Annotated in this window: 57 protein-coding genes, 1 pseudogene and 1 riboswitch (2 of these 59 running past the window's edge); of the genes and pseudogenes, 5 read left to right on the top strand and 53 right to left on the bottom strand. The window is 44.1% G+C overall.

What is annotated here, in order from left to right:
• The 38 genes from JHD44_RS18665 to bioB all read right to left on the bottom strand — a co-directional run.
• A protein-coding gene (locus JHD44_RS18665; protein WP_233401545.1) for a chemotaxis protein CheW crosses the window boundary here: on the bottom strand, positions 1 to 33 show its 5' end (the start). It extends 1,266 nt beyond the left edge of the window; the window shows 33 of its 1,299 coding nt (coding positions 1-33); it begins with the start codon at positions 31 to 33; its stop codon lies off the left edge, out of view.
• A gap of 5 nt (positions 34 to 38) precedes the next feature.
• Positions 39 to 812, bottom strand: a complete 774-nt coding sequence (locus JHD44_RS01080) for a ParA family protein (protein ID WP_199460233.1) — start codon at positions 810 to 812, stop codon at positions 39 to 41.
• Between the two features lie 69 nt (positions 813 to 881).
• On the bottom strand, positions 882 to 1,664 hold the full coding sequence (locus JHD44_RS01075) for a flagellar motor protein MotB (protein ID WP_233401543.1): 783 nt from the start codon (positions 1,662 to 1,664) through the stop codon (positions 882 to 884).
• Positions 1,665 to 1,686: 22 nt separating this feature from the next.
• Entirely contained in the window at positions 1,687 to 2,424 is a 738-nt protein-coding gene (locus JHD44_RS01070; RefSeq protein WP_199460229.1) for a motility protein A, read from the bottom strand.
• A complete protein-coding gene (locus tag JHD44_RS01065) occupies positions 2,424 to 3,494 on the bottom strand; it encodes a protein-glutamate methylesterase/protein-glutamine glutaminase (RefSeq protein WP_199460227.1) in 1,071 nt (356 codons plus the stop codon). The genes JHD44_RS01070 and JHD44_RS01065 overlap by 1 nt, the downstream gene beginning before the upstream one ends.
• A 21-nt stretch (positions 3,495 to 3,515) precedes the next feature.
• Complete coding sequence (locus JHD44_RS01060) at positions 3,516 to 5,855, bottom strand: chemotaxis protein CheA (RefSeq protein WP_199460225.1); 2,340 nt, start codon at positions 5,853 to 5,855, stop codon at positions 3,516 to 3,518.
• 15 nt (positions 5,856 to 5,870) lie between these two features.
• Complete coding sequence (locus tag JHD44_RS01055) at positions 5,871 to 6,665, bottom strand: protein phosphatase CheZ (protein WP_199460224.1); 795 nt, start codon at positions 6,663 to 6,665, stop codon at positions 5,871 to 5,873.
• A 9-nt stretch (positions 6,666 to 6,674) separates the two neighbouring features.
• Entirely contained in the window at positions 6,675 to 7,067 is a 393-nt protein-coding gene (gene cheY / locus JHD44_RS01050) for a chemotaxis response regulator CheY (RefSeq protein ID WP_055461991.1), read from the bottom strand.
• A gap of 45 nt (positions 7,068 to 7,112) precedes the next feature.
• Positions 7,113 to 7,832 (bottom strand): RNA polymerase sigma factor FliA, encoded by a 720-nt coding sequence (locus tag JHD44_RS01045; protein WP_199460222.1) that lies wholly within the window; start codon positions 7,830 to 7,832, stop codon positions 7,113 to 7,115.
• A 119-nt stretch (positions 7,833 to 7,951) separates the two neighbouring features.
• Positions 7,952 to 9,289 carry a flagellar biosynthesis protein FlhF gene (gene flhF, locus JHD44_RS01040; RefSeq protein ID WP_233401541.1) on the bottom strand — a complete coding sequence of 446 codons (1,338 nt, stop codon included), beginning with the start codon at positions 9,287 to 9,289 and terminating at the stop codon, positions 7,952 to 7,954.
• 127 nt (positions 9,290 to 9,416) lie between these two features.
• Entirely contained in the window at positions 9,417 to 11,543 is a 2,127-nt protein-coding gene (gene flhA / locus JHD44_RS01035; RefSeq protein WP_199460218.1) for a flagellar biosynthesis protein FlhA, read from the bottom strand.
• A 23-nt stretch (positions 11,544 to 11,566) separates the two neighbouring features.
• The gene (flhB, locus tag JHD44_RS01030; protein ID WP_199460216.1) at positions 11,567 to 12,703 is read right to left on the bottom strand and encodes a flagellar biosynthesis protein FlhB; all 1,137 of its coding nucleotides are present in this window, start codon (positions 12,701 to 12,703) and stop codon (positions 11,567 to 11,569) included.
• The gene (gene fliR, locus JHD44_RS01025) at positions 12,696 to 13,478 is read right to left on the bottom strand and encodes a flagellar biosynthetic protein FliR (protein WP_199460214.1); all 783 of its coding nucleotides are present in this window, start codon (positions 13,476 to 13,478) and stop codon (positions 12,696 to 12,698) included. Before fliR ends, flhB begins: the two co-directional genes overlap by 8 nt.
• On the bottom strand, positions 13,478 to 13,747 hold the full coding sequence (gene fliQ / locus JHD44_RS01020; RefSeq protein WP_199460212.1) for a flagellar biosynthesis protein FliQ: 270 nt from the start codon (positions 13,745 to 13,747) through the stop codon (positions 13,478 to 13,480). The genes fliR and fliQ overlap by 1 nt, the downstream gene beginning before the upstream one ends.
• Before the next feature lie 2 nt (positions 13,748 to 13,749).
• Complete coding sequence (gene fliP, locus JHD44_RS01015) at positions 13,750 to 14,508, bottom strand: flagellar type III secretion system pore protein FliP (RefSeq protein ID WP_199460210.1); 759 nt, start codon at positions 14,506 to 14,508, stop codon at positions 13,750 to 13,752.
• Complete coding sequence (gene fliO / locus JHD44_RS01010) at positions 14,498 to 14,884, bottom strand: flagellar biosynthetic protein FliO (RefSeq protein ID WP_199460208.1); 387 nt, start codon at positions 14,882 to 14,884, stop codon at positions 14,498 to 14,500. Before fliO ends, fliP begins: the two co-directional genes overlap by 11 nt.
• Before the next feature lie 9 nt (positions 14,885 to 14,893).
• Positions 14,894 to 15,361 (bottom strand): flagellar motor switch protein FliN, encoded by a 468-nt coding sequence (gene fliN / locus JHD44_RS01005; RefSeq protein WP_199460207.1) that lies wholly within the window; start codon positions 15,359 to 15,361, stop codon positions 14,894 to 14,896.
• A gap of 9 nt (positions 15,362 to 15,370) precedes the next feature.
• The gene (fliM, locus tag JHD44_RS01000) at positions 15,371 to 16,342 is read right to left on the bottom strand and encodes a flagellar motor switch protein FliM (protein ID WP_199460205.1); all 972 of its coding nucleotides are present in this window, start codon (positions 16,340 to 16,342) and stop codon (positions 15,371 to 15,373) included.
• A gap of 13 nt (positions 16,343 to 16,355) precedes the next feature.
• A complete protein-coding gene (locus tag JHD44_RS00995) occupies positions 16,356 to 16,874 on the bottom strand; it encodes a flagellar basal body-associated FliL family protein (RefSeq protein WP_199460203.1) in 519 nt (172 codons plus the stop codon).
• A 95-nt stretch (positions 16,875 to 16,969) separates the two neighbouring features.
• On the bottom strand, positions 16,970 to 18,898 hold the full coding sequence (locus JHD44_RS00990) for a flagellar hook-length control protein FliK (RefSeq protein ID WP_199460201.1): 1,929 nt from the start codon (positions 18,896 to 18,898) through the stop codon (positions 16,970 to 16,972).
• 48 nt (positions 18,899 to 18,946) lie between these two features.
• Positions 18,947 to 20,641 carry a SpoIIE family protein phosphatase gene (locus tag JHD44_RS00985; RefSeq protein WP_199460199.1) on the bottom strand — a complete coding sequence of 565 codons (1,695 nt, stop codon included), beginning with the start codon at positions 20,639 to 20,641 and terminating at the stop codon, positions 18,947 to 18,949.
• Between the two features lie 17 nt (positions 20,642 to 20,658).
• Positions 20,659 to 20,958 (bottom strand): STAS domain-containing protein, encoded by a 300-nt coding sequence (locus JHD44_RS00980; protein ID WP_199460197.1) that lies wholly within the window; start codon positions 20,956 to 20,958, stop codon positions 20,659 to 20,661.
• Between the two features lie 27 nt (positions 20,959 to 20,985).
• The gene (locus tag JHD44_RS00975) at positions 20,986 to 22,737 is read right to left on the bottom strand and encodes a hypothetical protein (RefSeq protein ID WP_199460195.1); all 1,752 of its coding nucleotides are present in this window, start codon (positions 22,735 to 22,737) and stop codon (positions 20,986 to 20,988) included.
• A 1-nt stretch (position 22,738) separates the two neighbouring features.
• Positions 22,739 to 24,439, bottom strand: a complete 1,701-nt coding sequence (locus JHD44_RS00970; RefSeq protein ID WP_199460193.1) for a hypothetical protein — start codon at positions 24,437 to 24,439, stop codon at positions 22,739 to 22,741.
• On the bottom strand, positions 24,439 to 24,876 hold the full coding sequence (gene fliJ / locus JHD44_RS00965; protein WP_199460191.1) for a flagellar export protein FliJ: 438 nt from the start codon (positions 24,874 to 24,876) through the stop codon (positions 24,439 to 24,441). Before fliJ ends, JHD44_RS00970 begins: the two co-directional genes overlap by 1 nt.
• A 49-nt stretch (positions 24,877 to 24,925) precedes the next feature.
• Entirely contained in the window at positions 24,926 to 26,263 is a 1,338-nt protein-coding gene (gene fliI, locus JHD44_RS00960) for a flagellar protein export ATPase FliI (RefSeq protein ID WP_199460189.1), read from the bottom strand.
• 9 nt (positions 26,264 to 26,272) lie between these two features.
• Positions 26,273 to 27,052 carry a FliH/SctL family protein gene (locus JHD44_RS00955; protein ID WP_199460187.1) on the bottom strand — a complete coding sequence of 260 codons (780 nt, stop codon included), beginning with the start codon at positions 27,050 to 27,052 and terminating at the stop codon, positions 26,273 to 26,275.
• A gap of 3 nt (positions 27,053 to 27,055) precedes the next feature.
• Positions 27,056 to 28,066: a flagellar motor switch protein FliG gene (gene fliG / locus JHD44_RS00950; RefSeq protein ID WP_133562579.1), complete on the bottom strand. Its 1,011-nt coding sequence runs from the start codon at positions 28,064 to 28,066 to the stop codon at positions 27,056 to 27,058.
• A 1-nt stretch (position 28,067) separates the two neighbouring features.
• Positions 28,068 to 29,741 carry a flagellar basal-body MS-ring/collar protein FliF gene (fliF, locus tag JHD44_RS00945; RefSeq protein ID WP_199460185.1) on the bottom strand — a complete coding sequence of 558 codons (1,674 nt, stop codon included), beginning with the start codon at positions 29,739 to 29,741 and terminating at the stop codon, positions 28,068 to 28,070.
• Positions 29,742 to 29,765: 24 nt separating this feature from the next.
• Positions 29,766 to 30,125, bottom strand: coding sequence for a flagellar hook-basal body complex protein FliE (gene fliE, locus JHD44_RS00940; protein ID WP_233401537.1), 360 nt, complete (start codon positions 30,123 to 30,125; stop codon positions 29,766 to 29,768).
• Positions 30,126 to 30,196: 71 nt separating this feature from the next.
• A complete protein-coding gene (locus JHD44_RS00935) occupies positions 30,197 to 31,543 on the bottom strand; it encodes a sigma-54-dependent transcriptional regulator (protein WP_199460183.1) in 1,347 nt (448 codons plus the stop codon).
• A gap of 1 nt (position 31,544) precedes the next feature.
• Positions 31,545 to 32,696 (bottom strand): sensor histidine kinase, encoded by a 1,152-nt coding sequence (locus JHD44_RS00930; protein ID WP_199460181.1) that lies wholly within the window; start codon positions 32,694 to 32,696, stop codon positions 31,545 to 31,547.
• Positions 32,697 to 33,167, bottom strand: coding sequence for a helix-turn-helix domain-containing protein (locus JHD44_RS00925; protein ID WP_199460179.1), 471 nt, complete (start codon positions 33,165 to 33,167; stop codon positions 32,697 to 32,699). It abuts the gene before it with no gap.
• A 104-nt stretch (positions 33,168 to 33,271) separates the two neighbouring features.
• The gene (gene bioD / locus JHD44_RS00920; RefSeq protein WP_199460177.1) at positions 33,272 to 33,958 is read right to left on the bottom strand and encodes a dethiobiotin synthase; all 687 of its coding nucleotides are present in this window, start codon (positions 33,956 to 33,958) and stop codon (positions 33,272 to 33,274) included.
• A complete protein-coding gene (gene bioC, locus JHD44_RS00915; protein ID WP_199460175.1) occupies positions 33,951 to 34,751 on the bottom strand; it encodes a malonyl-ACP O-methyltransferase BioC in 801 nt (266 codons plus the stop codon). Before bioC ends, bioD begins: the two co-directional genes overlap by 8 nt.
• Positions 34,732 to 35,538: an alpha/beta fold hydrolase gene (locus JHD44_RS00910; RefSeq protein ID WP_199460173.1), complete on the bottom strand. Its 807-nt coding sequence runs from the start codon at positions 35,536 to 35,538 to the stop codon at positions 34,732 to 34,734. The genes bioC and JHD44_RS00910 overlap by 20 nt, the downstream gene beginning before the upstream one ends.
• A 6-nt stretch (positions 35,539 to 35,544) precedes the next feature.
• On the bottom strand, positions 35,545 to 36,729 hold the full coding sequence (bioF, locus tag JHD44_RS00905; RefSeq protein ID WP_199460171.1) for an 8-amino-7-oxononanoate synthase: 1,185 nt from the start codon (positions 36,727 to 36,729) through the stop codon (positions 35,545 to 35,547).
• Positions 36,716 to 37,702 carry a biotin synthase BioB gene (gene bioB, locus JHD44_RS00900; RefSeq protein WP_133562883.1) on the bottom strand — a complete coding sequence of 329 codons (987 nt, stop codon included), beginning with the start codon at positions 37,700 to 37,702 and terminating at the stop codon, positions 36,716 to 36,718. The genes bioF and bioB overlap by 14 nt, the downstream gene beginning before the upstream one ends.
• A gap of 106 nt (positions 37,703 to 37,808) precedes the next feature.
• On the opposite strand from bioB, the pseudogene JHD44_RS19185 reads away from it, so the two are divergent.
• The 3 genes and pseudogenes from JHD44_RS19185 to bioA form a co-directional block, all read left to right on the top strand.
• Positions 37,809 to 37,997, top strand: a pseudogene (locus JHD44_RS19185) (double zinc ribbon domain-containing protein); the annotation flags it as partial.
• 21 nt (positions 37,998 to 38,018) lie between these two features.
• Positions 38,019 to 38,528: a ComF family protein gene (locus JHD44_RS00895; protein WP_199460167.1), complete on the top strand. Its 510-nt coding sequence runs from the start codon at positions 38,019 to 38,021 to the stop codon at positions 38,526 to 38,528.
• Between the two features lie 85 nt (positions 38,529 to 38,613).
• A complete protein-coding gene (gene bioA, locus JHD44_RS00890; protein WP_199460165.1) occupies positions 38,614 to 39,906 on the top strand; it encodes an adenosylmethionine--8-amino-7-oxononanoate transaminase in 1,293 nt (430 codons plus the stop codon).
• A 68-nt stretch (positions 39,907 to 39,974) separates the two neighbouring features.
• Here the strand turns inward: bioA and JHD44_RS00885 are convergent, their stop codons facing one another.
• The 6 genes from JHD44_RS00885 to rpsF form a co-directional block, all read right to left on the bottom strand.
• Positions 39,975 to 41,537 (bottom strand): methyl-accepting chemotaxis protein, encoded by a 1,563-nt coding sequence (locus JHD44_RS00885; protein ID WP_199460163.1) that lies wholly within the window; start codon positions 41,535 to 41,537, stop codon positions 39,975 to 39,977.
• Positions 41,538 to 41,625: 88 nt separating this feature from the next.
• Positions 41,626 to 43,002 (bottom strand): replicative DNA helicase, encoded by a 1,377-nt coding sequence (dnaB, locus tag JHD44_RS00880; protein WP_133562554.1) that lies wholly within the window; start codon positions 43,000 to 43,002, stop codon positions 41,626 to 41,628.
• 153 nt (positions 43,003 to 43,155) lie between these two features.
• The gene (gene rplI / locus JHD44_RS00875) at positions 43,156 to 43,602 is read right to left on the bottom strand and encodes a 50S ribosomal protein L9 (RefSeq protein WP_199460161.1); all 447 of its coding nucleotides are present in this window, start codon (positions 43,600 to 43,602) and stop codon (positions 43,156 to 43,158) included.
• Between the two features lie 32 nt (positions 43,603 to 43,634).
• On the bottom strand, positions 43,635 to 44,492 hold the full coding sequence (locus tag JHD44_RS00870) for a hypothetical protein (protein ID WP_199460159.1): 858 nt from the start codon (positions 44,490 to 44,492) through the stop codon (positions 43,635 to 43,637).
• A 23-nt stretch (positions 44,493 to 44,515) separates the two neighbouring features.
• The gene (gene rpsR / locus JHD44_RS00865) at positions 44,516 to 44,746 is read right to left on the bottom strand and encodes a 30S ribosomal protein S18 (protein ID WP_055461955.1); all 231 of its coding nucleotides are present in this window, start codon (positions 44,744 to 44,746) and stop codon (positions 44,516 to 44,518) included.
• Between the two features lie 22 nt (positions 44,747 to 44,768).
• Positions 44,769 to 45,179, bottom strand: a complete 411-nt coding sequence (rpsF, locus tag JHD44_RS00860) for a 30S ribosomal protein S6 (protein ID WP_199460157.1) — start codon at positions 45,177 to 45,179, stop codon at positions 44,769 to 44,771.
• A 293-nt stretch (positions 45,180 to 45,472) separates the two neighbouring features.
• Between rpsF and JHD44_RS00855 the strand changes: the two genes are divergently transcribed.
• Positions 45,473 to 46,372, top strand: coding sequence for a DMT family transporter (locus JHD44_RS00855; RefSeq protein WP_199460155.1), 900 nt, complete (start codon positions 45,473 to 45,475; stop codon positions 46,370 to 46,372).
• Here the strand turns inward: JHD44_RS00855 and JHD44_RS00850 are convergent.
• From JHD44_RS00850 to hldE, 9 genes are all read right to left on the bottom strand, one after another.
• Entirely contained in the window at positions 46,369 to 47,232 is an 864-nt protein-coding gene (locus tag JHD44_RS00850) for a DMT family transporter (protein ID WP_199460153.1), read from the bottom strand. The two genes, JHD44_RS00855 and JHD44_RS00850, sit on opposite strands and share 4 nt — an antisense overlap.
• A gap of 66 nt (positions 47,233 to 47,298) precedes the next feature.
• The gene (locus JHD44_RS00845; protein WP_199460151.1) at positions 47,299 to 47,991 is read right to left on the bottom strand and encodes an ATP-binding cassette domain-containing protein; all 693 of its coding nucleotides are present in this window, start codon (positions 47,989 to 47,991) and stop codon (positions 47,299 to 47,301) included.
• Positions 47,978 to 49,558 carry a thiamine/thiamine pyrophosphate ABC transporter permease gene (thiP, locus tag JHD44_RS00840; RefSeq protein ID WP_199460149.1) on the bottom strand — a complete coding sequence of 527 codons (1,581 nt, stop codon included), beginning with the start codon at positions 49,556 to 49,558 and terminating at the stop codon, positions 47,978 to 47,980. Before thiP ends, JHD44_RS00845 begins: the two co-directional genes overlap by 14 nt.
• 3 nt (positions 49,559 to 49,561) lie before the next feature.
• Positions 49,562 to 50,554 carry a thiamine ABC transporter substrate binding subunit gene (thiB, locus tag JHD44_RS00835; protein WP_199460147.1) on the bottom strand — a complete coding sequence of 331 codons (993 nt, stop codon included), beginning with the start codon at positions 50,552 to 50,554 and terminating at the stop codon, positions 49,562 to 49,564.
• A 46-nt stretch (positions 50,555 to 50,600) separates the two neighbouring features.
• Positions 50,601 to 50,706: riboswitch (TPP riboswitch) on the bottom strand.
• A gap of 182 nt (positions 50,707 to 50,888) precedes the next feature.
• Positions 50,889 to 51,527: a hypothetical protein gene (locus JHD44_RS00830; RefSeq protein ID WP_199460145.1), complete on the bottom strand. Its 639-nt coding sequence runs from the start codon at positions 51,525 to 51,527 to the stop codon at positions 50,889 to 50,891.
• Between the two features lie 159 nt (positions 51,528 to 51,686).
• Positions 51,687 to 52,343, bottom strand: a complete 657-nt coding sequence (locus JHD44_RS00825; RefSeq protein WP_199460143.1) for a hypothetical protein — start codon at positions 52,341 to 52,343, stop codon at positions 51,687 to 51,689.
• A gap of 320 nt (positions 52,344 to 52,663) precedes the next feature.
• Entirely contained in the window at positions 52,664 to 53,893 is a 1,230-nt protein-coding gene (locus tag JHD44_RS00820) for a 3-deoxy-D-manno-octulosonic acid transferase (protein WP_199460141.1), read from the bottom strand.
• Positions 53,894 to 53,902: 9 nt separating this feature from the next.
• Positions 53,903 to 55,669, bottom strand: coding sequence for a lipid A export permease/ATP-binding protein MsbA (msbA, locus tag JHD44_RS00815; RefSeq protein ID WP_199460139.1), 1,767 nt, complete (start codon positions 55,667 to 55,669; stop codon positions 53,903 to 53,905).
• Positions 55,669 to 57,096 (bottom strand): bifunctional D-glycero-beta-D-manno-heptose-7-phosphate kinase/D-glycero-beta-D-manno-heptose 1-phosphate adenylyltransferase HldE, encoded by a 1,428-nt coding sequence (gene hldE, locus JHD44_RS00810; protein WP_233401535.1) that lies wholly within the window; start codon positions 57,094 to 57,096, stop codon positions 55,669 to 55,671. The genes msbA and hldE overlap by 1 nt, the downstream gene beginning before the upstream one ends.
• A gap of 64 nt (positions 57,097 to 57,160) precedes the next feature.
• Between hldE and JHD44_RS00805 the strand changes: the two genes are divergently transcribed.
• Positions 57,161 to 57,671 carry the start of an AGE family epimerase/isomerase gene (locus JHD44_RS00805; protein ID WP_325097023.1) on the top strand. Its footprint extends 641 nt past the window's final position, so the window shows 511 of its 1,152 coding nt (coding positions 1-511); its start codon is at positions 57,161 to 57,163; its stop codon lies beyond the right edge, outside the window.

Genomic DNA, 57,671 nt, shown 5'->3' with positions numbered 1-57,671 from the left:
TAATGACTGATCTTTCGATTTTGTATCTTTCATGTTGATTAACCAGATGGATTCAGTAGGGTATCCATCAAACTTGCATAGGCTTTAACGCCACGAGCACTTGCATCTAAAGCTGAAGGTGCAACGCCTGCAGTACTTGCGTCACGAAGTTTTGTATCAATTGGTATGACTGAATGCCAAACAGCCTCTTCATATAAGTCCTTCAAACTACGTAAACTTTTATTTGAAGCCTGAGTTCTACGGTCGTATAAAGTTGGGACAATTGTATAAGGTACTGGTCGCTTACGAGCTCTATTTATCATAGTCAACGTTCGAATCATTCGCTCTAAGCCTTTAATCGCTAAAAACTCAGTTTGAACAGGAATTACCAACTGCTGACATGCAGCTAAAGCGTTAATCATTAACACACCTAATACAGGTGGACTATCAATCAACACATAATCATAGTCATCCCATAAAATCGCTAGTGTTTTAGAAATCACTAGCCCCATACCACCTTGCGCTTGAGCATGCCGTTCAAGTGTTGCCAGAGCCGTCGAGGCAGGCATAAGTGATAGATTGGGGTGGCCAGTTTCCAACACTAGAGAACGTGGTAACTCTTCAGGAATTTTGCCATTTACCTGAAATAAGTCGTAAGCACTGTGCTCAATAGAATCAGGGTCGAATCGAAAATAACTGGTTAAGGAACCATGTGGGTCCAAGTCGATCATTAAAACACGATGGCCGGCATCTGCTAATAGCCCAGATAAACTAACCACGGTCGTGGTTTTACCCACTCCCCCTTTTTGATTTGCCACCGCCCAAATATGCACACTGACCCCTTAGTTGCCATGCAAGAAGTTTACTTATTTATTTGCACATTAATCATATACATTTACTTGCTAGTTAAACAAGTAATCGTACAGGTTATCAGCCCTACGCTTGCTGATTTTTAGTGTTACACGCCTATTTTGAGCCCTTGCAAAATCATTTGTATTTCTCACCTTAGGGTTTTCGCTTGAAAAGCCAAGTGGGGCTAATAATTTAGGGTTAATACCACGATACACTAATTCATCAACAACAGAGGCTGCTCGAAGGCTTGATAAATGCCAATTTGAAGGAATAGTTGTTGAGTTAGTGGGGAGATCGTCAGTATTACCCAGCACCATAATAGGTGCTGGGTAAGTACGAAGTATATTAGAAATAACGATCATCAATGCAACAGCTTCATTGGTTAATTCATAGTCGCCTTGATCAAACACCAAAGCAGCTTTCATATCCAAGGTTATCCAGTCTGCATTTTCAGAAATTGAGATTTGTCCGGAAGATTGCAAGGTAGGAAATTGGGAGTCTATAGATTGACTCAAAGCATCGTATAATGGACTTCTCCCCTCTACTTCTCCAGGCGGGTTATCCGCTTCGGACTCTTCAGGCGGAACAACCTCCAGTAGCCTTTCGCTCTCAGGCTGCCCTGCTACAGGATCACCAACATTTATAGGCTTGATAGATTTCTGCACTGCATCAAATACGCCATTTAACGTTTCGCTCAATACTTCTTCATTTCCAGCATCTTTAAGAGAAATTGAGTACAGAGCAACAAAGAAAGCGAACAATAAAGTGATGAAGTCTGCGTAAGAAAGTATCCAACGATCATGGTGCGGTGCGTTCTGATCTTTATTACGCAAAGGTCTGCGCCTGCGCTGCCGGTCACTCATACCCACTCAGCTCTAAATCAAGACGTTGTGGATGTTTGCCGGTTGCAATGCCATGTATTCCATCAATAAACATTTGGTTATTGAGCAATTCTAAGTCAGCATAACGCGATAGCTTTCGACAGATTGGAAAGATAACTAAATTTGCAAACCCTTGCCCATAAAGAGTAGAAACAAATGCAACAGCAATACCATGGCCCAATGCTTCGGGACTATCAAGGTTAGCCATGGCTTGAATCAACCCTAATACCGACCCCATAATACCCAAGGTTGGTGCGTACCCGCCAATGGATTCAAGAAAACTAATACAATGTCCGCGCTTATCTCTAATACGTTCAGCTTCATCATGCAGACGATCTGATAATAAATCAGGTTCTGCGCCATCCACAGCCATCTGCATTGCTCTCATCGCAAAAATATTATTCAGAGCTTTAATGTCAGCCTCTAAGGCAATAATAGAAAAGCGCCTAGCTTTATGAGCCAAAAGATTAATAGTTCGCCGATTACCAGAAAGATCAATAGCTGGAGGAAAGAGAGCCCAAGAAAGCATTTTTATTGCAGATAAGGCTTCGCGCAAATTACTTTGTGCCAGCGCTGCACCAAGACTTCCAATCACAACAATGATGGCAGACGGCAGATTTAGAAGTAGTATGACTTCACCACCGCCTAACCAATTGGCTAGAAATACCGAAGTAAACGCAACGATCAGACCAGCCAGCGTAAGCAAATCCACTAGCTAACCTCTTTTACGATGCGCTCACCAATATGGTCTAAATGAATGATATCATCCGCCAAATTTGCTTTTTCGACCGCTTGAGGCATCCCATATATGACACAGGAATCTTCGCTTTGAATCCAGACACGCGAGCCTGAATTCTTAAGCATTCGAGCACCTTCTCTACCATCAGCTCCCATTCCTGTCATGACAACTGACAGTACTTTACCAGGGTAACATTTTGAAGCAGAGCCAAAGGTTACATCAACAGAGGGTTTATAGTTTAAGCGTTCATCACCCTCAAGTATGCGGACACAGCCGCCATTGCGAGGATCAACCATCATTTGCTTACCACCAGGTGCAAGTAAAGCAACACCAGGTATAAGCTTATCGCCATCTTCAGCTTCTTTAACTTTGATCTGGCAAATATTATTGAGACGATCTGCAAAAGCATGAGTAAAGGCAGCAGGCATATGCTGCACTAAAACTAAAGGAGCAGGAAAGTCCTTAGGTAACTTGGTTAATACCGCTTGCAGCGCCATAGGGCCGCCAGTGGATGTCCCAATGGCAACTAAACTCACTTTCTTACGTGCCCGAGGAATGATAACGCCTCGATCATTGTCAACAACAATAGGCTTGGGAGCAACTTTTACCGCTGCACGCGCAACAGGCTTAGACGTATTGCCTAATCGTGTGCGCGCTACCGTTAAAACTCGATCAACAAGCGCATGCTTTACCACCGCAGAATCTCGAGAAATATCCTCAAAATTCTTTGGCATGAAGTCAACTGCACCTGCTTCAAGAGCATCCAGAGTGACCCGAGCCCCCTCATGCGTCAACGAAGAAAACATCAATACAGGTGTCGGCTTGCGCTTCATAATCTCGGCAACGGCTGAAATGCCGTCTAACACCGGCATCTCGTAGTCCATTGTCACAACATCAGGGGACAATGAAGCAACTTTATCGACAGCTTCTTTACCATTATTAGCAGTACCTACAACTTGTAGTCGTGGGTCAGCACTAAAGATTTCAACTAATCGACGACGAAAAAAACCTGAGTCGTCAACTACCAGCACCTTCACTGGCATAATACAGCTCCTGTAACCAACTTAGCGCGAAGCATATGACTTAAGCATACTTGGAACATCTAGGATAATTGCAATACGACCATCTCCCGTAATTGTCGCACCTGCCATACCAGGAGTCCCCTGCAGCATTCGCCCTAGAGGTTTAATAACCACTTCTTCTTGTCCAACAAGCTGATCCACAACAAAACCAACTTCATTCATACCAACTTGTACAACCACGACATGAGCTTCAGTAGGCTTTTCGTCGAAGGCAGCGCCTTTTATTAACCAGTTCTTCAAGTGGAAAATTGGTAAAGTTTTACCACGGATCACAACAACCTGTTGGCCATCAACAATGTTTGTTTTCTTAAGGTTTAAGTGGAAGATCTCATTTACGCTGACAAGAGGGAACGCAAACGCTTGATCGTTCAACATCACCATCAACGTCGGCATAATCGCCAGTGTTAGTGGCACCTTGATACTGAACCGAGAGCCCTGTCCAAGTACAGATTTAATATCCAATGTGCCGTTTAACTGAGATATTTTCGTTTTAACAACGTCCATACCAACGCCACGGCCAGACACATCTGTGATCTCTACTTTTGTAGAGAAGCCTGGAGCAAAGATTAAGTTAAACGCTTCATCGTCAGATAATCGCTCTGCTGTGTCTGCATCCATAAGGCCTTTTTCAACAGCCTTACGACGTAGTACATCTGCATCCATACCCGCACCATCATCATCAATGGATAGCAGAATATGGTCACCTTCTTGCTCAGCAGATAAAATAACTTGACCCACACGTGGTTTACCTTTCGCCTCACGTACATCAGGTGCTTCCACACCATGGTCAACAGAGTTTCGAACCAAGTGAACCAGCGGATCTGCTAAGGCTTCTACAAGGTTCTTATCTAGGTCGGTATCTTCACCACGGAGTTCAAGATTGACTTCTTTCTTTAAGTTACGCGCAAGGTCACGTACAACCCTTGGGAATCGACCAAATACTTTCTTGATTGGCTGCATACGCGTTTTCATTACCGCGTTTTGCAAGTCCCCAGTTACCACATCTAAGTTGGCAACCGCTTTACTCATAGACTCATCATCGCTTTGAAGACCCAAACGAACAAGGCGATTTCGAACCAATACTAGTTCACCAACCATATTCATAATGTCATCAAGACGTTTTGTATCTACACGAACCGTAGTTTCCTGAACCACAGGCGCATGCTGAGATTTCTCTTTAGAATCAGCCTCACCCGCATCAGCCTTAGGCTTCGGAGTTGGTGCAGCAGGCTTTTTAGGTGCCGATTTTGCCTTGGGTTTAGGTTTGGCCGCTTTCTTCTCAGGTTCAGCGTTTACACTTGGCTCAGGTTTAGGTTCCGAAGTAGCTTTCTTAGCTTCAGCTTCTTTTGCTGGATTCGGACCTTGGCCCTTGCCATGCAAACTATCTAACAGCTGCTCAAACTCATCCTCTGTTATTAAGTCAGATTCTGCTGAACTAGAGTCATGAGTTGATTCTTCCTTAGAAGATGTTTTCTCATCATCAACTTTCTCAGATTTAGAGGTAGTATCATCCTCAACACCTGGTGCACCACCACCATGAAGCTGATCAAGTAGCGCCTCAAATTCATCTTCAGTAATGTCATCTGACTCTGGCCCAGAAGCAGAGGACGGCTCTGCCTTAGCAGGCTCTTGAGCATCCGCCTCCATACCTGGCGCACTGCTGCCATGAAGCTGGTCTAGTAATGCATCAAATTCATCTTCCGTAATATCATCAGAGTCTGGTTCGGCACTACCTGCTTCTTGATTCGGCTCAGTCGAATCGGAGGAACCTAATGCACTCAGCAGCGATTCAAATTCATCGTCGGATATATCATCATGTGTAGTGGAATCAGAATTACTTAGGCTAGAAGGCTCTTCCTCTACTGGCTCTTCTTCAACTAGAGCTTCTTCTGCATCTTCACCTTCTTCCTCATCATCTTCTTCATCTTCAGAAGGAGGCTTAGCATAGTAACTTAATGACTCTATGATTTGAGGATCCGCAGGCTCCGGCTCGCCTCCGGCACGGACTGTTTCGAACATCTCGTTGACAGCATCAAGTGCTTGTAGCACTACATCCATTAACTCAGAGTCAACTTTTCGCTGATGATTTCTTAAAATATCGAATACGTTTTCAGCATAGTGACAGCAATCAACCAATGCAGTTAACTGCAAAAAGCCTGCTCCACCTTTAACAGTGTGGAAACCACGAAATATCGCATTCAGTAAAGCAGTATCCTCAGGATTCTGCTCCAAATCTACCAGTTGCTCTGAGAGCTGTTCCAGGATTTCTCCAGCTTCTACTAAAAAATCCTGTAGAATTTCTTCATCGACTTCGAAACTCATCCGCCGCAGCTCCTCTTAAAAACCAAGACTCGAAAGAAGGTCATCAACTTCGTCTTGGTTATTTAGTACTTCAGGGTTGTCATTTTTATTAATTGCTGGCCCGTGTCCACGGTCATCGTCACGCTCTTTAGTCTCTGATTCGTGTTCCATACCAGAAATACTATCAACACGACCTGCTACTGAGACAAGATGAACTAAACGCTCTTCAACGTCACGTATCAATTCGTTAACTCGTGTAATGACTTGTCCAGTTAAATCTTGGTAACCCTGCTCTAATAAAATAGTATTTAAATTATTATGTAAGGTCGTAGCACTTTCATCCGTATATTTCAAAAAAGCATCTATACGTTTGTATAAATCTCGGAATTCTTGAGGGGTTAAATCTCTCTGGATAAGACGATTCCAATCTTTGTGTAACTCTCTAGCTTGCATTTGCAGCTCACTAGCGACAGGAACGCTGCTATCAACCATATCCATAGTTTTGTTTGCAGCTGAACTCGTCATTTCAATAACGTAATTTAAACGATCAGATGCATCGGTAATACGAGAGCCGACTTCAGTTTCAGGTACACCGCCCTGCATCATCATATCCATAGAATCTATTTGGAAATCTCGGATAGCATCATGCAGACTACGAGTAAGGTAACCTACTTCGTTGTAAAAGCTTTTGTGGCGAGCCTCACTTAGTTCTTGGATGATTTTTATCGCGCCACTAAAGTCACCAACTTCTAATTTATTAAGTAGGTCGATGGCACCGTCCTTTACAACGGACTCGAACTCCCCCATTTTTGACTCGTTTTCAACAGACATTCACAGCACCTACTTTGCCGAATCAATTCGTTCGAAGATCTTCTCAATCTTTTCCTTTAACGCTACCGCCGTAAAAGGCTTCACCACGTAACCATTCACACCTGCTTGAGCAGCGGCAATGATCTGGTCTCGCTTGGCCTCAGCTGTCACCATCAAAACAGGAATCGTTTTCAGCTTTTCATCGGCACGAACTGCACGAAGCAATTCAATACCGGTCATGCCAGGCATGTTCCAATCCGTCACAAGGAAATCAATTGTTCCAGTTTGCAGAATAGGCAGCGCAGTCGTTCCATCATCTGCTTCGACTGTATTGGTAAACCCTAAATCCCGCAGTAGATTTTTGATGATACGTCTCATTGTCGAGAAATCATCAACAATCAGGATTTTCATATTTTTATCCAATGCAACCTCCACAACCCTTAGGTAAAGTCATTTCTATCATACTAATTAATTCTGCCATTCACTTAAACGAGAGCGAAGGCGCATAGCGGCTTGGCTGTGTATTTGACTCACACGTGATTCACTTACACCTAGCACGGCACCAATCTCTTTTAAGTTTAGCTCGTCATTGTAATAGAGAGAAAGCACAAGTTTTTCTCGATCAGGTAATTTATCAATTTCTTGAGCTAAATGTACTTGAAAACCCGCCTCTTCAACCATTGAGTCTGGCTGACTAGTCTCACCATCGATCTTGATATCAAGTTCGTGGCTACCACTCTCACTTTCTAACATTTCTTCGTAACTAAACAACTGGGTTGACATCGATGAATGCAAGATATCATGATATTCATCAATACTTATCCCCATGTGCGCAGCCACTTCTACATCAGAAGCTTCTCGACCACTGATGGATTCAACCTCTCGAATCGCTGATGTTACAGCCCTGCTGTTTCTTCGAACTGATCTTGGAGCCCAATCACTTTTTCGAACTTCATCCATCATCGCACCACGAATGCGAATCCCAGCATAAGTTTCGAAAGACGCTCCTTTAGTAGACTCAAAGCGCTTATAAGCTTCGATAAGTCCCATCATTCCAGCTTGAATCAAATCATCAATATCAACACTACTCGGTAAACGAGCTAATAGATGATAGGCGATTTTTTTTACCAAAAAGTCATATTTCAGCACAATCGCATCTATCGATAACGTCGCCTTTTTTGTGTACATGCTACATCCATCTAAGCGCTGCAATACGCTAAAAGAATTTATTCGTTACCGGAAAGCACTTGTAAGTATAAATGTACTATATAGTTGGGCTTAGTGCTCTGCCAAATAACATAATTTTACTAACTCCCATACTTAAGAGCGCCATACAACTGGCCAAACTGCTCTGCAGTATAAACAGCTCGACTAATTAGATTATGAGCTCGAGCAGGCTCAATATCATCTGGAATTCGTTGACCATCTGCAACATACATTACAGGCAACCCTTCTTCGATAACAACACTAATGGCCTCACCTAGAGAAGCAGATTCATCCAATTTGCTCAGTACGCATCCATCTAACTGAATCTGTGAGTATACATCAACAACCGTCTTAAGCACTTGACGCTGGCTCGTACAAGGAAGCACCAAAAGCTTCTTTAAATACCCCCGAGCACGTTTCATCATCGCTAATTGTCGCTCTAGATTTCGATCGCGAGGGTTCATCCCTGCGGTATCAACTAAAACAAGAGAGTAATTTGCATATTTGTCTAACACTTCATTGAGGTCAGTAAACTCATTCACTACTTCAACGGGTACATTTAGAATTCGACCAAACGTTCTCAGCTGCTCATGAGCGGCTATTCGATAAGTATCCGTTGTAATTAGGACCACACTATTCGAGCCATATTTAAGAACGTACTGGGCTGCAATTTTACCGATAGTCGTTGTCTTACCAACGCCAGTTGGCCCCATAAAGGCAATACAACCTTGAAAGGTCTCATTACTAGAGCGAATAGGGATACTGTCAGCAAGATGTGATAACGCCTTTTTCCAGTCTTCCTCACGCCCCGTGAGAGATAAGTCCGATACAATCTTCTCAATTACTTTTTCGGATAACCCCAACGTCGCTAACTGACTTTGCAAGCGCTGATCCAACGTAGGTTTCTTAATAGTTGAGTTGGGAGTAGTTTTTTCTTCTTGAGACTGTTCTAAAAGTCGGCGTACCTGCTCAAGCTCTTTTTCCATAGCACGGAGCTTTTCTTCATCAGGTGATGGACGGTTCTCTACATGATTCCGAATGGATAGATCTTCTTGAATGGGTCTTTCAAGTGGAGCAGAAGCGGGCTCATAAGCCTGTTCAGGCATATCGACATAATGATTTCTTGGCGCTCTAGATACTGGCGCAGGAGCTGGCTCTTCAAAAACCTCGTATGCCTCCCCCTTTTTAGGGGCCGTTGGTGAAGCGCTCATATTCCGCGCTTGGGCTATACGCTCTTGATAGGATGCACTAGGTTCAGGTTTAGACGTTGAAGGCTGAGCTTGAGTAGCATTTGTTTTTGCCGAATGACTAGGCGGCATAGAACCGTCGTAATCAATTGCAATGACAATCTCCACTTCACCACTTGGTAAGCGTTTATTAGACATAATGACAGCATCAGGCCCAACGGCGTCACGTATCTTACGTATCGCCTTTTGCATATCAGGAGCTCGAAACCGCCTATACTGCATTGAATACCAGTCCTTTAAGTCTATTTATGCATACAAATCCATAGCTTACCCGAAAGGTTTTGATAAATATAGCTCGAAAATCAATAGCTTTCCTTTTTTACTGACCAATTACAGCCACTACGGTTACTCGCTTGTTATCAGGAACTTCTTGATAAGATAAGACAGACATTCCAACACCACCATAACGCATAAAACGAGCTAACATAGGCCTAATTGGCGCAGACACAATCAATATTGGGGCATTCCCCATTGCTTCTTGCTGTTCTGCATGCTCGCGGAAGGATTTTTGTAATTGTTCAGCCATCTGTGGTTCAAGGATCAAAGCCTCTTCATTTTTAATTCCTGATTGCTGGCTTTGCTGAACGGTTTGCATCAACATTTTTTCTAGCTGTGGATCTAGAGTCATCACAGGCACCTCATCCACTCCTTCTGCTAAAGACTGCATAATCATTCTAGATAAAGACGTTCTTACTGCGGTCGTTAAAATCATAGGGTCTTGAGATTTTGGCTGAACCCCCATAATCGCCTCGGCTATGGTTCGCATGTCACGCAGCGGCACATTCTCCTGTAACAAGTTTTGTAACACTTTAAGCAGTACACTCAAAGGCACAGTATTCGGTACAAGCTCCTCCGCCAATTTAGGATTATGCTGCTTTAAAAGACCAAGCAACTGCTGCACTTCATCATGACCAATCAACTCATAAGCATGTTTTTGCATTACTTGGTTTATATGAGTAGCAACGACTGTACTAACATCTACAACGGTATAACCATACGTTTGCGCTTGGTCTCTTTTTTTGGTGTCAATCCAAATAGCATCCAAACCGAAGGAAGGGTCTTTGCCCGGTATACCATCAATTTTCCCAAAAACTTGGCCGGGATCGATTGCCAGTTCTTTATCTGGGTGTACTTCCGCTTCAGCTAAGCTAACCCCCATCAAGGTGATTCTGTAAGCGTTTGGCATTAAGTCTAGGTTATCTCTAATATGAACACTCGGCACTAAGAACCCCAGCTCCTGCGATAACTTACGACGAACGCCTTTTATACGGGCGAGTAACTCACCACCTTGGCTTTTATCAACCAAGGGAATTAAACGATAACCCACTTCTAAACCAAGCATGTCGACTGGCGCCACATCCTCCCAGCTCAAATCTTTGCTCTCCGCTGGAGGTTGAGCAGCACTTTGATCGCCTTTTTTCGCCCCCTTAGCCGCTGTCTTCGCTTTCGCTTGATTCTTTTTACGGTATTCAAGAAAGTAGGCAAGACCAGCAATAGCCGCAGCCAAAGAAAGAAAGGAAAAATGGGGCATTCCAGGAACAATACCCATGATCGTTAGAATGGTCGCCGCAATATACAGTGCTTTACTAGAACCAAACATTTGACCATAAATTTGCTGTCCCATATCACCAGACTCGTTGACACGAGTCACCATGATTGCCGCGGCGGTAGACAGCATAAGTGACGGAATCTGTGCTACAAGGCCATCACCAATAGTCAACAATGAATAGACCTGAATAGCCTCAACAAATGATAGGCCATGCTGTGCCATACCAATTGCCAATCCACCAATGATATTAATACCTAGAATCATCAATCCAGCAACAGCATCACCTTTTACGAATTTGGATGCACCGTCCATTGAGCCATAAAACTCAGCCTCTGCTGCGATTTCGTCCCTGCGCTGCTTTGCTTGATCAGCATCTATCATTCCAGCATTTAGATCCGCATCGATCGCCATTTGTTTACCTGGCATAGCATCTAATGTGAATCGAGCACTCACTTCGGATATTCGACCTGCACCTTTGGTAACAACCGCGAAGTTAATGATCATGAGAATTGCAAAAACCACAAAACCAACAACATAATCACCACCGATAACCACTTCACCAAAAGCTTGGATTACCTTTCCGGCCGCATCGCCCCCCTCATGCCCGTTTAGAAGAACGACACGAGTTGATGCAACATTTAAGGCAAGGCGCATTAATGTTGAAATAAGAAGGATGGTTGGAAATACAGCGAAGTCCAGTGGTCGCATGGAATATACAGCGACCAACAAAACCACAATGGCTAACGCAATGTTAAATGTGAATAAGACATCTAATAAAAAGGCAGGAAGCGGCAATACCATCATGGCCAATAAAGCCAATAAGATAAATGGCACGCCTAAGTTACCACTTAAGATACCTCGGGTTTGACCTAGTATTCTCTGACGATCAAATTCCACTTACACCTCGGAAAACACAAATATTATTCGCCATTCCATCTAAATTCCTCTGGAATGTCGAAGCTCGGCATCGAGTCAGGTGCCTTCTGACCTGTTCTAGCTAAACGTAACTGATACACATAGGCCAACAATTGAGCAATCACTTTAAACAACCCTTCAGGCACTTCCTCACCAATTTCGGTATGTTTATATACAGCCCTTGTTAAGGCTGGCGATTGTATCACAGGGATATCATAGTAATTACCAATCTCTCGAATCTTCAAAGCAATGAAGTCACTTCCCTTTGCAACCATGATCGGAGCTTTTCCTTTTTCCTGATCGTATTTAAGAGCCACCGAGAAATGAGTAGGGTTTGTAATAATCACATCGGCTTGTGGAACATCAGACATCATTCTTCGCATCGCAGCCTGTCGTTGCAATTGACGTATACGCCCTTTTACTTGCGGGTCACCTTCCGATTGTTTGTATTCGTCTTTTACCTCTTGTTTGGTCATCTTTAATTTATCTTTGTGCTGCCAAGCCTGGAAAGGCACATCAATTGCCGCAATAATAATTAACGATGAAGAAATAAGAATAAATGCCCAAATCAACGTATCGAGAGTGTGGCTCATCGCATTACCAATCGATTCAAAAGCCAAACCGGTTAACATTGGTAAGTAATGTAGCAATACAAACGCCGCAACCGTTCCGACCAATAAAATCTTTAAAGTAGATTTCAGCAATTCGACGAGTGACTGCACCGAAAACATTCGCTTGATGCCCTGAATAGGGCTCATTTTTGACAGCTTAGGAACGATCGGCTCCCAAGAGAAGTTAAAACCTCCAAAAGCCACACTGCCGATGATCCCAGCGGCTGCAACAATCAACATAAATACCGTTAATGAATCAATAGCCGTCATAATTGACACATACAGATGATGTATCATCATGGCCACGTCAAAAAGGTCTTCTCGTGCAATAGAAAAATTGAACGCATAAAGGTTCATCAGGTCATCAACTATTAGCATGCCGACCATGTACATTGATAGAGCAGAAACAACCAAGAGCGCCGCACTACTCAGATCCCTCGACCGAGCAATATTACCTTTATCACGCGCCTCTTGGAGTTTCTTGGCACTGGCGTCTTCGGTTTTTTCTGTACCGTCTTCATTTTCAGCCATTTGAGCTAATCCCCCATGTTTCTTGCAACCAAGACGTCATCTCTTGGAAGAATAACCGATATATATCTAGAAAGTCCTGCAACATGATCCAGATAAAGAGTAATGAGAAAAGCATAATAACGGGAAAACCCAATGCAAAGATATTTAACTGGGGGGAAGCTTTAGCGACAATACCAAACGAAATATTTAAAATTAAAGTAGCTACCGCTAATGGCAAGACCACAAGTAATCCTTTCTCAAACAGCCAACCTCCAAGCATCACAATATCCCAATAGCGTTGACTATCAAAGCCACTACCGATAGGCCAATACTCAAAACTTTCCGCCAAATATTCAATCATAACGAGATGACCATCAGTGCCTAGAAACGCCAAACCAGCCATAGTCATATAGTATTGTCCAATTGTCGCCACAGAAACGCCATTCGCAGGATCGTTAGACATCGCAAAACCTAAACCAGCTTTCATTGCCGCCAATTGCCCCGCCAAAGAAAACACTTGGAATAACACTGTGACCACAAAACCAAGCACAATTCCAATCACTAACTGCTCAAATATCAATAATATGAATGCCGGAGAAATAGGATCGTATTGAGGAATGGATACCAAGGGCGTAATAATGATGGCTAAGACAAACGCAAACACCAACCGGACCCGAGTACTCACTAATTGACTACCAAATAATGGCAATGCCATCAAAAAAGCGCCAATTCTAAAAAAGGGAAGGAGAAAGCTAATGATCAGAGCATAAAGCTCGTCTGTACTAAGCTCTAACATTAGCCAATCAACATTGGAATATCGATAAACAGCTGGTTAAAAAAGTCAGTCAAACTAGACAGCAACCAAGGCCCCAAGTGCATAATCGCAAAGATGGTTACTACAAAACGCGGTAAGAAAGTTAGGGTTTGCTCGTTGATTTGGGTCGCAGCTTGAAAAACACTCACAATCAAACCTACGACCAAACTAGGTACCATGACGGCGGATACCATGACCACAATTAAATAAAAACCTTGTCCATATAAGTCAAGAATTACCTGAGGATCCATCGCTATATCCCGAAACTTGCTGCCAGTGTCCCCATTATCATTGACCAGCCATCAACCATAACAAAGAGCATAATTTTAAATGGCAAAGAGATAATGACTGGTGAAAGCATCATCATACCCATCGCCATTAATACACTGGCTACCACCATATCTACGATCAAGAAAGGGATAAACAGCATAAAGCCTATCTGGAAAGCCGTCTTAAGCTCACTGGTCACAAAGGCCGGCATTAGAATCGTAAATGGAAGTGTCTCTAAGGATTCAATTTGGCCCTCTTTACCCGCCAACTTCACATACAATGCCACATCATCCTCACGGGTTTGAGCCAGCATAAACTCACGCACTGGTTTGGATGCAGCCTCCACCGCCTGCAAAGAAGTCAGCTCATTATTTAAGTAAGGCTGTAACGCCAATTCATTCACTTTGTCCAAAGTAGGCGTCATGATAAAAAGCGTTAGAAAAAGCGCCATCCCTAACATGATTTGATTAGATGGCGATTGTTGTAGACCAATCGCTTGTCGCAAAATAGACAACACAATGATGATTCGAGTAAACGAAGTCATCATAATGAGCGCCGCTGGCAATAAAGTCAGCGCGGTCATTATAAAGAGTATTTGCAGGCTTACCGTATATTCCTGACTGCCGTCTGGATTTGTTGTCAGCGTAACCGCTGGTAATCCAGGTTCTGCCATAGCAAAGAGCGGAAAAAAAAGAGATAACGTTGTAAGCAGTTTAATGATCAATAAACGTCTATTTTTCATTAGTTAATTGTTCACTCATTAATTCTGCGAATTGCTCGCCATTGCTATCAAATTCACGTAATCGAGTAATAGAACTTGCCGTGGCACCAATCAGCATTCGCTTTCCCTGAACCTCAACGAGTAATAACTTTTCTTTTGCACCAATTGATTGTGAAGCAATAATTTGAATTTCAGATTTAGATAGCTTGTGCTGAAGGCCCTGCAATCGCTTTAGCCCCCAGATTACTGCTGGAATCAGCACCAACAAGAACGCCAGAGCAAAAAACAAACGCCAAACAGAGGACGCTTCGGCAAGTTTCACACCGCCAGAAAAAGGTTCAGATTGAACACTGTAAGACATGAAACTTATGGCAAGCGCTAACACTAAGCGTCCCATACTACCCTCTTACTTCAAACGTTTAATTCGTTCACTTGGGCTGACAACATCCGTTAAGCGAATACCATACTTATCGTTAACCACCACCACTTCACCATGAGCAATCAAAGTACCATTAACCAATACATCTAACGGCTCACCAGCAAACCTATCCAGTTCAACAACAGACCCTTGAGTAAGCTGCAAAAGGTTTCGAATGGCTATTTCCGTATTCCCGAGCTCCATAGAAAGAGTTACCGGAATATCCATGATCAGATCCATATCAGAGCTGATCGAACCCGGCGCCCCAGAGGAACCAAGTTGATCTAATTGAACAGGCTTAACATCCTGTTCTGACATGGCCGCTGCCCATTCATCATCCAGACCCTCGCCTGAATCACCGCCTTCACCATCACCCGCTTCAGACATCGCCGCGGCCCACTCGTCAGCAAGATCTGCGTCCATTCCTTCTGCATCTGGATTCGTTTCTTCAGCCATCGTTACAACCTAATTCTTAGAGTTTTTACAACTTTCAATCATTTCCACCGCATAGCGACCATTACTCACTCCTAACTTACCTTTAAAAGACGGTACGTTATTCGCTCTCACTGTTACCAACTCAGGCATTTCAATTGGTAACACATCGCCTGCTTTAAACTTCATTACATCCCCAAGACGCACCTTTTTATTGGCGACATTAACTTGAAGCTTAACATCTAATTCTCGCACATCCTGCTCAAGAGATTTCCCCCAGCGCTCATCTTTTTCATCTACATCACTCTGAACACCAGCATCCAGCAACTCTCGCACTGGCTCAATCATCGAATAGGGTAATGTGATATGCAGTTCACCACCGCCACCATCAAGTTCTATGTGGAAGGTTGATACAACAACTACCTCACTAGGACTAACAATATTGGCCATCGCAGGGTTTACTTCAGAACTTATATACTCAAGGTCAACCTTTAAAACTGGTGCCCAAGCTTCAGTTAGATCGACAAAAACCTGCTCTAACATCAATTGCACAATGCGGATTTCAGTCGGCGTAAACTCTCGCCCTTCAATTTTTGCGTGACGCCCATCACCACCAAAAAAGTTATCTACTAACTTAAACACCAGCTTGGCATCTAAAATAAATAACGCGGTACTTCTAAGAGGACGAAATTTAACAAGGTTAAGACTGGTTGGGACATACAAGGTATGAACATATTCGCCAAACTTCATAATCTGCAGACCACCAGAAGAAACGTCTGCAGTGCGGCGAAGTAAATTGAATAGACTAATACGGGTATAACGAGCAAAACGCTCGTTAATCATCTCAAGCGTAGGCATTCGCCCACGCACAATCCTTTCTTGGCTCGTTATATCATAGGATGAAATGCCACCAGCATCAGCGTTATCATCGGCATCAGGTTTTTCATCCGCCCCATGCAATAACGCATCGATTTCATCCTGAGATAATAAGTCTTGTGCAGCCATAGTAGGTCAGACCTTATTGCATCACGAAGTTTGTGAATAACACGTCTTCAATGCCACCTAAGCCTGTTTCTTGCGTTAGGATATTATTGATTGTATCAACCGCAGCAAGCTTCAGAGCTTGCTTACCTTCAACCGTCTGCAATTCGTCAAACGATTGACTTGAAAACAGTAAAACCAAACTATTTCTAATCAAAGGCATATGAAGTTTCACGGCATCTATTTGGCCTTGGTCTCGAGATTTCAAAGTCATATTTAATTGCAAATAGCGCTGCTTACCTAATACAAGGAAATCAACGACAAAAGCTTGATCTAAATCGAGATAAATTGCTGGTCCATCGGTTTGCACCATTTCTTCAGTCGCCACTTCATCGCCTTCCGCCGCTTCAGGGTCATCGCCGCCCATCAGGAAAAAGAATGCCGCAGCACCGCCACCACCAAGCACCAACAACGCCACCAGAATGATGATTATCAGCTTCTTCTTGCCGCCTTTTTTCCCTTCTTCAGCACCAACATCTAATTCATCGTCTGCCATATACAACCCTTGTTCATGCAAAATTATCTTACTACATTCAATGAATGCTTGAATCTTACTATTCTACAAAGATTATAGTGAATCACCACGGTTTTCTACGCGTAATAATCAATCCCTTGCTCAGGAGAGGAAACATATGAAACATTTTCAATCTCTTCATCCCCTACATCTGAGTCCCCCAGACCAGCAAAGGAATTAGACGACTGACCATTCCCCTCAGAACCGTTCGAGCCAAACGCTTGATCGTTACCCTGTGAAACTTCTACATCAACAGAGTCTAACTGCACCCCCTGCTGTTGTAGCATTTCACGAAGCCTTTGCATCTGTCCCTCTAAAGCATCCTTCGCTTGCGCTGAACTTGCCACAAAGCTCACATGAGTATTGGAGTCCTGATCAACACTCACTTTCACCGTCAAACTACCAAGTTCAGGGGGATCTAACTGTATATGAGCTGTTTTAAAACCTTCTTTAGCAACCCAAGAGACTTTTGTTGCCATCTCGCTTGGGAATGCCTGAGCATCTGGCAAAGACTGCATGGTCAACTGGGCTGCAGCTGAGTCACCGCGCATTGTTGCAGGGTTTGATTGAGCACTCTGTAGCCCAAAACTCTGCGTACCTTGTTGAGAGACACTGCCTAAATTAGACATAATTTGTTCAAAGGTTTTTCTGTCGCTGATTAACTCATCCATTTCTTGGTTCAGCAACTCATCGTTTGGCACTTCTTGCAATAGATCTACGTCTACATCGAGCAATGTACTTTGCTCGGCACTTGTGTCATCCAATGACACATTCAATCCCGCTGCTTCGGAGGTTTTGCTTGCCGTCGCCTGCTTAGACATTTGCTCCATGATCCAACGAAGGTTGTTGTTATCGCTGGTTTCAACATCCCCTACTTCATCACCCTCGACTGCAGCAGTCTCTACCGACCTGTTAAGTGTTTCTAAATTGGCCTTAGACAAACCCTCTAGCGATCTTTCTGTAGTCGTCTGAGTGGAGGAAGCCTCTAATGACGACTGACGAACATCATTCATAGACACTTGCGACGCTGCGATTCTAGAGCCATCCGATGATGCTGTCAGCGTCACATTCAAAGTAGATTCAGTCGTCGCCTTAATTTCCGAGCTAGTATTTTCTACCCCCATCAACGATGACGCTGCATTTCCCAGATTTGTAATATCTAAGTTTCTCGGCACCTCAGCTACTCCATGCTCTAGAGTACTCGCTGAAGCATTCAAAGCCTGAGGCGACGAAGAGCCTGAAATGGACACGCTAATGCCTGACGTTTCACCCTCCAACGGTGTGCTACTCACCCCAAGCTCTCCATTAATATTTTGCTGATTAATAGAAGGAGAGGCATCAAGGGAGACAAACACCTGCTCAAGCTGCTGATTAGTGTCACTCTGCTCATCGTTCTCTAGAGAATCTGTCAGCTCTTCAACAGTGCGATCAACATCATCCAGCAATTGCTCTTGCGACAACGCTTTATCTAAGGAGGCAGCTTTATTGTCTTGAGTTAATGAATCCTCAGGATTTGTAGCCTGTATCGGCGCCTCTACTGCAAGCTCTTGCCCACTCACTTGCCGCTCTTTGCCACCTAACAATGGTTGCTCAGACGGATCTATGACATTCGATTCATCTACACTACCGTTATTGGTTACAACAACTTCTTCTTTTAGCCCCATTTCATCCTGTAAAGTGCTTTCTGACGTTATTTTGTCAGCGTTATCCTCATTAGAAATAGCCTTTACATCCTCATCCACTTGCTCAGTAGATGTATCCGCTTCGAGGTCTGTAGATGCAGTGACACGTTCATCTGTGGCACTTTCAGTGTATTGATTTTCTTGATTTTTATTTGATTCTACAGTGTTGTCTGGTGCTGAGGCAGAAGTTTGGCTCGCACGAGGAGAGCTCGTCACTTGCTCAAGAGTAGACGAAAAGCTTTCCTGCGAATTGCTAATAGCATTCGAAGATCTAACATTCTTAGATGCTGTTGAAACTGTTATGGCTGATGGGCTAGTAATCATGGGCAACCTCCACTAATCAACACATGAGTTGCAAAGAAAAGGCCAAGTTTACCAGCGGTAATGAACTGAGATTTGGGATCCGTTTTTTGATAGTTCAACTTTATGACACATCTGATGAATTAGGCTCAAACCTCGACTAAAAGGCTTCTCATGATCAACATCATCTAAATCAATGGCACTGATATCATAACCTTCACCACTGTCTGTCATAGTAATATATAAGGAGCCATGCTGATTGACAGCACTGACTTTTATAGCAATTCTTAACCAACCTTCCGTCAAGCTCTTTAAGGTCAATTCTCTGGATGCATAGTAATCAGCAAAACCTTCAACTGTTCGCTTTAAATTAGAATCGAGCTTCAATATGCCATGCTCCAAAGCGTTCGAGTACATCTCAGAGAGGATCATAAACACTTCACTTGAACGCTTACTAAGCTCCGGCACGGTTGTTAATATTTGCAGTAAATAGGGCAACGGATCAGTATTTTTAAGTGAGTCTGCATTGAGTTCATAATTAAATGCAAAATCAGCAGGCGCATCGAAGCTTTTGACGTCGCTAAGCGCTTTTGAGTTTAAGCTGTTGTCCTGTGCAAGAGATAAATCAACCCCTAAAACAGAGATATCATCGTGAGGATTATCAAGAATCCCCTCATCTTTCAGCATTCCCTCCAACCAATCAAAAGGACTACCTTTAACGGCTCCCGCATAAAGAGGATCTAATGCACTGTTATATTGTATTTTATTTTCTTTGGTTCGAGCTTCGTAGACACCATCGGTGAACGCAACCAGATAATCCCCCTGTTCATAAGTGAGCAACTCAATATTGGCCTCAAACTCATGCTCATTCAGAATACCTAATGGCAGAGAGTCAGAATGAATCATTCTTGGTAATTTGGAGTCTGCAGAAAAATACAACAGATCGGGTAGACCTGCATTCCATACGGCGATGGTTCTGTTATGGGCATTGATATCAATAAACGCAGCAGCACAAAACATGTTGGGAGGAAGTATGTTATGCAAACGTTTGTTTATCTCAGGTAAAATTTGCCGCATAACAAAACCTTTTTCAGTCCATTCGAAAAAGATATCCGCCAGAGGTAGAGCACCAATTGCAGCGGACAAACCATGACCAGTAAAGTCTCCTAATAAAACATGCATTCCACCATTTGGCTTATACGCAGCTAAAATCACGTCACCGTTAAAGATATGGCTACCATGATGTAGCGTGCTTAATGCGGGATCAGAGAGACAATTTGAGTGCGTAATTCGCTCATAAACAAGTTTAGCCACCTCCTGATCATGAACCATTTGCTGATTCAAAAGAGACAGCTCGTCACGCTGTTCAGACAGCATATTCTGCATTAATAATAAGCGTGCAATAGCACTGAGCTTTGCAGAAACCAGTGTTGGGCTGTAAGGCTTAGAAATAAAATCTGTTGCGCCTACGTCTAGACATTTCTGTAATGCTTCGGGTTCCGAAACGCCTGATAAGAAGACAATAGGGACCAATTTTGTTGCAGCGATCTTCTGTATTTCTAGGGCCGCCTCCCACCCATCTTTACGCGGCATTTTTATATCTAGACACACTAACTGAATAGTATTGGGATCAAATTTTTCAACCGCATCCTGACCATCAACCGCCGTTTCGACAACATGTCCTAGTTGGCTTAACATTGTCTCTAACAACATGCGATCAGAGGGATTATCATCTGCAACCAGAATTTTGAGGTTTTGATCCTTCATTGCCTACACCCTACCTTTCAACGAAATGTAAAGAGTCTTTCAAAACGCGCCATTTTCAAAGCACTACTAACGAATTCTGAAGCACCTTTGAGCGCCACTTTGCCGCCGTCACCACCAGCATGATCTCTTAAAAGTAACAGCATCCCTAGTGCCGAGCTATCAATGTAACTCACCTCAGTAAGGTCAATTACATATTCAGTGCCCTTTGGGTACTGTCCAAAGCACTCACGAAATTCCTGTTGGCAGGAATAATCAAAACGACCTTTAATGGTTAACACTGCGGTTGATTTGCTATCGTCAAGTTGGCTGATGATCATACACCGTACTCCACTAACCTATTTTGTTTACTTATCAAAGTTAAGCGAGTCTTTCATACTTGGTAGGCCCTGTTTCACAGAGCTTGAAAGCGCATCAAGTCGAGTTTGCACATCATTTAAGTGCCGCATTAAATCGGATTCACTACTTTTAATATGCTCTAATCGCAACTCTCTTGGTAACGGTTTTGATTCAACTATGGAAGCAAGTACCGTATCAATATCATGCGTCAGATCGATCACACTGTGCTCAATTAAACTGGCACTGGTTGGCTCAGTATGAACAACACTGAGTAAATTCAGTATCGCCTCTTTCGCATCGATTAAGCCATTGTTTACAGTCGCTACCCAAGTGCCTTGAGAGGCTTGCCATTCTAGCAATTGCTGTAAATAGGCTTCATACAACTCAAAACGATACTCAATCTGCTCTCGAACCTTGAGAAATTCATGCTTACTCGTATCTATATCTAAATGAAGCTGCTCATGAGAATTAATCAATGATTCAACTTCAGAATTTTCAGATTTGAGATTAGCACCCATCCAATCTAACAACTGTTGCAGTTTAGTAATCTTCGGATATTCTTTGTCACGCTCTTTTACAAAGTGATCAACACCTTGTAAAAATGAATCAACCTGCTGACGAGTTCGCTCTAGTTTTCGTGAAAAGCTAAAATATGGGGACTCTTCATCAAGAATACGTATGGGTGCGTCCCATACATCACTGGCCATTAGACTTAGCGTGGCTTCAAGCACCCTAATTTCAGCACTTAGAATCACTTTAGAAAACTCAATTAAATAGCCTTGCTCTTGCCCTAAATCTATTTCAATACAACGAATATCAAAGTGATGACGCCCTAGTTTTATCGAAGCCCCTTTATTACCATTGATCAGACTTTTTGAAACTATCTCGCCATCTAACTCAGTTAACTGGGCATCAATTCCCAGTAATTCAGATAATACGTCTGACTCCAACACCCATAGCTCATAAAAGCCTTCACTCACTGTCAGTACTTCTCGCGAGGAATTCAGTACTAATTTTGAAGATAAGGAATTTAATAAGGCAGCCTTGTAAAGGGTCGACACCTTTTCTGATTGCTGCTTTTCCGTTTCTAGAACTTGAATATAGCTGCTTAAGTAGCGTGCAAACTCCCCGAACTCATCATTTCTAGCCATTGGCACTGTCATGTGTGCGCCTACTTGAGCTCGGTCTACTTGAGCATGGTAAAAATGAATAGAGCTCCTACGATCCTGCAGAACTCGACGCCACCCCCAAATTAGGTAAGCGAAGAGTAAAAGCCAGCTCCCCCCTATTGCCAGAATTAAGGGGTAGCTCCAAATATTCTTGCTGTTAAATTGTGCGCTTTTTTCTAAGGCAATTTGCCCCAACTGTTCTAAGCGATTGGTCGCAAGCTGTGCTTGTTCAGATATTGTAAATTTGGAAAACGCGATTGGCGCAGTGGGCAAGCCATCACTGTTAGATAGAACGCTTTGTAGACGCTGGGCGAGCATCGACTCCTTTGAAATAAGGTCAGAGATAGCATTATCGTTGTCAATGTACTTAGATTGCCAAAGCATAGTGAGCTTACTTGAAGAGTGGGCGATATCATGCAATTCAGCCAGTGTTTGAAAAACGGCTTCCTGCTTTTGGTTCACGGCATAATAGGAGCCAAATAGAACACCAGAGAAAAGCAACAGGAATACAATTGCATACTGGATGATCCAATCTGAAAATCGAATTCGGCGTTTATCAAATGCGGTATAAGCAGAATGATTACTTTGCATCTTAATCCATTATCTCTAACATCTGTTTCTGAAGTAAGTATGTATGCCTTTGATCAAGAAAGAACCACCCTTCTTCAAGCAACGTTATTTGGAAACCTTCACTACTTTTCGATAAAACAATTTGCTCTCCTTCAATAAGTTTATGGACAGCACTTCCGCCTATACTGTAACGACCACGAAAAGCAAAATATACGCCTTTTGAGGCGATAAAAATAACCATATCATCACTGTGACAATAACTTGCCTCTGGCTCAATCAGAGGAATCACTTGACCACTGTGATAAACAAAGCTTTTCATTAATCTTCGAACCGAACTATAGGGCACAAGCCCTACTACCATATCCGCAAATAACTCAATCCCATTATTCGGCATAATCTGAAAAAATACAGGTTTACGTGGTTTGATCTGATATGCAGAAGGACTGTAAGAATGCTTCAATAAAATCCCTTTTTGCCTTTTCTCGAGGGGTAAAGCAGGCTCAAGCAAAAAATCTTCTCGGACACTCCAAACATTACGAACCTCTTGCGGTAAACAATTAGATCTTAACACCGCACCATATTCTCGGTTTATTGCCTCATAGAAAACTCGGATCGTTTGTTTGCTTTGCTTTATCGTAATAGAGCCTGCAAAGCCCTTTCCTGATCTGACCATATCCCAACTATTATCACGATACACCCAACCAGAGTCCTCATCAGCCAAGTTCTCCTCTAACTTTAGGACACTAAACACAGGAATAACCATGGTGTCATTAGCATAGCTTATGATATATACCGGTATAACTGATTCAGAAAGTGGTAAAACGTGATTAGTGAAGCCTTGAGCATCTTGGAGAAAGACTCTACCACCATAAAGATCAAAATCTTCAATCTCTTCAGGGACATCAGAGTTCATTAACACTCGCAGGTTTGTCTTACCTGAACAACGAATAAAAGCATCCAAAGGCTGGGAAAACTGCTGTCGCACCTGCTCTTGTAAGGACTGATAAAACCGAAGAAAAGACGCACTACGACGCCAGACTTCCCGCTCAGTGGCCATTAAATGTAGCCAATCCACCCAGTAGTTTTCACTATTCGCCGGTAGCTTTAGAGCAGTATTGTCTCCTGGCTTTATTAAACTCCATTTCCAGTTTGGCAAATTAATTTGGAGATCCTGCAACGATAGCCCAGTTTCTAAGATAACTCTCAAATAAAGCATCGCCTGATGATTATGGTCGCAGATATGATTATCAGCTCGATCGATCACCCAATAACCAAAATCAGACAGCTTTGCCACATTATGAAAGCCCTCATCAATATCTCCTTCAAAGAAACCATGAAAGGATTGTACTGGTTGTTCTTGAGACTTTTCCGATCGAAGCAAGTCAGCATGAAGACGCTGCAATAAAGTAAAGTCATTTGGTTCTTTAAACTCGACACGACGAATCCATTGCGAACGAAGCTCTGTGACCCAAGCCATCAGTAATTGACACTGACGCAGGTCTAAAAACAAACCTTGCTCCAACATACGATCAAGCAGAGACTTCACCTCTTCGAGATAAGTCGACGCACCGGCTACTACAGGCTCTTGCAAAACCGTCTCGAATAACAAGTCTAATTCGCGATGGGCTTTAAGTGGGTGAACACTTACTTCTACAATAGAGCGCTCGATATCATAAAACGCTCTATTTAATTTCGGAGTAAAAGCAACATCGGAGAAACTCATTAAGAGCGCATCCGTTCAAAAAAAGCACGATTAGCAAATTCATCAATCTGCTTTTGTTCCTGCTTGTTCTCAAAATTGAGCTCTTCATTGATGCTTTTATCTTTCAGCCAGTCCATGCCTTTTGTTTTAGCTCGAGCATTTTGCCAACGTTTCATTGCCATAGACACTTGCTGCTGAGATCGCTTTACTTGCTGCTCTTGCTGCTGAATTGCCTGTTGTAAACGGTTTACAAAATGCTGATAGTTAGTTGTAAGGTAAGGAGATAAGCCAAGTAGATTTCGCTCTTGATCATATTGCGCGGCGTAATCTTTTAGCTCTTGAAGTTTTAGTTGGTCATGCTGCAAACGAGCTTGGTCCTTTGCCAAGGCCTTAGCAACCTCATCTTCTTTACGTTGAGATAGATTGACCAGTACTTGCATGCGCTCGGATTTTTTCATGCTTATCCCTCAGAATTACTCTGATATTAGCGACTTAAAAGACAAGCGTCTACTTAGCGGGTACGGAAGTCATCGCCGCTACCAATGCTTCTAGACTTTTATCAAGGGTAAAACTTTCAGAGAGAGACTGCCTTAAGAATTCATTAATAGCAGGTATAAGCAAGATGGCTTGATCAAGCTCTGGATCCGACCCTTTTGTATATGCCCCGACTGCGATGAGATCTCTATTTTGCTGATATCTAGAGTAAAGCTGTTTAACACGCATGGCTCCTTGCAGATGTGGCTCGGTCACAATATGCGGCATGGCACGAGAAATAGACGCCTCAATATCAATTGCTGGATAATGCCCCTCTTCTGCCAATCGCCTTGATAACACGATATGACCATCAAGAATTGCACGAGAAGCATCAGCGATAGGGTCCTGCTGGTCATCCCCTTCCGTTAAAACAGTATAAAATGCTGTTACTGAACCTCCTCCCTCTTTGCCATTACCAGCCCTTTCAACCAGCCATGGCAGCTTCGAGAACACCGATGGTGGATAACCTTTGGTTGCTGGTGGCTCACCTACAGACAGTGCTATCTCACGCTGGGCTTGAGCATATCGAGTCAAAGAGTCCATCAGTAGCAATACGTTCTTACCTTGATCTCGATAATATTCCGCAATACGGGACGTCAAAACAGCAGCTCTCAGTCGCATTAAGGCAGAATCATCAGCAGGTGACGCAACAACTACGGAGCGAGCCAACCCTTCTTCACCTAAGATTTGCTCAATAAACTCTTTAACCTCTCGTCCACGCTCCCCGATGAGACCAACAATCGTAATATCTGCTTCGGTAAAACGAGTCATCATACCCAGCAACATACTCTTACCGACACCACTTCCGGCGAATAAACCTAGTCGCTGTCCCTTACCAACGGTTAGCAGTGCATTGATTGCTTTGATACCCACATCCAATGTTTCACTGATCGGCTTCCTCTGTAAAGGGTTGATTATCTCTCCCTGTAGGCTGACGCTTTCTTCTGCCTGAATTGGCCCCTTACCATCTAATGGACGACCTAAGCCATTCACTACTCGACCTAACAACCCTGGACCAACGGGCATTTGACTGTCTTCTTTAAGTGGACGAACACGAGCACCAGGGGCAATACCATCTATGGCTTCGGTTGGCATGAGATAAGTTAAGTCGCCTGTAAAACCAACCACTTCAGACTCAACCCAGCGACTTTTTCCTACCTGAACAGCACAGCGGTCTCCTAATGCAGCCACACAACCAACAGCTTCCATTGTTAATCCAACCATACGCGTTACTTTACCCTCAATTTCAATTGAGTAATCAGGCAAAGACTGGCTTTGAAGGCGACTTAAGCGTTCTAAGAGGGTAGGCATAATTGTACTTTAATGGGAGGCATCAAGAGATTTAAGTACATCATTCAAACGAGATTCAATAGTTCCATCAACATAAAATGCATGAGAATCTAATATAAAACCACCTTCAAGCAATGAAGGATCAGCTTTTATTTTAAGCGTCAAACGCTGGTCGACGGCAAGAGCTTCAGCTGCTTCAGCATTGGCGGGGTGCACTTTCAGAACCGCACGACCTTCTTTGTCACCAAGAATACTAAAGACTTTTTCGAGTTCACTTTTCAGTAATGTCTCACTTTCTTCATGCAATTCTCGTTTCACCACATGCTCAACAATCCGCTTAGTCGCAAACTGTAAAAGCTGTTCAATCTGCTCTTTTGTACTCTCTAAAGGTTGCTCAAACTCTTTTAAGGCATCATTTAATAACGCTTCCAGTGGTGCCAGCCTTGACTCGGCTAGCGCAACACCTTCCTTAACAGCTTGCTCAACACCTTCAGCTAAACCTTGCTCTAAGCCTTGTTTGTAGCCTTCTTCTTGACCTTTCGCCAAACCTTCTTCGTAACCAGACTTGAGGCCTTCCTCTTGCCCTTGAGCAAAGCCCTCTTCAAATGCTGCAGAACGGATTTCTTCTAATTGCTGAGCAGTTAGAGGCTCATATACTAAAGAGTCTTCATCAATTTCTTCTGTGATTTCAACCGCATCATCTTCCTTAATAGCAAGGGCCTGAGACGCTTTTTTGGTATTTTCTCCAGCCTCTAAATGCGGTAGCTCCCAACGTTCATAGGCTGTGAGCTTTTTTTCTGAATCAGACATTTACTAAACCATTGCCTCGCCGCCACCGCCGAGAACAATCTCGCCGTTATCAGCCAAACGACGAGCAATGGCCAGAATCTCTTTCTGCGCCACTTCCACTTCGCTAACCCTAACTGGACCTTTCGCCTCTAAGTCATCCTTCAACATATCTGCGGCACGAGAAGACATGTTCTTATACACCTTCTCCTGCATATCCGGGTCAGCTCCTTTAAGGGCTAAAATAAGTGTTTCAGACTCCACTTCTCGAAGAATCGCTTGAATACCGCGATCATCCACTTCAAGTAAGTTATCGAAGACAAACATAAGATCCTGAATACTGCTTGCAAGATCTTCATCCACATCACGAATAGACTCCATTAGCTCTGCTTCAACCGAACTATCAATGAAGTTCATAATGTTAGCAGCCGTACGCACACCACCAATAGACGTAGATTTCGTTGAATTGTTGCCTGAGAACTGACGCTCAAGAATATTATTCAGCTCTTGTAGGGCAGCAGGCTGAACAGTTTCAAGTGACGCAACACGCAGGACAATATCTAAACGTACGCGCTCATCAAAGTTTGCCAAGATATCAGCGGCCTGGTCAGGATCTAGATAAGAAATAACAATGGCTTGAATCTGCGGGTGCTCATAACGGATGACATCCGCCACAGCACGAGGCTCCATCCACTTCAGTGTATCCAAGCCCGTGGTATTACCACCTAGTAGAATTCGATCAATTAAGCTACCGGCTTTCTCTTCACCTAATGCCTCTTTAAGCATGTTGCGAATGTAGCCATCTGCGCCTAAACCTAGCCCTGTTTGATCTCCGACAAGAATCAAAAACTCATCAAGCACTTTTTCAACTTGGTGACGCTGCACGTTAGCCAGTTGCGCCATCGCTTGACCAATTCGCTGAACCTCTTTAGGTCCCATATGTTTTAAGATTTGTGCTGCATCCGACTCACCTAGCGACATTAACAATACTGCCGCCTTTTGAATGGAGCTCATATCTCCTGCTGCAGCTTCACTCATACTAGCCTTCCAAAACCCATTGTTTTACTACTTGAGCCACTCGCTCTGGCTCTTCCGCAATAAGGCCACGAATAGCATTTAACTGTCTCTCGATTTTCTCAGGTGAACCCGGAACAGATACATCTTCTGCACTGACCAGAGATACTTGATCATCAGAAATTTCATCCGTTTCATCAGCAAATATAGCGGCTTCAGTATCTTCGGCCACAGCAATTTTATTTTGCTCACCAAGTGTTTTCAGTATCGGACGAACCACCATTAACAAGAGAAGAAGAATAAACATACCCACTAAAGCAGGTTGCAATAGATCTAAGAACCAGCTCTGTTGATAAAAAGGTACTGGGTCAATTTCTTCAGGCGGCTCGGGGGCAGCAAAAGGCGAATTAATGACACTCACGCTGTCACCACGAGATGGGTCATAACCCACTGCATCACGAACTAACAAGGTCAGCCTACTAAGCTCCTCATCACTCCAGGGTGTACGCACAATAGCTGCAGACTCCGGGTCAATCGAGACAATATCATCCACTACAACCGCCACAGATAAACGTCTGACCGTACCTTGTTGTCTTTTGGTGTAACTAATACTTCGATCTAGCTCAAAATTACGAGTTGTCTCTTCCCTTGACTGCCCGTTGGCATTCGAACCACTCCCCCCTATCGCTGCACCATTTTCGTCTGCGGCTTCAGGAATGGTCACAGCCCCCGGAGGCTGATTCGTCAAAGAGCCTGGAACACCATTATTACTTCCATTGGCAGAGCGTCTTTCTCGTAGGGTTTGTTCACTACGCAAAGCTAATAAATCTGGGTTGTATTGCTCATCTGTCTGCTCAACAGCAGTGAAATCAATATCTGTCGAGACTTCAGCTTTAAAACGACCGTCGCCTACCACTGGTGATAAAATATTATTCACACGTTGCAGTAAAACATCTTCTACTCTACGCGTATATTCGAACTGTTTGCCAGCTATAGACAACTCAGAGCTGCTATCTTTCTCGGTCAGCAAAGTACCTCTTTGATCGACCACAGTGACATCTTTGTCACTAAGTTGAGAAATGCTTGAGGCAACTAAGTTTACAATCGCATCCACTTGGCTACGATCTAAGCGCCGACCTGGATATAACTCAAGAAATACCGAAGCGCTGGGCTTTCGCGTATCCCTCACAAAAACAGACTCTTTTGGAATCGCGAGGTGCACACGAGCAGATTTGACACTTTGAAGACTGGTAATAGTTCGGCTAAGCTCGCCCTCTAGACCTCGGCGATAACGTGTCGTTTCAACAAATTGAGAAGTACCAAGAGATTGATCTTGGTCCATAATTTCAAGACCAACGATATTGTCAGAAACAATACCCGATCCTGCAAGCTTCAACCTTGCTTGATGATAATAGTCACCTTCTACTAACAATGCGCCTGTATTTTCATCAAGTTTAAAAGGGATATTATTGACGTTTAAGATTTCAACAATCTGATCAGCATTGTAGTCCGTAATGCTGCTTAAGACAGGCTTGTACTCAGGTCCAGATGTCCATAGAACCGCAGCTAGAGCAATCGCAATAGACGCAGCTAAACCGACCATCAATGCAAGCTGACGAATAACAGTCAGCTTATTGAAGCCAGTCAATAAGTCTAAATAGAGCTTTTGCTCTGATCGTTCTGCTGGGACATTATCCATTCAGTACTGCCGCAAAAAACCCAATTAAATGGGCATATTCATTATTTTCTCGTAAGCATCTACCAGCTTATTTCGTACCTGAGTCATTGCTTCAAAAGAGACACTGGACTTTTGTAATCCAATCATCACTTGAGGTAAATCTACACCTTCTTCGCCTCGCTCATAGGCTTGAGCCAGTGAAGTTGCTTCCTTTTGCAACGAGTTGACGTTATCAACAGCAGTTTTCAGCATATCTGAAAAGTCAGGTCGCTCTACTTCTTGGGCGGCTTGCGCACTCGACTGTGCAATACCTGAGGTCGCATTGGAACCAGGCGATTGGATTTGACTCCGCAAGTCACGCATTTGAGAAAGCACCTGATTAATATCAGGTCTATCAGTCACCATCTTAATCGCACCCAAAAAATCATTAGTTTGTAGTAGCTTAGCACACTGTTATTAAAAACTAGACTTAAAAATCAATCAACTTCTATGCCACACTCTCGCATCTTAGCGATTTTATATCGTAAAGTGCGTGGGCTAATGCCTAATTTTTCTGCAACTTCTTTTCGCTTACCTTTCGCGTCAATCAATGCCTGAGCAATAATTCTAAACTCATGTTGCTGCACACCTCGACCCAATATAGAAGCTGCTTCGGTGGCATCATCCGCTTGTTGTGATTCAACCTTCGGTGCTGAAACCATATCAAATACAATGTGCTCTTCGCTCACTCGACCCTGCCCACACAGGATCAACGCTCTTTGAATAACATTTTCCAGTTCGCGTACATTACCAGGCCAAGCATGAGCCTCCAGCTTACTCAAAGCGGAGGGTGAAAGGTGCGCATTATCAACACGCATCTTCTGAGCATGTTTCAACAATAATGCTTCAGCTAGCGGTTGTATATCGCCTTTACGTTCACGAATCGGTAACCATCTCAAAGGAAATACATTTAAACGATAATATAAGTCCTCTCTAAAGCCCCCTTCTCGCACATACTCAGACAAATCTCGGTTAGTGGTAGCTATGATCCTAACATCAAGCTTAATTGCTTTCTTTCCACCAAGACGCTCCACCTCTTGTTCTTGAAGTACGCGTAACAGTTTAGCCTGAAGACCAACATCCATCTCCGTGACTTCATCTAATAACAGTGTACCGCCATTTGCTTGCTCGAATTTACCTGCTTGAGATGACACTGCTCCAGTGTAAGCCCCTTTTTCATAACCAAATAGCATTGCTTCCAGCATATTTTCAGGTATTGCGGCACAGTTGATGGCTATAAACGGATGATTAGATCGCTCGGAAGTAGCGTGGATGTACTGCGCCAACACCTCTTTACCTGTACCACTTTCACCACATATTAAAACGGTAGAGTCAGTCACAGCGACTCGTTTAGCAAGCTCTAGCAAAGCGACACTAGACGGGTCTTTTGCAATCGGAGAATTGCTCTTCTCTTGTGCTATTTTCGAAGTGTGATTGCGGATAACATCTAATAACTCTGTTTCTTTAAATGGCTTTAATAGATAATCCACCGCGCCATTTCGCATTGCATCTACAGCGTGGGCAATATCACCATAAGCGGTCATCAACATCATCGGCAGCTCAGGAAAGTGCTCAACGACATGCTGTAACAAACCATACCCATCCATGCCTGGCAAGTTAACATCCGAAACCACCATATCGAAGGTGTCGCGCTTTAAGGCCAAAATGGCATCTTCAGAGCTTTCCACCATAGAGCACTGGTAACCTGCCAACATCAACGTGTCTTCAAGTGCCTCCGCCAGCCCTCGATCGTCTTCGACTACTAATAAACTCACTTCAGACATACTAACTCCCTAAAATTGGCAATATGATCGTCGCCTTGGTGCCAACGCCTGGCTGACTTTCAATATCAAATGCACCATGATGTGCCCTAGTAATAGCTTTAACGACCATTAAACCAAGCCCTGTACCATGCTGCTTAGTCGTTACAAAGCCTTCCTGCACCTTCATTAACTGCTCTTCGTCCATTCCACGACCAAAGTCCTGTACTTCTATTTTCAAACCTTGCGGTGTCACCTTAAATGACAACCCAACCTCACTTTGGCGAGGTGATGCCTCAATCGCGTTATTAAGCAAATTTAAAATAGCACCGACCAACACATCTTGGTTACATTGAATGACACCTTCTAAATCCGCTTCTGCATGAACTTTTAACGCAATATGATTTTGCTCAACTAACTCTTCAGCACGCTCTATCAGACAATTTTTTAATGCCTGTAGTGCAAGCTTTTCATCTAACTTAATATCTGACTTCGAAAAAATCAGCATATCCCTAATTTGTCGCTCTATATTATTGAGACGATCAGAGAGTTTTTCCGAAAACCGTTGTCGCATTTCTTCAGACAGGGTTTCTTTTTGCAAGTGCCCTGCATACAACATGGCAGATGAAAGGGGTGTACGTATCTGGTGTGCCAATGCCGCAACCATCTTCCCCATGGTCGATAATCGCTCATGATGCGCCAATTGACGCTGAAGAGAATGCGTCTCGGTCAAATCCACCAAAATAATAAGCTGGCCCGGTACATCGCCTAGTGAAGAGGTTTCTACTCGTACACGCCTTCCCGTCACCATGGTAATCTCATGGCCGTCATCTTTTTGTGGTCGAAAACTTTTTGGAACAATATCTGCCCACTGACCGCCTAAAATGGACTCACCAAACAAGCGATCGACGATCGGATTGGTCATCACAACTCGCCCCTCAGGGTTAAGAAGCATGACGCCTACAGGCATGGACTGAAACAGCTGCTGAAACTGTTTCAGTAACACCTTATTTTTGGACTCTTCTTCGCGTTTAGCTTGTTCAGCACGCTCAAGTTTGGCTGTTAAATGGCGCACCTGCGCCTGCAGATCATCGTAAGATGCCTGTAGCGAGCGAGAGGTTTCTTCGAATAATACAAACGCCTCTTTTAAGCGGGCAATCTCCTGATCCTTATCCAATCAAAACTCCGACTTATCGATGCGATATCGCCGCATCTTTTCTATCAATGTTGTACGCTGAATCTGCAACAAACTCGCCGCCTTGGACACCACACCATTAGTAGAAGTTAACGCGTGTCGAATTAACAGAGACTCTAAATGCCTAACGTAAACATTTAGATTAACCGCTTGGGCACGAGGCATATTGGAAGAGTCGGCTAAACGACTCAAGAAAGGCGAGACCTGCTCTTGTCGCCAAGGCACAGGACAACTAATAACACCATTCTCTAACAATGCATCAGATTGACGCAACCAGATGGCTGGCAGTGGCAATGTAAGCTTAGTTATTTCCAGCAAACTGCCCACCACAAAAAAGTCCACAAGCTCTCCCTGCTCTAGGTCCTGCACGATATCAATGCTTAGGAAATGTAAAATAGGAGCAATGGCTTGCAGCTCTTCTTGGCTGATACCAATCAAACAGGCTTTCATCATTATCAAACACCAATCTAATTGATTTTAAACTTTAGCACAGAGTCACAAAAGACACAGGCTATTAAGCCCTAAAAATGACAATAATTTCTTTACAAGGCAATAAGTTAACTGTTTAGGTTAGAAAATAGTAGATCAAATTCTTGCTCTGCTGTCAGACTGTCACTATGCCAAGATAAGCTACCCAACAACGGCGCTGAAAGCATATTGTTAAGGGTTGCTAAATTCTCTTCATAATAGGGCATTTCGTTTTGCCCACCATTTGCAATCCACCCGGCAATAGGCAAGCCATCACGTCGGATCGCCTCCATTGTTAAAAACGCATGATTCAAACAACCAAGACGCATATCTACAACAACGATAACCGGCAATCCTAGGCGCTTCGCTAAATCAGACAACAATTCACGGTCATTTAGGGGGACACGCCAACCGCCAGCGCCCTCTACGATCGAAAAATCATGAGGCGTAAGCAAAGTGCCACGAACAAACCCTTCTAATCGAGAAACTGTGACCAGCTTATTTTCTTTCGCTGCAGCAATATGAGGCGCTATAGCAGGCTCAAAAACGATAGGGTTCACTTGCTCATATCGAAGCAACACCGAGCCTGCAGCTTGAATTTGCAGAGCATCATCATTACAAAGTTTCCCATCTATCATCTCAGCACCTGCCGAGATTGGTTTAATTCCCATTGTGCGTAAACCTTGTCGAGCTGCTGCTTTGAGCATCCCAACACTGACATAGGTTTTACCAGCATCGGTATCCGTGCCTGTAATAAAAAACTGCTGTTTAGCCATGATCGACCTTCGTTAATTGAATAAATGCCACTTCATAAGAAAGAGGAATGCCACGATCTGTCATTTGCTTTGAATAGGCAGACTCAAATGCCTTCCATCTTGAGGGCGATACCATATCTGTGTTTTCTGTTACTAAGGTGGCACCGACTTTTTTCAAGGAGTACACCGCGCCTTTCACACTATCAAAATACACAGTAATCGTTTTCTGCTCCGCGTCAGCCACTTGAAACCCTGCATCACGACAATGATTAAGGATGACCTCTAATTCTGGGTATTGGTTATGATGCAAACGACCGTCGACCTGCTGCCAAGCTTCACCAAGTTCAGGCATCGAACCTTCCACTAGGGTAGCTATTAGCACCTGACCTTGGTCATTTAGTACTCTATACCACTCCTTAAATAGATGGTCTGGGTGTAGACACCATTGAATGGCCAGACTGGAAAAAATGCCATCAAACGCATTGTTTTTAAAAGGCAGCGACTCAGCATCCGCGCACACTAAACTGACGTCCGCCGCACGTTGCTGTGCTTGTCGCAACATATCAAACGACAGATCCAGAGCGAAATATGAGAGTTGAGGCTGTACTGACTGCATCGCCTTTAAAGCTCGACCAGTTCCCGTACCTATGTCCAACCAAGAGTCGTTGGTTTTCGGTGCAAACCGAGCCATTAACTCGATCAGCACCAACTCTTGAAAGACTGCGTATTGATCGTAACTTGCTGCAGCACGAGAGAATCGCGCAGCCAACTTTTGTTTATAGCTGCTGACCGTTTCAGCGGAACGTATTGTCATGAATATATTGGGTAATCAATGCCACAAACTGTGACGGGTCTTCTAGGAAAGGTTGATGAGCCAGTTCCGGCAGAGACAAAACTGTTTGCAATGGGTTACTCGGTAGCGCTTGTACTACATTTGGCGTTTCGACAAGCGCGTCTTGAGCACCAAACACATGTAAGTTTGGTCGGTCTAGCAATGCAATTTCACGACGCACATCCAAGGTTTCTAGTAATGCTAAACCTCGCACCAATGCCTCAGGGTCAATGAGCTCTTTCGGCTGCAGCTCAAGTAAATGCTTCGCTAAGCCTTTGGGAGCTTTGGTCCCCTGAGCTTGTAGCGATAAAAAACGACGGAAGCCTTTCTCTGGAGATGCCTTCACTAAGTCAAAAAACTGCGCATACGCGTCTTTGGACATACCCATTGGCCACCCTTCTGAGGCAACAAATTTTGGTGCACTCGCCACACTGATCACACCATTGGCGCAACTTGAGCGACGGGCTGCTATGTAATTTGCCACCATCCCACCAAGTGACCAGCCAAGCCACCAGCAAGGCTTAGGCGCAGCCCTAATCAACTGCTCCGCCAACGCATCAATATCGTAATTGGGACCAAAACGGTTACGTTTGTGCCAATTCGGATCAACCGATACACCCGGCAAGTTAGCCAGTACCACGTAAAAGTTTTCACTAAGTAAACGTGCCACATCATGAAAAACTTCTTTCGGCATGGCCCAACCAGGGACCATAAAAATCGCAGGAGAGGTTGGATCACCGAAGGCTTCTGTTTCAATAGGAGTACGCATAATTCATCACTTAGAGTCATCGTTAAAGATGCTGTCTAGAGTATCACACAAATACTCAACATCCTTATGACTATGGTCGGCACTCAAGGTCAGTCGCAAGCGAGCCGTATTAGGGGGTACGGTTGGTGGACGAATCGCCTTACAAAGAATGCCCCGTTGCATCAACTTCTCACTGATTGCTAGGGCCGTTTCACTTGAACCAATCAACAAAGGCTGAATGGCACTGTTAGAATCCATTATGTCATAAGGCCAAGTCCCTGCTCGCTGACGCAAATACTGTATATGATTAGCTAGCGTTTGACGTCTTTGCAGCCCTTCATCTGAGCGAATCAAATGAAGACTTGCCAACACCGTTGCCGCAACCGCTGGTGGCATCGCAGTAGTATAAATATAAGGGCGAGCAAACTGGGTTAAGTAATCGGCCATATCATTGGAACAAGCAACAAAAGCTCCCGCCACACCAAATGCCTTACCAAAGGTTCCCATTAGAAAAGGCACCTGTTCTGCACTTAAGCCATCTAATTCTAGACACCCTTTACCTTGCTGCCCTAAGCAACCTAGACCATGTGCATCGTCCACCACCAGCAACCAATCTTGCTGCTGAGCCAAACCTGCGAGCTCTTCAAGAGGGGCTTTATCGCCATCCATGCTAAAGATACCATCGGTGGCTAACACTCCTGGCACCTCAAGACGTTGCATATGCTTTTTCGCACTATCAGTATCGTTATGCAAATAGCGCTTAAAAACGCCCTCACTAAGGCGAGCACCATCAATCAGGGAGGCATGATTGAGCTTATCCATCAGGACTGGTCGTTGCTTGCTGGCCAACGCCGAGATCACAGCCAAGTTGGCCATGTACCCCGTACTAAACAGTAATACACGCTCATAACCTAGCCACTCGCACAGTTCATGTTCAAGGGCATCGTGAATATCTAAATGACCACAAACCAAATGCGAAGCACCACTGCCGACACCATACTCTAACGCAGCATCAGACATGGCCTGCTTAAGCACTGGATGGTTTGCTAACCCTAAATAATCATTGGAGCAAAATGCCAAATATTCTTGGCCACTTTGCGTTAAACGGGTTGTCTGTGGGCTGGCAATCACATTTGTCGAGCGGAATAAATGCTGCTCACGACGCTCAGCTAGCGCAGTGAGCATCCACTCAGGCGTTTTAAACGGTGGCATCGTAGAAGAACTTAGCTTCTTCTTGGGCCTGCGCTTGCGCGGCAATCGCTTCTTCGACCGCTTCATCTGACACATCATGACGCTGCTCAGGCATGATACCGAGCTTATTAAATAGCATGCGGTCTTTATCAGCTTCAGGGTTACCGGTTGTCAGTAGTTTTTCACCATAGAAAATGGAGTTAGCACCTGCCATAAAGCACAATGCTTGAGTTTGCTCACTCATACCTTGGCGACCTGCAGACAAACGCACATGAGAGGTTGGCATAAGGATACGCGCTACTGCGATGGTACGGATAAATTCGAATTCGTCTAAGTCATCGACATTTTCAAGAGGCGTGCCTTCTACTTTTACCAGCATATTAATTGGCACACTTTCTGGGTGTGGCGTCATTTGAGACAGCTGACGCAATAGACCGACACGGTCTTTCTGCTCTTCACCCAATCCCATGATACCGCCACAACAAAGCTTCACACCGTTATCACGCACACGAGATAAGGTATCTAAACGCTCTTGGTAAGAACGGGTGGTGATAATGCTGTCGTAGAATTCTGGCGAGGTATCAAGGTTGTGGTTATAGTAGTCTAAACCCACCTCGGCAAGCTGCTTCGCTTGATCATCATTCAACGTTCCAAGCGTTACACACGACTCAAGGCCTAGCTGCTTAACACCTTTAATCATCTCTAACACATAGGGGAAATCTTTCTGCGAAGGATGTTTCCAAGCCGCGCCCATGCAAAAGCGAGTCGCGCCTTTTTCCTTCGCAAGTTGCGCTTCCTGCAACACTTTTTGGACTTCCATCAACTTTTCTTTTTCCAGCTCTGTATTGTAGTGGCCACTTTGTGGACAATACTTACAGTCTTCAGGGCAGGCACCTGTTTTAATCGACAGCAGCGTACTGACTTGAACTTGATTCGGTGCGAAATTAGCACGGTGAATGGTTTGCGCATGGAAGAGCAAATCCATAAAAGGCATATCGAACAGTGCTTGGACTTCCTGGCTAGTCCAATCGTATCGAGGTTGAGTCGCAATATTCACCCTGAGGCTCCATAATTTCATTGTTGCAAGGAACGCAATACTAATGACACTAAAAAAACTGTCAACCAAATTAAATAGAGTGGTTTACAATAGATTATTTAGAAACCAATGCTATGTTTGTAATATTTCAAATGAAGGGACAATTTGTAAGAGTTGTCAGACCTTCTTAACATTCAACACAACACACTGCCAACGCTGCGCAAGACCTACCCAAACATCCCTCACGCTGTGTGGCGAATGTCAAACTTCGCAAATGCATATCGATCGAATCATCGCCCCCATCCTTTATGAAGGTTTATGCCGTAGTCTTATTCGTAAAGCTAAGTTCGAGCAGCGCCCACACTTTCTATATCCACTAATAGAACTGCTTGCCCTGCACATCATGAAACATAACATTGAACTGCCCAGTGACTGGTGCATTGTCCCTACCAGCAAAGCCTCCCTTAAAACACGAGGCTTCTGTCAAACAAACCTGATGTTCAAACAACTTAAATACCATTTAGAACCACATCAATTTACTCCAATAAAATTTGTACCTCTTCACCGAACAATACAGGTGAGCGCACAACACACTCGCTCCAAACAGGATCGCCATAAACTGAACTCTCGCTTCTTTGCTACAGACAACACAGTACCAAGGCATATCCTCTTAATTGATGATGTTGTAACGACGGGAAGTACTCTTAACGCTTGTGCAGAGCGACTAATTAAATCGGGAGCGGAACGAATCACAGCCATCACTTTAGCTAGAACACCAGCATAAATAGAAATCCTGAAAGGTGACATCCGATCTGCTTTTTCGTTAGTATCTCGAGTCTTTATCCACTAGGGCAGTTAGGCATAGCGACATGAACCAAGAAGAACGCGACGTTCTCACCGAGCTTGATAAGCAACTTTTATGGCACCCATATACATCTATGAGCCACCCTACTCCCCATTTTTTGGTGGAGAAAGCATCTGGCTGTCGCATACAACTTGCTGATGGACGCAGCTTAATTGATGGCATGTCCTCTTGGTGGAGCGTGATTCACGGCTATAATCACCCAAACATCAACCAAGCCTTGCACACCCAGATTGATCAATTTTCCCATGTTATGTTTGGCGGTTTAACTCATCAACCCGCGATTAGCTTGGGGCAAAAACTGGTCGATATGAGCCCTTCAACACTGACTAAAGTGTTCTTTTCCGACTCAGGCTCAGTCTCTGTTGAAGTCGCACTTAAGATGGCTATCCAATATTGGAATACTCAAGGGCACCCCGAAAAGCAGCACTTTATTACCCCGCGTTCTGGCTATCACGGCGACACTTTCGCAGCCATGTCAGTATGTGACCCAGTCAATGGTATGCATGGCTTATTCCAGAAAGCCCTGACTTCGCAGTTTTTTGTACCACCACCTCCAATAGGACTCACGCAATCAATTGACGCTAATTACCTAGCAGAGGTTCGCGCCACGTTTGAGCAACACCACGAACAACTTGCAGGCTTTATCATCGAGCCAGTTGTGCAGAATGCTGGCGGCATGCGCTTTTATAACCCAGCCTACCTCGATGCTTTCAAAGCCCTTTGTGATGAATTTAAGGTACTGCTTATTTTTGATGAAATTGCCACGGGGTTTGGCCGAACAGGTAAGCTTTTTGCCACTGAACATTGCACAATAGAGCCTGACATTATGTGCGTTGGTAAGGCTTTAACAGGTGGATATATAACACTTGCCGCCACACTGACCAGCGACAAGGTTGCACTGGGTATTAGCCAAGAGGGTGGCGTCTTTATGCATGGCCCAACGTTCATGGGCAATGCGCTGGCATGCAGTGCAGCCAATGCCAGTTTAGAACTGATCCAGCAGAGCAACATAGAAGAAACAGTAGCCAACATAGAGCAATGGCTTGAGACAGCCCTAGCCCCCTGCGAGTCTCTTGATATCGTTCAAAATGTTCGCTGCTTAGGCGCCATTGGCGTGGTCGAGCTCAGACAAGCGGTAGACCTTCATCAGATTCAGCCACTGTTTGTTGAGCAAGGGGTTTGGATTCGCCCATTTGGCAAATTAATTTACCTCATGCCTCCGTACATCATCCAAGAAGATGAAATTCAGAAACTTGGCCAGGCAATTTATACCGTTATCAATCAACATTTCCAGTAAGCTTTCCAGCTGATAATCCAACAAAAAAGACCGAGCAAAGCTCGGTCTTTTTTAACTTACTTCCAATTCTACTGCTTCATCCGCTCTGCAAGATTACCTTGCTCATAGGCTTCTTCTTCGATATGGGCAATGTTCGTTACAATATGCTCAGCCCGCTCAATACTCTCAATACTTAGCTGATCCACATCCATCATTTGCTGATTCAAAGAGTTTGCAACGTCAGCTTGCTCAGCCGTCGCAAGATTAATTTGCGCGGTCATATCTACAATGTGTCGAATGGCTTCTTCAATTGCATTCATGCTGTCTGCAACTTCCGTAACGCCTTGAACCCCCTCATTTGCCACCGAAGCACCTTTATCAATCGCCTCTAGCACCGCCTGAGTATTTCGCTTCAGCTCTTCTGTCGTATCATGAATACTTTGCGTCGCATCTTGAGTCCTGATAGCTAAGGCACGAACTTCATCTGCTACGACCGCGAAGCCACGCCCCGCCTCACCCGCTCGGGCTGATTCGATGGCCGCGTTCAAAGCAAGCAAATTGGTCTGCTCAGCGATATCACTGATAGAGTTAACAAGGTGATTGATTTGATCACTTTGTTTTGCCAAATCAACTACTACATCTTTAGCGGCATTCACTTCCGAGTAAACTTTCTGCATGGTATCGCCAGTATGCTTCGCCATATCACGGCTCGCTTTGGCCTTCTCTTCAACCGACGCAGTATCTTCTGCTGCGATACGAACATTGTCAGCAATTTGATTCACACTGGCTTGAAGCTGTGTACTGGCTGACACCACCGTTCTAAAACTGTCTCTTTGCTTATTAAAGTTCGCCAAATTAGACGTCACACTTTCTTTGGCTAATTCAGCTCGCTGCTGCAACTGCTTTGAGCCGACCATCAAGCGATATCTAAATGTAAAGGCCGCCGCAGTTTTATGCAGTTGAGAAAAACTCAAAGCGACATTGGGACCGACCGCTTTAAAATATAAATACTGGCCTATAGCGTTGTGCGCCTCTTGGGGAAGCTTAGCAATTGTGGAACGTAAAGCGTGACGTTGCGTCAGGTTAAACGTTGCACCTAGAACCGCTAAAATTGGGGATAAAATTTGCCACCATAACCAAGGAGAAAATAGTCCCATGATCCCAAACACAACAAAAAAGATGGCATTTAACCATGTCTGCTGCCACATCCAGCCTTTTAGTCGCGGCATATTTGGCACTGGATGCTTACCACTGTTAACACGCTCATACACCATTTGTGCATGGGCTTTTTGCTCATTGGTCACCTTCTGACGCACAGACTCATAACCAATGACTTTGCCATTATCGATCAGAGGGCTAACATGGGCACTAACCCAATAATGATCACCACTTTTACAACGATTTTTAACAATTCCCATCCAACTGCGACCAGCCTTTAGGTTTTCCCACATGTCTGCAAACACTGCTGGGGGAACATCTGGATGACGAATTAGATTATGAGGTTGACCTATAAGCTCTTCTCGCTCGTAACCAGCTACCTTACAAAAGTCATCATTGACGAATGTAATACGCCCCTTCACATCCGTACTGGACACGAGGGTATAGTGCGCAGGGAAATCGTTCTCCCTGTTTGTAACGGACATCTTACGCATAGCATCTCTCGATAAATCTAATTAATTGTTTATTCTAACCTTAAGATTTACGTACATTTTTCGCAACTAAAAAGGCTTAAAAAACTTTTTACTCGTCATCAAAGTCTCGATATGCATCCGGTGCCAAATCCTCAAAACGCGTAAACTTACCGATGAAAGCTAAACGACAAGTGCCAATAGGACCATTACGCTGTTTACCTATGATAATTTCAGCAATCCCCTTATGCGGGGTATCTTCATGGTATACCTCGTCACGATATACAAAAGAAATCACGTCAGCATCCTGCTCAATCGCCCCTGATTCACGCAAATCTGAGTTTACCGGACGCTTATTAGGGCGCTGCTCCAAGCTTCGGTTTAACTGAGACAAAGCAATAACTGGACAGTTCATTTCTTTTGCTATGGCTTTTAGCGATCGTGAAATTTCTGAGATCTCGTTAGTACGACCTTCACTGTATCCAGGGATTTGCATCAACTGCAAATAGTCGACCATGATAAGCGCCACACCACCGTGCTCTCGCGCAATTTTACGGGTACGAGAACGCATTTCTGTGGGGCTGATCCCTGCTGTGTCATCGATAAATAACTTACGATCTTTCAGCATTTTGACCGCAGACATCAGCTTATCCCAATCTTCTTGAATAAGCTGACCTGAACGCATACGTGTCTGGTCTATTCGACCTAAGGACGACAACATACGCATCATTAGCTGCTCAGCAGGCATCTCCAAACTGAAAACAATCACGGGTAATTCACTGATCATGGTGGCATTCTCCACCAAATTCATCGCAAACGTTGTTTTACCCATGGATGGACGACCAGCGACAATGATTAAATCTGACGGCTGAAGACCTGATGTCATACCGTCTAGATCGGTAAAACCTGTACTTAAGCCTGTGATGGATCCTTCCTGATGATACAGCTCATCAATCTTATCCACGGTCTTGCTAAGAATGTCTGCAACCGCTCGTGGACCACCTTTCTTTTCACCATCACCGTTTAATTGAAAGATACGGCGCTCAGCTTCTTCTAAAATATCTGAGGCCGACATACCTTCGGGGTGATAAGCACGATGATTAATATCATTGGCTGTACTAATCAGGCGTCGCAATATGGCACGTTCACGCACAATCTCAGCGTACGAAGCAATGTTTGAGGCGCTCGGTGTGGCTTCCACCACCTCAATAAGATAGGCAATACCGCCAATCTCTTCTAACTCACCGCGCTTATCTAAACGCTCACTGATGGTGACAACGTCTGCGGGCTCCGTGTCATCAGCCAGTCGAGCGATTACAGCAAAAATCGCTCTGTGTTCAGGGCGATAAAAATCATCAGCGACCACCAACTCAGAAATCTTTTCCCAAGCCTCAGGATCTAGCATCAAACCACCGATGACAGAGCGCTCGGCTTCGATGGAATATGGGGGCAATTTAATGGAGGATACTTCTGAATCTTCTACTTGCACGTAACACTCTCACGTAGACAGGGATTGAAAAAGGCTTTAAAGCTTATCACTCTGCATTAAAAACACCAGACTGATTCACTAAAAATCTAGACACAAAAAAAGGCACTCCGCCAAAGCGGAATGCCTCTCTTGATGCAATAATTTCGTTAGAAATTACTGAGCTACAACGTCTAGAGTAACTGCAACAGTTACTTCAGAGTGTAGTTGAACGTCAACTTCGTAAGAACCTACGTTACGTAGAGCACCTTCTGGAAGACGTACTTCAGATTTAGCAACTTCAACGCCACCTGCAACGATCGCATCAGCGATGTCACGAGTACCGATAGAGCCGAATAGCTTACCTTCATCACCAGCGTTAGCAGTGATAGTGAACGTTTTGCCTTCTAGAGTTGCTGCACGAGCTTGTGCTGCTGCAACGCGTTCTGCTGCTTGAGCTTCTAGCTCAGCACGACGCTCTTCGAAAGAAGCCAAGTTCGCTTTGTTAGCCATTACAGCTTTTTTGTTTGGAATCAAAAAGTTACGCGCAAAACCTGGTTTAACAGTAACAACGTCACCGATACCGCCTAGTTTGCCTACTTTGTCGAGTAGAATCACATTCATCTCGATCACCTCTAAAATAAATTAACTAGCTTTTAATTGATGTCGGAAGAGCTTGATTGCAAGCGCCCTCGAATGTCTACAAAGCTATCGACCACCGCAAGGAAGATCAGAATATTCGCAAAGTACACGCTCAGGACTAACAAACCAATCAGATAGAAAAGTACTAATCCGACCATCCCAATTTTTTTCAATGCCAGAATACCATGCACCAAGGCTAAGCCAGGGATAACTAAGGCTGGGATAGCAGCACGAGACAACACCTCAAAACCGCCCCCAAGACTTTCACCAACCAGCACCATTGCGCCGAGAATCAGTGCCACCACAAGCGGCAACCTAAATTGATGAAATTCTTTCTTCAAACCGCCTGGGTTATAAAGCTTCGCTTGCCAGCGACGGGCCAAAAAAAGCACTGCCACCGCAATATAAGCTTGCACAACCGACATAGCGATCACCGCCTGCTGAATAATGACCTCCTTAGAAGGAAGGTCACCTTCCACCTCACCACTTAAAATGTGCTGAATAAGCTGTGCAACCATATCCAACAAATTAGCCATAAGTAGCGGCTGAATCAGTGATGATAGAACCGCTAGAATACTAGCGCCTAACATCACCCAAGCCCAAGACACTTTTTCTCTTAGCACATAGGCTAAAACAAATGTATCAATCAGCACCATTAGTGCCGTTGCATCCCCTTGGATTGTCCACAGCACAATGGCTGGAAGTCCGCCCCAAGCGATGACTGGTATTCCGTCTTTTACACCTTTTCGAAGTACTACCAGCCCTAAGACTGCTGCGCCCAGCCAAAACATCATTGGAATGATACTAGACAACGCAACCACAAGGATGGCATTGCTGCGTTTAATCATTACCCAGTTAGCTAAACCGCCCATAGTAATACTTCTTATGTCACTTATTAGTTGAAGTGACCATCAGTGTAAGGAAGCAAAGCAATGTAGCGAGCGCGTTTGATAGCAGTCGCTAACTGACGCTGGTAACGTGCACGTGTGCCAGTGATACGGCTTGGTACAATTTTACCAGTTTCAGTGATGTAACCTTTTAGAGTGTCTAGATCTTTGTAATCGATCTCTTTAACGCCTTCTGCGCTGAAACGACAGAATTTACGACGACGGAAAAAACGAGCCATAGTGTATCTCCTAATTAATCAATTATTCAGCAGAGTCGTCTGCAGCTTTATCAGCAGCAGCTTCTGTTGGTTTTTGCTCTTCACGCTGTGGAGCAGAACGACGCTCTTCACGGCTTTCAGAAGCTTTGATTGGAGACACTTCAGTTACCGCTTCTTTACGACGGATAACTAGGTTACGGATGATTGCATCGTTGTAACGGAAAGTGTCGTTTAGCTCAGCCATCACACCTTCAGACGCTTCAATGTTCATAAGAACATAATGCGCTTTGTGGATTTTGTTGATTGGGTAAGCTAGTTGACGACGGCCCCAGTCTTCAAGACGGTGTACTTGACCGCCATCTTCAGTGATCAAGTTAGTGTAACGCTCGATCATTGCTGGAACTTGTTCGCTTTGATCTGGGTGTACCAGAAACACGATTTCATAATGACGCATGATTGCTCCTTATGGGTTCTTAGTCTCCACGCTTTCCCCGTTAAAAAGCTGTGAGACAAGGAGTAGTGATTTACGGGGACGCGAATTATATACCGCTCTTGAAAAATTAAAAAGACTTTATGGACATTATTTAACCGTGTAGCCATGCAGCCTTTAACATTTTACAAAGACAACTATTACGAACACTCATAAAACGAGAATCTCGACATCTTCCACATAAGTCGTTATGTTGAGCGCAGCTTTATCATCGAAGCGCAAGATGAGCATATAAAACCTGTTTGCAAGGATTCGCGATGCCTGCTTTTTTCTACTTACTTTTGCCTATCATTTTTTGGTCTGGAAATTATGTTCTAGGGCGTCTAACCGTATCTGACGGCATTGATCCTTACACCATTTCATTCTTTCGCTGGAGCTTCGCTTGTTTACTCATTCTTCCGTTCGCTTACGGAAAAATCCGCCAAGATTGGCCTCTTGTAAAACAGCATTGGGCAATGCTGGTTTTCTTTGCGTGGCTGGGTATTTGTAACTACAATCTGTTTCTCTATATTGGCCTTACATCGACCACAGTCACCAACGCCGTACTGCTGAATTCCATCATGCCAGTCATGATCTTAATTACAGCAAGAATATTGCTAGGCAATAAAACTAACTTCTTGCAAAATGCGGGGATATTAATATCCACTCTAGGGGCGATTGTCATCGTCAGTCGTGGCAGCCTCGATACATTTCTACATCTGACCGTGTCAAAAGGTGACCTGTGGATAGTGACAGCTGCGGTGAGTTGGGCCATTTACTCCGTTCTACTCATTAAACGCCCCCCCATGCATCTACTAAGCTTTTTTGCTGTGACGGCCGTCATTGGAACCGCCATACAGTTTCCCATATATTTGTTCTTCTCAAGCACCAACATCGATACGCTCACAACAACCCATTGGGGGGCTATTATCTACATGGCCATTTTTGCCTCAATTGGCGCATTTATTTGCTGGAACACAGGTATCCAAAGACTCGGAGCCGCGACAGCAGGCCACTTCATTCATCTACTCCCAGTCTTTAGCATTTTCTTATCTGTACTATTTTTGAATGAAGCCATTCAAGGCTTCCACAGCATTGGCATCTTTTTGATCTTCTCAGGTATTGCTATTGCCACCATTGTTAATCAACGCCTTCAGCGCAAGAGACTTAACGCTTAAGCTTTGTTTTTACTTAAACTGGCACTCAATAAAATACTCACAAAGATCAACATTGTCCCAGAAATGGCCAGCCAATCTGGGACATGCCCCCAAATCGCCCATCCCCAAAAACCCGCAAAGACTATACCAATATAGCTGACTGGAGATACCACACTTGCAGGGGCGTAGGTGTAGGCTTTCGTATAAAGAAGTAACCCCACATACAATGTCACCGAGACCACTAATACCCACAGCCATGTATCAGTTGGCAAGACCAAACTTTCCCCTTGAACCAACGCTAGAGGCAGAGACAATAAAGCAGAAAAACCAAAGTACACGATTAGGTTTTCCTGTCCCGATACATGGCTACTGAGAAGACGTGTAGTCACCATAGAAAAGGCAAGACCAACCGCGGACAAAAAGCCAACAATATGCCACGGATTAAAATGGTCGGGGGTGGGGTTAATAACCAAAGCCACACCAACAAAACCAATAAATAGAGGCAGCCAACGCGCTTTAGGGATCATGATACGGTGCATAACCAAAACGACAACCGGCACACACAGCGGAGCACAAGAGCGAAGCAAAGACGCCTCAACCAAAGGGATATGATTCAGAGCCCAGTAATAGAATAAAAACCCAGCAAAGCCGCCGAAACTACGTAGAAAATGCGCTTTGATCACATGAAGTGGACGACGCTCCCATTTCCCCCACATCTGAGGAAAGAGCACCAAAACACAAAACAAACTTTGCCAAAACACCAAAACAGGAACAGCAATTTGTGTTTGTACCTGTTTTGCCGCCACAGCGGTAATCGACATAATAAAAGCATAAGCAACGGTTGCATAAATGCCTTTTTTAACCAAATAGACATCACTCAATTTAGCGTCCTTTATTGGGATCAAACGAGAAGAAGAGAGATGTTTATGATGAACGTATTAAGACTTTTAGGAAACACTTAAATAGTCGCAAAAAGGGGATTCAGAGGGCAACTCATACAATTTTTTTGCATCAGTTTGTGCAACTATTTTTCCAGCCTCAACCAACAATACATTTCCACCTAGTAAAACTGCATCCGCGGGACTATGCGTTACCATCACCGTGGTCCACTGATACGTTTCTGTCAGTGTCTTAATCAAAACCAACATATCCGATCGTAACTTTGGATCCAGCGCACTAAAGGGCTCATCCAGCAGCAAAATAGGCTTATCTCTCACCAACACACGAGCAATAGCCACCCGCTGCGCCTGACCACCTGACAGCTGATCTGGGTACTTAGTATGACAATCCGAGAGCTGGACTTGCTCTAGTGCCCAGGTGACTTTCTCTTTCTGCGCGCTGGATAGAGAGCGAGAAGCGCAAATACCAATCGCAACATTGTCCCAGACAGAAAGTTGCGGAAATAAGTTATCACTCTGAAAAAGAGTGGTGATTGGGCGCTCAAATGGTGGGCTCAGAGACAGGTCTTGACCTGAGAAGCCAATACTACCTTGCCCTACCACGTAACCACCCAATAGAGACAACAATGTACTTTTCCCACAACCACTCGCCCCCAAAATAGAAGTCGCACCAACGGCAAACTGACCTTGATAATGCGCCTCAAAGTTTTGCCACTGGTATTGCACATCAAACGACAGCACGACGACCTCCTAACAGACGTGTAATTCCATAAAACAACACTAAACACAAACCGATCAACACAACCGCCACACATGCCCCTTGTTCAACTCGATATGAACCGATCAGTTGATACAGATACATAGGCAGAGTTTCCAACCCTTTCGAGCCAAACAGCGCAACCACTCCCAAATCGCCCAAGCTCAATAATACGGCATAAGCCAAGCCTTGAGCCAAAGCCGGACGAATCGTCCGCCACTCAATACGTAATCGAGACCAGCCAACTATGTTCATTTGCTGATACAACTGACGAAAGCGCTTCTCCTGCTGATACATCACCGGCATGATCGCCCTCAGTACAAAAGGTAACGCCATCACAGCATTAACCCAAACAACAATCCAATAGGCATGTTTAATACTCACCCCTAAATGGCGAAACAATAGAAATAACCCCGTTGCTAGCACAAGGCTTGGCACCATCAAGACGAGATTACCTGACTGCTCCAGTCGTACCGCCCAACGATTTCGACGAGGGTGCCAACGCCACGCCCGTGCAATGGCCGCAATGCTCAACCCCATTAACAGCGCCAGCACACCTGAAGGCAAAGCAATGCGTACCGAGTGCCAAAGCCCCCGCCATAATTGAGAGTCCAATAAACTCAGCCAAAATAGCTCAGTAAATACGGGAGACAGAATGGCAACAAACGGCGGCAACACCCAAAGTAACACCACTGAAAGGACGCCATAATCTAAGCCACTTGTCCACTTGCTAGAACGCAAAGGTAAACGCCCTCCTTGGTACAAACTCACATCCTGACGAACTGGTGGTGCGAATCGGTATACCGCCAGTGCAACTACGGAACAAATCACCACCTGAAGCAAAGACAAATAGCTGGCTTTATTCAAATCAAACTCAAAACGCAGCGCCTGATAGATCGCCACTTCTAAGGTGCTTGAGCGAGGCCCGCCTCCAAGACTCAACACGACGGCAAAGCCAGAAAAGCACAGCATAAAAATCAGCAAAAACAACCCGGGAAGGTTTTTCTTCAGGTAATGCCATTCCACTAGCTGAAACACTCGCCAGCGCGAAAAACCCAGCTGACTGGCGAGACGCCATTGAGCATCGGGGATCAGATCATAGGCCTGCAAAATAATTCGAACCGCCAACGGCATATTAAAGAAAACATGCGCGATTAAAATGCCTCCCAATCCATACAGAGGAAAAGGCTGACCAAACAAAGCGGTAAACCAGCCATTACGGCCATACACCACCACAATACCGAGAATGGCCACGATCGTCGGTACAACCATGGAAATCGCAAACAGAGAAAGCAGTGTTTGTCGCCCCCAAAAACGTCGATGAAATAAGCAAGACGCCATCGGGATGGCCAACAATATACTCAGTAAGGCACTGAGGCTGGCCTGCATAAAAGAAAAGCGCACCACACGCCAAGTGTAAGGATCAGAAAAGAAACTCCCCCAAGAACTTGGCGAAGCATAACTGAGCAGCGCCACCAGCGCTGCCAGAGCAATCACAGAATATAATGAAACGCCCAGCCAAGCTGGGCGTAAATGCGCATTAGAAATCAATGTTTAACGAGTCGTCGCTTCCAACCACTCATTCACCCAAGCCTGACGGTTTTGCGCCACTTGCTCAGCGTCCAACGTAAGCACCTTGGTTGGCTGTGGTTGTGATGTAAATGCTTCTGGAAGCGGGTTTACATTCTCCATCACTGGGTACATCCAGTTACCAGTGGCCACCACATTTTGAAAACCTGGCTCAAGAATGAACTGCATAAACTGCTCAGCAAGCGCCTTGTTTGGCGCACTTTCTAACATCGCCGCCACTTCAATCTGAGGGTAAAACCCTTCGCTTGATTCGGCCGCTTTGTACTTATGCTCCCCTTCAGCAACAATGTGGTAAGCAGGAGAAGTGGTGTAACTGAGTACCACATCCGCTTCACCTTTTAGGAATAAGCTATAACCGTCGTACCAGCCCTTAGTAACCGTCACGGTGTGATCTGCAAGCTTCGCCCAAGCATCCGCTGCTTGATCACCGTAGACTGACTTCATCCAAAGCAGTAAACCTAGCCCTGGTGTTGACGTACGAGGGTCTTGGTAAATCACTTTTAGGTCTTGATTTTCAACCACGTCTTTAAGGGACGCTGGTGGGTTGTCCAGTTTTTCACTGTCATAAATAAAAGCAAAATAGCCTTGGTCGAACGGCACAAAGTACGAATCATCCCAGCCGCCAGGCGTGGTCACTGCTGAAGTGTCAACGCTGTGCTTAGCCAATAAACCTGACTTTTTCGCTGCTTCCATCACATTAAGATCAAGCCCCAGTAAAACATCGGCTTCAGACGCGTCACCTTCAAGCTGTACACGGGACAAAATACCGACGGATGAGTCCAACGTAACAAAGTTCAGCTCACAGCCACACTCTGCTTCAAAGTTGGCTTTGATCTTCGGACCAGGCCCCCACTCAGAGGCAAATGAATCGTAAGTGTAAACATTCAACGTTTGTGCCGACACTAAACTACAAGACAACAAAGCTGTCGCGGAAAGCGCAAAAGATTTAAAAGACATAGTCGCTCCGTAAATGAGCGGCGTATAACTGGATTGGCAAGATGTGAAGGGCTTGCTATCTCAATTCCTACGCCAGCATGATCTGGTTCAGGTTCAATGGGTTAGCCATCAATGGCTTCTCAGCGGCAAACGCCACACCCCATGAGATACAGGTGTTCGAAAACGAGAGTATTCTAACAGACCCTTAAGAGATGTCTAAGCATTGAAATAACTTTGTTGAGCCCCATTGTCTCTCGACCAAAAAAGAAAACTTCAACACAGAACATACTGTTTATTATAAAATCTTCTCAGAACCAACTTATATAAAAAAAAACAAAATTTCACTTCAACCAATTTATAAAGACCTAGCCTTCCTACTTAAAAAATACAACGAACTGATATGTATATACAGAGGGAAAAAGAAATAATGAAAAAAAGCTAATCTCCCAAACACTCTAAAAGAAACACCAGAAATATCCGAATCAGGTAAAAACAAGTAATAAAAATACAAAAAAAGACACAACAGAAGAAAACAAAATATACGTGTGCGCTTCTTTTCACTCTCTTTTATATTATAACCCCCTCTCAATCCTAAATATTTTTCTTTTCGAAACTTTGCGACATGAATAGAAAAAAACAACACAAACAACAAAGATAATAAATGAGCAGTAGAACTCTGAATAAGATAAATAACATACTTCAAATCATAATTAAATTCATAAAACCCAACCACCTTGAAACTAAAAACAAATCTCAAAAAATCATACAAATCTCTTTGAGTGTAAGTCTGCTCTGCCACAAGCGCTATAACATATGGAGCCAAACAAGAAATAAATAAAAGAATATATATTCCATCCATTTTAAAACCCTTATCTGGCCTATCGTCACAGTATGTGTAGGCGTAATACAGCAGAGCAGACAATACCAATGGCCCAAACATAAAGGTCAAGATGGTAATCGTTAAAGAGATCAGCGTTATTTTTAATCGTTCCATGGGTGTACCTAGATTAGATAAAGGAAATAACTTCTAAATTTCTATAATCAAGCGGCGGCTTAATAACGTCAGATTGTGCATATGCACCGCATTAGAAAAAAGTAATGAGAGGAATTGAAAGGTAAGAAAGCTATCTCTTTTCGTCTGTATAGACAGTTACTATTTTTGCCATCTAATCTTCTTCCTTAAATAAAAATACATTCCACCAGAAACAAACATAACTGCGCCCCCTAAAAAAGCGAGAACACCATCAAGAAAACCTATATACATCAAAATAACAAAGTACCCAATCTTTATAATAACTTCGAATATTTTAGGGATACCCCTAACCCCCCCTTCTCCTGTACGAACAACACTCATATCATTTATATACTTAGAGAACGTTATAGACTTCAACTTTATTTCAATCTGACATCCATCAATCGTAATATCTTCAAGAGCTGTTACATAAATATATTTATTTGTATACTCATATTTTCCATCAAGCCTATAGCTCGACTGATTAGAAATACGCCCATTACAAATGACATCACTTTCAATACTTCCATGATCTATACTAAAATCAGGTAAGCTTGAACGATCTTCGTGAGAATCAAAACTGAATTTTATACCAACATTCCGATTTTTTAACTGCAACTTCTTAGATTTAAAAATATATCCATCATCAATCTCTAACATTTCAACTACTTCAACAGGCTTATAATTATTAAACAACATAGCCCCAGCCATAAAAAAACATGCTCCACCAACAATATGAAGACCAACCATTAATAAAAATATATTTTTTGAAGCCACTTTTAAATCTAAAATATTCAAGAAACATCCAACCTATATTTAGATAGTAATTAACAAGTAAGTCGCTTTAATTTTCAAGCACTTCATGCAGAAGTGCCTACATTAGTAGAACAATTAATTATACACTTATCAAACAATGCGATTATTAAAAGCTGCCAGATAGCTGTGTCTGCACCGCAGTAGAAAAAGTAATAAGAAGAGTTTAAAGGTAAGAGGGCTGTAAAAAATAGCCAAGGCAGTGATTCTACGAAAATCCATTTACATATTCCTTTATTAAGTGCTGATATCCTTCGAGGAAGGCTAGCACAGTAAATCATAGGTTTTCTAGAAAGCTATCTCTTTTATGTGCCTAAAAATCGACAAACTCGCTCTAAAGCACCTTGATTTGATTGGGCGTTAATAAGGGCTTTTTGCCCCATGGTTTGTCGCTGTTTGACGTCTTGCAGTATAAGCAACTGTTCCAACAACTCACTCACCGAGTGCACTCGTGCAGCACCGCCATCGTGTATCAGTGATTCAGTAATATCGGCAAAGTTAAAGGTGTGTTCACCAACGATTACTGGCTTAGCTAATATCGCGGGTTCTATTGGGTTGTGCCCTCCACGTTCGATCATGCTGCCAGCAACAAAGGCCACATCGGAGATAGCAAAGTAGCGCATCATTTCGCCCATACTATCACCAAGCAGCACTTCTGCTTGCGCCCAAGTATCCAACTTATCAGTCGAGCGCCGAGCGGTGTGAAAGCCTTGCTGTTGGCTGAGTTCATAGACAGCATCAAAGCGTTCGGGATGGCGAGGGACTAAGATCAATTTTGCTTGCGGTATTTGTTTTCTAAGAGCTTGGTGCGCCTCTAAAAACTGCGCATCTTCGCCCTCATGGGTGCTAGCGGCAATCCAAACAAATTCGTGGTTGGGAGCAAGTGCTTCGCGCCAAACAGGCACTTCACTGTCTTCTGGCGCAGTAATATCAAATTTAATATTGCCCACCACTGAGACATCTTTCGCTCCCAGCGCTTTAAAACGTTCTGCATCGGTTGCCGCGTGTGCTAAGAAACGATCCGGCAGAGCCATCAGAGGTTTTGAAAAACAGCCAAACTTTTCGTATCGCTTGGCTGAGCGCTCACTCAAACGGGCATTAATAATCTGTATGATCATACCCTTTGCTTTCGCGGTTTGAAGCAAATTGGGCCAAAGCTCCGTTTCAATAATGGCGAGTTGTGGGCAATTGAGATCAGCTAAAGCACGCTGAACACAAACCTTATGATCTAGAGGCAGGTAACGGTGCTGAACACGGTCTACGAACCACTTTTGCACTTGTTCTTCACCAGTCGGTGTCACTGTGGTGATCAGCAGTTGCTTGCCTGGGTTTGCTTCAAGCCATCGAGAAATCAATGGTTTGGCGGCTAACACCTCGCCAACGGACGCGCAGTGTAACCAAAGATCGGCTTGCACAGCCCCCCAATGACCGAGCGCTTCTTGCACTCGATAATTGGCGTAGCGTTTATGGAAGCGCCAAATACGTCGCGCAATAAATGGCGACGCTAAGACCAGCAGCACACGATAGAGCCACATAAATCTGAGTTACTCTTCGTTAAATTGTTTTTGGTGAAGTTGCGCGTAGGCACCATTTTGCGCTAATAGCTCATGATGAGAGCCGACTTCAATGATTGAGCCATGATCCACCACTGCAATGATGTCTGCATTTTCAATGGTCGAAAGTCGGTGGGCAATGGCAATCGTAGTACGATTTTTCATGAGGCTGTCCAGCGCCTGTTGAATCGCTCGTTCCGACTCAGTATCCAAGGCAGACGTCGCTTCATCCAAAATCAAAATAGGCGCGTTCTTCAAAATAGCACGAGCGATGGCAATACGTTGACGTTGGCCACCAGAGAGCAACACACCATTCTCACCGACCATGGTATCTAAACCTTGGTCTAAGCCTTGAATAAACTCCCAAGCATTCGCTGCTTTCGCAGCAGCAATGACTTCTTCTTCGGAAGCACCACGCAAATAACCATAGGCAATGTTTTCGCGAATGGATCCGTTGAACAGCACCACATTCTGATTCACCAACGCGATTTGGCTACGCAAACTCTTCAGGCTGTACTCACGACTGTCTAAGCCATCAATATACAACCCACCATCAGCAACATCGTATAGACGTGGTACCAAATTAGCCAAGGTAGATTTACCACCACCAGAGCGACCAACTAGCGCCAAGGTTTTACCAGCTGGCAAGACGAGGTTGATGTTATCTAAAGTTAAGCGTTCACTGCTTGGGTATTGAAAACTAAGGTTACGCCATTCAATGTCGCCCTTGGCATTTCCGAGCGGTTTAACTCCTCTGTCCTCTTCTTCATCCATATCAATGAAATCAAAGATACTCTGTGCCGCGGCAATACCTTTTTGCAAAGTACTGTTCACGTCCGTTAGCTGGCGAGCAGGTTTACTTAGCATGCCTGCCGCGGTAATAAAGGAAACAAAATCCCCCGCTGACATATGCTGACTAAGATTTGGATCTAAGGCTAACCAGATAAGAATTGCCAAAGAAATCGCCACTAAAAATTGCACCACAGGAATATTCAGGGCTTTGGTTAATTCCATCTTTAACTGGGAGCGTCGGTTATCGCCCGCCGCTTGGCGAAAGCGATCACGCTCGTATTCAAAGCCGCCAAAAATTTTAACGACTTCATGACCTTTGATCGATTCAGAGGCGACATCGGACACGCCACCCATCGCATTTTGAATACGCTTACTTAGCTTTCGAAAACGTTTGGAGGCATAGGACACCACATAACCGATGATAGGAATGATCAACAAGAAAAGAATCGACAGTTTCCAGTTTACATACAACATGTAACCCAGCAGACCCACTACCGTTAAACCTTCACGCAGCAAAGTTTTCACAGCAGACGTCACAGCACCGATCACTTGCTCTGTATCGTAAGTCAATTTAGATAGCAAACGACCTGATGGCATTTCACTGTAATAACTGGTCGGCAATAAACCTAATTTATCGAACATAGTGGTACGTAAGTCATAAACCACTTTGTTGGCGATGATCGCCATAAAGTAGCTACCAAAAAACGTACCGATACCACGTAAAAAAATAATCGCCAGAATGGTGGCAGGAATCAATAAACGGTTTTCTTCAATCGAACCAGTCGAGACCACATCAACAATGTATTTCAGCTGAGCAGCCAATGCGGGTTCCATCGCGCCATAGAGCATGTACCCCATCACACTGACTAAAAACACTAACCACTGAGATTTAATGTAGCTCAGTAGGCGGAGGTAGATCTTAACCCCTGACTTTTTTGTCGGAGCTTGTTGATCCTGAGCCGTCATCAGCTGTTCGCCTTTTCAATAATTTTGGTCGTAGAATAACCGTCCACAAATGTCAGTACTTTCACTTCACCGCCATTATCCAATACATGATCCGCCCCAACAATTGACTCAATGGTGTAGTCGCCACCTTTTACCAGCACATCTGGGGTCAATTGCTGAATGACTTCTAATGGTGTGTCTTCATCAAACCACGTTACCCAGTCGATAGCACCAATCCCTTCAAGCACCGCCATACGATGAGTTAAGTCGTTAATGGGACGTGATTCACCTTTTAGACGCTTAACCGATGCATCGGTATTCACTGCCACGACTAAACGATCGCCGAGTGCTTTAGCTTGTTTAATATAAGTCACATGGCCTGGGTGAAGGATGTCAAAACAGCCGTTGGTGAACACTATTTTCTCTCCATTTAGCTGAGCCAGTTTGATTTGCTCTTTTAGCTCTTCAGGGGATAACACACCAAAATTAGTAGAGTGCGAGCGAGCAAACATAATGGCTTCAAGCGTTTCAGCGGTAATCGACGCCGTACCCAATTTGCCTACGACATAGCCCGCTGCTTGATTGGCATAATCTACCGCGTCTGCAAAGCGCTTACTCGTTGTAAAGACCGCCGTCAAAACAGCCACCACAGTGTCGCCAGCGCCCGTTACATCAAATACTTCTTTAGCTGCTGTTGCGAGAGAGAAAGAAGGTTTGCCATCTTCTAATAGCACCAATCCATCTTCGCCACGTGTCACCAATAAGGCTTTCCAGCCAAAGCGCTGACGCAACTCTAAACCTTTTTTCTCTATTTCCTTCAGGTCCGAACACTTGCCCACGATGGCTTCAAATTCGACCAAATTAGGTTTAACTAATGTTGCACCTTGATAAATGGAGAAATCGTCCCCTTTCGGGTCAATGAAACTGGGCACATTGGCGGCATTCGTTAGTTGAATCAAGGTTTGCACATCTGCCAAGCAACCTTTTGCATAGTCAGAGAAAATAACCGCGCTAGAATCAGGTAACAGGCTCGCTACTTTGTCCGCAACCGCCTGATTCTGACTCAGTGAGTCTTCACGTTCTTCAAAATCTAGACGAATGAGTTGCTGGTGACGACTGATCACGCGCAGTTTGGTAATCGTTGGTAAGTTCTCAGCTGTAACAAAATGACACTCTACGCCTTGTTCAGTTAGAGTACTTTCCAAAGCCGTTGCGTTCTCATCACTCCCTACGACACCCACTAAAGATACTCGTACGCCAAGCTTCGCAAGCCCTAATGCTACGTTCGCAGCACCACCTGGGCGATCCTCAACATTAGAGACTTTCACTACCTGTACCGGTGCCTCCGGTGAAATTCGTGAGGTGCCGCCATGCCAATAACGATCTAGCATTACATCACCGACAACAAGGATATGTTTGTTCTTAAAGTTTAAATGTGAGGATATCATGGTGCTTTTCATCGATTTTTGAAGTCGGACATTTTATCATAAGCAACTTTCGATTTGGACTCATGTGAAATTGATCAACATGGAAATACCTCAAACCTTGCACAAACGCATAGAGAGTTGTGCAGATCACGTTTTCCAAGGACTGATCCCTAACTGGGTCAACCACGGTTTTACAAACACTGGTCACAGCCTTGAAAGCCTAACTCTCGACTGGCAACCCAACCCTGTGGGACGCGTACGCCTGCTGACACAATGTCGTCAACTATACACTTTAAGCCATGCAACTAGGCTTGGGTTGGTATCCGGCTATGACACACACATTTCAAACTTATTTAATGCCATTATCGAGCTGTATTTTGTCGATGATCGTTGGATTTTCTCACGCAACGACGACATGACCATACTTGATACGCAAAGCGATGCCTACGCACTCGCTTTTGTAATGCTGTCGTTCAGTCATTACTTTATGCTGACCAAAGATGAACGGGCATTAACCTTTATTGAGCAAACCGATCAGTTTTTAGACCAAAGAATGCGCCACCCCAACGGCGGCTTTTATGAGGCGTTTCCATTAG

This window comes from Marinomonas ostreistagni (genome assembly GCF_016461785.1).
Lineage (GTDB): Bacteria > Pseudomonadota > Gammaproteobacteria > Pseudomonadales > Marinomonadaceae > Marinomonas > Marinomonas ostreistagni_A.
Note: the sequence above shows the minus strand (reverse complement) of the source record. Positions and strands in the feature narration are given on the sequence as shown.

Excerpts from the sequence above, each read along its gene's own strand:
- JHD44_RS01065 (WP_199460227.1), bottom strand. The coding sequence starts at position 3,494 with ATGCCAGTGAAGGTGCTGGTAGTTGACGACTCAGGTTTTTTTCGTCGT.
- JHD44_RS01060 (WP_199460225.1), bottom strand. The coding sequence starts at position 5,855 with ATGAGTTTCGAAGTCGATGAAGAAATTCTACAGGATTTTTTAGTAGAA.
- JHD44_RS01055 (WP_199460224.1), bottom strand. The coding sequence starts at position 6,665 with ATGTCTGTTGAAAACGAGTCAAAAATGGGGGAGTTCGAGTCCGTTGTA.
- JHD44_RS01045 (WP_199460222.1), bottom strand. The coding sequence starts at position 7,832 with ATGTACACAAAAAAGGCGACGTTATCGATAGATGCGATTGTGCTGAAA.
- flhF (WP_233401541.1), bottom strand. The coding sequence starts at position 9,289 with ATGCAAAAGGCGATACGTAAGATACGTGACGCCGTTGGGCCTGATGCT.
- flhB (WP_199460216.1), bottom strand. The coding sequence starts at position 12,703 with ATGGCTGAAAATGAAGACGGTACAGAAAAAACCGAAGACGCCAGTGCC.
- fliR (WP_199460214.1), bottom strand. The coding sequence starts at position 13,478 with ATGTTAGAGCTTAGTACAGACGAGCTTTATGCTCTGATCATTAGCTTT.
- fliQ (WP_199460212.1), bottom strand. The coding sequence starts at position 13,747 with ATGGATCCTCAGGTAATTCTTGACTTATATGGACAAGGTTTTTATTTA.
- fliP (WP_199460210.1), bottom strand. The coding sequence starts at position 14,508 with ATGAAAAATAGACGTTTATTGATCATTAAACTGCTTACAACGTTATCT.
- fliO (WP_199460208.1), bottom strand. The coding sequence starts at position 14,884 with ATGGGACGCTTAGTGTTAGCGCTTGCCATAAGTTTCATGTCTTACAGT.
- fliN (WP_199460207.1), bottom strand. The coding sequence starts at position 15,361 with ATGGCTGAAGAAACGAATCCAGATGCAGAAGGAATGGACGCAGATCTT.
- fliM (WP_199460205.1), bottom strand. The coding sequence starts at position 16,342 with ATGGCTGCACAAGACTTATTATCTCAGGATGAAATCGATGCGTTATTG.
- JHD44_RS00995 (WP_199460203.1), bottom strand. The coding sequence starts at position 16,874 with ATGGCAGACGATGAATTAGATGTTGGTGCTGAAGAAGGGAAAAAAGGC.
- JHD44_RS00990 (WP_199460201.1), bottom strand. The coding sequence starts at position 18,898 with ATGATTACTAGCCCATCAGCCATAACAGTTTCAACAGCATCTAAGAAT.
- JHD44_RS00985 (WP_199460199.1), bottom strand. The coding sequence starts at position 20,641 with ATGAAGGATCAAAACCTCAAAATTCTGGTTGCAGATGATAATCCCTCT.
- JHD44_RS00980 (WP_199460197.1), bottom strand. The coding sequence starts at position 20,958 with ATGATCATCAGCCAACTTGACGATAGCAAATCAACCGCAGTGTTAACC.
- JHD44_RS00975 (WP_199460195.1), bottom strand. The coding sequence starts at position 22,737 with ATGCAAAGTAATCATTCTGCTTATACCGCATTTGATAAACGCCGAATT.
- JHD44_RS00970 (WP_199460193.1), bottom strand. The coding sequence starts at position 24,439 with ATGAGTTTCTCCGATGTTGCTTTTACTCCGAAATTAAATAGAGCGTTT.
- fliJ (WP_199460191.1), bottom strand. The coding sequence starts at position 24,876 with ATGAAAAAATCCGAGCGCATGCAAGTACTGGTCAATCTATCTCAACGT.
- fliI (WP_199460189.1), bottom strand. The coding sequence starts at position 26,263 with ATGCCTACCCTCTTAGAACGCTTAAGTCGCCTTCAAAGCCAGTCTTTG.
- JHD44_RS00955 (WP_199460187.1), bottom strand. The coding sequence starts at position 27,052 with ATGTCTGATTCAGAAAAAAAGCTCACAGCCTATGAACGTTGGGAGCTA.
- fliG (WP_133562579.1), bottom strand. The coding sequence starts at position 28,066 with ATGAGTGAAGCTGCAGCAGGAGATATGAGCTCCATTCAAAAGGCGGCA.
- fliF (WP_199460185.1), bottom strand. The coding sequence starts at position 29,741 with ATGGATAATGTCCCAGCAGAACGATCAGAGCAAAAGCTCTATTTAGAC.
- fliE (WP_233401537.1), bottom strand. The coding sequence starts at position 30,125 with ATGGTGACTGATAGACCTGATATTAATCAGGTGCTTTCTCAAATGCGT.
- JHD44_RS00935 (WP_199460183.1), bottom strand. The coding sequence starts at position 31,543 with ATGTCTGAAGTGAGTTTATTAGTAGTCGAAGACGATCGAGGGCTGGCG.
- JHD44_RS00925 (WP_199460179.1), bottom strand. The coding sequence starts at position 33,167 with ATGATGAAAGCCTGTTTGATTGGTATCAGCCAAGAAGAGCTGCAAGCC.
- bioD (WP_199460177.1), bottom strand. The coding sequence starts at position 33,958 with ATGGCTAAACAGCAGTTTTTTATTACAGGCACGGATACCGATGCTGGT.
- bioC (WP_199460175.1), bottom strand. The coding sequence starts at position 34,751 with ATGACAATACGTTCCGCTGAAACGGTCAGCAGCTATAAACAAAAGTTG.
- JHD44_RS00910 (WP_199460173.1), bottom strand. The coding sequence starts at position 35,538 with ATGCGTACTCCTATTGAAACAGAAGCCTTCGGTGATCCAACCTCTCCT.
- bioF (WP_199460171.1), bottom strand. The coding sequence starts at position 36,729 with ATGCCACCGTTTAAAACGCCTGAGTGGATGCTCACTGCGCTAGCTGAG.
- bioB (WP_133562883.1), bottom strand. The coding sequence starts at position 37,702 with ATGCCTTTTATGGATTTGCTCTTCCATGCGCAAACCATTCACCGTGCT.
- JHD44_RS00895 (WP_199460167.1), top strand. The coding sequence starts at position 38,019 with ATGCATATCGATCGAATCATCGCCCCCATCCTTTATGAAGGTTTATGC.
- bioA (WP_199460165.1), top strand. The coding sequence starts at position 38,614 with ATGAACCAAGAAGAACGCGACGTTCTCACCGAGCTTGATAAGCAACTT.
- JHD44_RS00885 (WP_199460163.1), bottom strand. The coding sequence starts at position 41,537 with ATGCGTAAGATGTCCGTTACAAACAGGGAGAACGATTTCCCTGCGCAC.
- rplI (WP_199460161.1), bottom strand. The coding sequence starts at position 43,602 with ATGAATGTGATTCTACTCGACAAAGTAGGCAAACTAGGCGGTATCGGT.
- JHD44_RS00870 (WP_199460159.1), bottom strand. The coding sequence starts at position 44,492 with ATGGGCGGTTTAGCTAACTGGGTAATGATTAAACGCAGCAATGCCATC.
- rpsR (WP_055461955.1), bottom strand. The coding sequence starts at position 44,746 with ATGGCTCGTTTTTTCCGTCGTCGTAAATTCTGTCGTTTCAGCGCAGAA.
- rpsF (WP_199460157.1), bottom strand. The coding sequence starts at position 45,179 with ATGCGTCATTATGAAATCGTGTTTCTGGTACACCCAGATCAAAGCGAA.
- JHD44_RS00855 (WP_199460155.1), top strand. The coding sequence starts at position 45,473 with ATGCCTGCTTTTTTCTACTTACTTTTGCCTATCATTTTTTGGTCTGGA.
- thiB (WP_199460147.1), bottom strand. The coding sequence starts at position 50,554 with ATGTCTTTTAAATCTTTTGCGCTTTCCGCGACAGCTTTGTTGTCTTGT.
- JHD44_RS00830 (WP_199460145.1), bottom strand. The coding sequence starts at position 51,527 with ATGGAACGATTAAAAATAACGCTGATCTCTTTAACGATTACCATCTTG.
- JHD44_RS00820 (WP_199460141.1), bottom strand. The coding sequence starts at position 53,893 with ATGTGGCTCTATCGTGTGCTGCTGGTCTTAGCGTCGCCATTTATTGCG.
- msbA (WP_199460139.1), bottom strand. The coding sequence starts at position 55,669 with ATGACGGCTCAGGATCAACAAGCTCCGACAAAAAAGTCAGGGGTTAAG.
- hldE (WP_233401535.1), bottom strand. The coding sequence starts at position 57,096 with ATGATATCCTCACATTTAAACTTTAAGAACAAACATATCCTTGTTGTC.